The following is a 57,671-nucleotide window of genomic DNA, read 5'->3' as shown; positions in this document are numbered from 1 at the left end:
AGTCTACCGTTTCTCCACGTGGCCTAAAATAAAAAAAGGTCAAGTAAATAAATACTCGACCTTTTGTGACCCGACTGGGGCTCGAACCCAGGACCCCATCATTAAAAGTGATGTGCTCTACCAACTGAGCTATCGAGTCATGCTATCAGGGAAAGTATTTTGTAAATCACAAATTTTGTGACCCGACTGGGGCTCGAACCCAGGACCCCATCATTAAAAGTGATGTGCTCTACCAACTGAGCTATCGAGTCATATTCTTTCCTTGAATGCGGGTGCAAATATAAGGAGTTATTTTTGATATTTGCAAGCTTATTTATTATAAATTTGTCTTTTTTTACTCAAAATTTACAACACCTTAATTTTTAGGTTCTTATTAAAATGAAAAAGATTATATTATTAGGATATATGGGCTGCGGAAAGTCAACAATTGCCCAAAACTTGTCAAAAATTACAAATATTCCGTTTCTGGATTTAGATAAATGTATCGAAAATAAAGCAAAATTATCTATAAATGAGATTTTCGAGCAATTTGGAGAGATCCATTTTAGGAAATTAGAGCATGAAATGTTTCTGGAATTACTTCAATCTTCAGAAAATAGCATCATAGGTTTAGGCGGAGGAACACCTTGTTATGCCAATAACCATGAATTATTAAAAAGAGATGATGTTGCCTCGATTTATTTAAAGGCTTCAATCGATACTTTATATAATAGATTAATTCATAACAAAAGCAAACGCCCGCTAATTGCTAATATGAATGAAGAGGAAATGAGAGAGTTTATCGCAAAGCATTTGTTCGACAGAAGCTATTATTATAACCACGCACAACATAAAGTTTCGGTTGATAATAAAGCTGTCGATGAAACAGTTCAGGATATTCTTGAAATCTTAGCTTAAAAAAGCATAATCGTCGCCGTTGTCGTCAAAAACAACCTGAACATGCTCTAATAAAGAGGTCGATAAGGAGATACCTTTAAAATCGGCCTTTACAGGATATTTTTTATGATTTCGATCCACAAGCACTGCTGTTTTGAATTTCTTTAACGGAACGTCTAAGAAATGACGAACAGCATAGATTAATGTAGTGCCCGAATTTAAGACGTCGTCTACAAGTACCAATCCTTTATTTTCGTATTCTTCCTTTGTTAAAGAAGTTTGTATAGGCAACTGCGGATTTTGTTTGTCGACTTTAACTTCGCAAAGAGAAACCTTAAGTGTTGAAATCGTGCTTAAGGCTAAAGCAATTTTTTGGGCAAAAATAGATCCGTTAGAAGCAATTCCGGCAATTACAACTTCTTCTTCGTCAACAAATGTTTCGTATATCTGATAGGCGATACGTTTTATTTTATGTTCGATTTCCTGATTTGTTAAGATGATGTTTTTGCTCATGATTTATTTTTTTGCTAAAATACAATTAGAATTTTAGATATTAGAATTTAGATTTCAGATTTTTTGATTGGAATTTGGTCCCGAAGCTTCGGGATTAAAAAATTTGGACTTTACTCAGTTTCTTCATCATCAATAATATCATTACCATATTCGTCGATATCTCTTCTGTCTTTTTTAGTTGGTCTTCCTGTGCCGGTTTTACGATAGTGTTCTTTAGATAGTTTTAGTAATTCTAAATGTGCGTAAGCTTCGGCTGGGGTTTCATTTTTTCTGTATATATCTACCAGTTTTGCCCCAACACGACTTTCGGGAATGTCAAGTACAGTAATAATTTGTGTAATCTGATCTTTTCTAAAGGTAATTTTATCTGTTGGAAAGACTTCTTTTGATGGTTTGGCAACCTGCCCATTTACTGTAACATGGTTCTTTTTACAGGCCTCAGTAACCATATTTCTGGTTTTGTAATAACGTACGCACCATAAGTATTTATCTATTCGCATAATTTTTCTAAATTGAAAGTTAAATTCTTTACAAAAATAAATCAATATTGTATCTTGCGCACTTAAAAAATTAACAATAATGAATAAATTTAAATATTATTTTATTTTATTACTTGCAGGAATAGGGATTGTGTCTTGTAATAAAAGTGATGATGATGATGATGTTGTAACTGTGCCTCTAAGAGATTATAAAGAACAATACAAAGCTGATAATGATTCTATTGTTAATTATTTAAAGACAAATTACATGACTGTTATACATGCTCCCGGAACTCCGCAGGATCTGGATGTCGTGATAAAAAAAATAGTTCCTGGTGATGGAAATGTTTCAATTTGGGATCAAAAAGAGTATCCATTGCAGACCAGACCTGTCTATAGTAATGATGTAGATTATGAGGTTTATTTTTTATCCTTAAGAAAAGGATCAGGAAATTCGCCTACAAATACAGATAGGATAGTAACTTCTTATTCAGGTAATTTGTTAAATGGAAAAGTTTTTGATAGTTCTTATGGAAATGCAGAAACTTTTAATTTATTCGCATACTCACCTGAAGGCACTGTGATCGAGGGCTGGTCTGAGATTTTTCCTCAATTTAAAACGGGTACTTCGACGACCGCAGGAAATGGTGTTATTACCTATGATAATTTTGGTGCGGGAGTTATGTTTTTACCTTCAGGTTTAGCTTATTACAATGGTACTGTAGGTACTGATGGTGCGGCATATTCTTGTTTAGTATTTAGTTTTAAGCTATTTGATCTTCAGAGAATGGATAATGAATATAGTACTTCTTCGTCAACCGGACAAAGAATTACTGTTGGTGATGGTGTTCCTGATTATTTAGAAGATCTTAATGGTGATGGTTATCTTTATGATTTTAGAAATACAACTAAATATCCAAATCCGCCAAAGGAATTAATTGATGATACAGATGGTGACGGAATAGCTGATTATTTAGATTTTGATGATGATGGTGATGGGTTTACTACTTTGTTTGAACTTACAAAACCAACAGGACAAATTGGTAATGGAACTTTAAACGGAGAGCCTTTTAATTACGGAGCGAGATTCTATTATCCGTGGGATCCTACTGCAGATAATCCGAATACTCCAAATACAGATGAGTATGAGCCTTGGGGGATTCCTAGAAAGCCAACAGGAGAACTTACAGATCCTGCCAAGCCGGAGTCTTCAACTAATCCTAGAAAATTTGTAGAAGAGGATTATAAAGCTTCAGGCCGTTTAAGAATTCATCTTGATAAAACATACCCGGTTAAAAAGAATTAACTTTTTGATTAATAATAAACTAAAAACCCCGAAATCACTTTCGGGGTTTTTTTATGGTCAAAAAACTTTTTGGTATAAAAGTGTAAAGTTTTTAGAGATTAATTTATCAGTTTACGTTTTCCCGTAATGAATATCTAAAACAAAATAGTAGGTTTGTAAGAATAACAATCAAATGTTTAAAGAAAACAGCAAGAGTTTAGTAGGACTTTTGTTGAAATTAAAGATCGGTTAAGGATGTTGTAAAATAGAAAGAAGCTATGAGTCTAATAAGATGGAGTCATGATTTTTTTTAAACTTATAATGATGTGCTTGGGGGGTATCATCAATTATTTAGTTCAGCATCTGAAGTTAGAGAAGTTCAGATTTGTCTGGTTTTGAATTTTGTTAATTCAGGTTCGAGTCCGTTAGCTGTGTTTTTTTACTGATCTTTCCTTGTGCTGATGTTTATTCTTTAGTACAAACTAAAAACCCCGAAAGTGATTTCGGGGTTTTTGATATAAAGTAAGAAAATTTAAAATTATTTTCTTTTGATAACTCTTTCTACAGCTTCAACAATTGCTTGATTGTTTAATTTGTATTTTTCCATTAATTGCTCAGGAGTTCCAGATTCACCAAAACTATCGTTTACAGCAACAAACTCTTGTGGAGCAGGATTGTTTAAAGCTAATACTCTTGAAACGCTTTCTCCAAGACCTCCAAGAATGTTGTGCTCTTCTGCGGTTACCACACATTTAGTTTTTGCCAATGATTTTAGAATCGCTTCTTCGTCAAGGGGTTTAATAGTGTGAATGTTGATTACTTCGGCAGAAATTCCTTTAGCTTCTAATGCTTCTGCAGCGATCAGAGCTTCCCAAACTAAGTGTCCTGTTGCAACGATTGTTACATCTGTTCCTTCGTTTAATAAAATTGCTTTTCCAATTACGAAAGGTTCGTCAGCTGGCATAAAGTTAGGTACAACCGGACGACCAAAACGTAAATAAGCAGGGCCGTGATGATCTGCTAATGCTAATGTTGCAGCTTTGGTTTGGTTGTAATCGCAAGTATTGATTACAGTCATTCCTGGCAACATTTTCATTAAACCAATATCTTCAAGGATTTGGTGAGTTGCTCCGTCTTCTCCTAATGTTAAACCAGCGTGAGAAGCACAGATTTTTACGTTTTTATCAGAATAAGCAACAGATTGACGAATTTGATCGTAAACTCTTCCTGTAGAGAAGTTAGCGAAAGTTCCTGTAAAAGGAATTTTTCCTCCAATTGTTAAACCTGCAGCGATACCAATCATGTTAGCTTCTGCAATACCAATTTGGAAAAAACGCTCCGGGTGATTTTTTTTGAAATCATCAAATTTTAATGATCCAATTAAATCAGCACAAAGTGCTACTACTTTTTCGTTTTTTTGACCTAGTTCAGTCATTCCCGCTCCAAAACCTGAACGAGTATCTTTACTTCCTGTATTTGTATATTTTTTCATTTTTGTCTTTTTGAGATGCTAAGTTTCTAAGTGATTAAGATTTTGAGTTTTAAACTGAAATCTGTGCACTGAGACTGAACACTTTTTTAATAGTCGATTTGATCTGCAGAATAGTTTTGAGCCAAAGCACTTTCTAATTGGTCATTGTTTGGTGCTTTACCATGCCAAGCGTGCGTATGCATCATAAAATCAACTCCGTTACCCATTTCAGTATATAATAAAATACAAACTGGTTTTCCTTTTCCTGTTCTTGATTTTGCATCTGTCAAACCTGCAATGATAGCATCGATGTTGTTTCCTTCTTTGATTTCAAGAACGTCCCAGTCAAAAGCTTCAAATTTTGCACGGATACTTCCCATTGCTAAAACTTCGTCAGTTGTACCATCAATTTGTTTTCCGTTAACGTCAACAGTTGCAATAAGGTTGTCTACTTTTTTAGCAGAAGCATACATGATCGCTTCCCAGTTTTGACCTTCTTGTAATTCACCATCTCCGTGTAAAGTATAGATTAGGTGATTATCACCATTTAATTTTTTTGCTTGTGCAGCACCAAGAGCTACAGATAAACCTTGTCCTAATGAACCAGAAGCCATACGAACTCCAGGCAATCCTTCGTGAGTTGTTGGGTGCCCTTGTAAACGTGAGTTTAATAATCTGAAAGTTGCAAGTTCTGAAACAGGGAAATAACCGCTACGTGCTAATACGCTATAAAATACAGGAGAAATATGACCATTTGAAAGGAAGAAAATATCTTCTCCAATTCCGTCCATATCAAAACCTTCTTTACGCTCCATAATGTTTTGGTATAGAGTTACCAAAAATTCAGTACAACCTAGTGAACCACCTGGGTGACCTGAGTTGACAGCATGTACCATTCGAAGAATATCTCTTCTTACTTGGATAGTTAAATCGCTTAATTGTTGTGTGTTAGGCTTCATTTTATGTGTAAAAGTTAAACTGGTGCAAAAGTAATTTTTATTTTGCGGGCTGACAAATGATTTTTCGCTTTAGTTTGCTGTAATTGTTAAATTTTAGCCCTTTTTTTATTGATTTAGAAAAAAAAGTAAATCTTGTTGAGGGAAAAAAAGTTTGGCACAGACAAAAACGATCAAATTGATTAAAAAAAAATCGATATTAATCAGTTTTATTTGTGGCAAAAAAGAGATTCTGTATAAAAAAAGTTTGCCACAGATTACAAGATTAAATTGATGTAGAAAAATCTATTATCTTGTAAACTGTGGCAAAAATCTATTGTAATTCTTGTAATCTGGGACAAAAAGGGCTTATTCTGTATCGCCTTCGCTATAAAAATTATTTTCTTCGTCTTCAGAGCCAATTTCTTCCTGCTCATCGTCAAGCTCTGAACCGGGAATATCTAAATCATTTCCGAGTTTATCACTGTTTTGTTTCCATTCGTTATTGTTGTTGTCCGGATTTATAGTTCTTTCGCCGGAAATTCCTTCCGGATCTATATCTTCTAGTTTTTCTTCCTGATTGTAAATATCTTCATTGGAAGGATAATCTAAGTTCTCCAGGTTTTTCTCGATTTGATCATCTTTAATTTGATCTAAATCTACAGGATTTTTTTCTTCTGAATTTATCATGATCTCTGATTTTATTTTAATTGTTTTATAAAGTTACGAAATCAATTGTTTCAAAATGTTATATTTTTAGAATCAGGATATTGCAGTATTCACATAAATTTTAATTTCAAATATTTAATTCCAAATCTAAAATCTAAAATTCCAAATTGAAATTAAAGTGAGATTGATTTTGTATCGTGATAATTATCTCATTTTTTTATGGACAAATTGTCTAATTAGTAAGTTCTCTAATTCTCTGGATATCTCTCCAGGTAATCATTTGAATGTTGTTTTCTTTTAGTTTTGATTGGCATTTTTCGCTGGTGAAAAAGTCAAGATCGATTTGGCGCCAGGCTGAACCAAAATTTGGATGATTGATCGTAATGCCTTGCATTTCGCGATCATCAAAAGCAGGATGAAGTAAAAAGACATTGAATCCTGGTTGAACACTGTCTAAAGCTTTTGCATAAGAAGATTTTAGTTCTCCTTTTTCGAAATCGGAAAAATAGCCAATTAAAAGATTATCGGCTAAAAGTGTGTTTTCGAAATTGTATTTTTCGTCTGATAAACTAATCGATTGAACGAATTCTTTATTGATGAAAACTGGTAAATTGTAGGTTTTACCTAATTCTTTGTAGATTTCTAAAACCTCAGGTGTTACGCCAACGCTGCACATGTGCGAATCGAGATGGGTAGGCTGGATGCCAAATTGTAATGCTTTTTCGATTTGGGCGGTGAGTTCTTTTTTAATTTCGGATGGTTTTGCGTGTTCTTTAAAATCTTTTCGGGTTTTATAAAAATACCCGTTTTGATCTGTTAAACTTGAAACTTCGGAAATGGGAAGAACCGGGCCAAATTTATAATTTTCCCATTCGCAAGTTAAGGTTAGGTGAATTCCGCAATCGTAATTGAGATTGTTTTTGGCAAAGGTTGCCATTTCGTAAAACCACGGACAAGGTACCATTATACTATAAGAGTTTACAAAACCGTTTTGAAGGGTTTGAATGGTGGCTTGATTTTCGGAATGTGATAATCCGGCATCATCGGCATGAATGATTAGTAGTTTAGTATTTTCGGGATATCCAAGTTTTTGAGCTAAGTTCATTTTATTTTGTTTGTGTTGTTGGCACGCGGGGCTTCGACTCCGCTCAGCCTGACAATAAGGTTTATTCAAATTTAGAAATTTCTCTTGGAAATGTCACGTTTTTTTGCGTTAGGGATAGAAGTGAAAAGCCCACAGCCTGACGAAGGAAGTGCGAGGACTTGCAGCGAATAGCCCGATCCGCCGCGGCGGGAACGCCCGTAAAAAAAATAAATTCCAAATCCCAAAATTCTAACTCGAAAAATCAAGCTTTTAGGTTGGTGAAAATCATTATTTCATTTTCTAATGGACAAATTATCTAATTGATTAAATTTTCCTCAAATTAGCCTATCTTTGCCGACTGAAAAAAGAAACAGATGAAGTTTGATTTATTGAAAAAAGATCCGCAATCTAAAGCGAGAGCGGGAAGTATTACTACAGATCATGGCGTAATCGAAACGCCTATTTTTATGCCTGTTGGAACGGTTGCATCTGTAAAAGGAGTACACCAGCGTGAGCTAAAAGAAGATATTAATCCGGATATTATCCTGGGAAATACATACCATTTATATTTACGTCCGCAAACTGAAATTCTTGAAAAAGCGGGTGGATTGCATAAATTCATGAATTGGGATCGTAATATTTTGACGGATTCTGGTGGATATCAGGTATATTCTCTTTCGAATAACAGAAAAATTAAGGAAGAAGGAGTAAAGTTTAAATCGCATATTGATGGTTCATATCACTTTTTTTCACCAGAAAGTGTGATGGAAATTCAACGTACCATTGGAGCTGATATTATCATGGCTTTTGATGAATGTACGCCTTATCCTTGTGATTACAGATATGCTCAACGCTCGATGCACATGACGCACCGTTGGTTAGATCGTTGTATCAGCCATTTGGATAAAGTGCCTTATAAATATGGTTACGAGCAAACTTTTTTCCCGATCGTTCAGGGAAGTACTTACAAAGATTTACGTCAGCAATCTGCTGAATATATTGCCAATGCTGGACAACAGGGTAATGCCATTGGTGGTTTATCTGTAGGTGAACCTGCTGAGGAAATGTACGCGATGACCGAAGTGGTTTGTGAAATTTTGCCGGAAGATAAACCTCGTTATTTAATGGGTGTTGGAACTCCGATAAATATTCTGGAAAATATTGCGTTAGGTATTGATATGTTCGATTGTGTTATGCCAACTCGTAATGCCAGAAACGGCATGTTGTTTACGGCAAACGGAACAATAAACATCAAAAATAAAAAATGGGAAGCTGATTTTTCGCCAATCGACGAAATGGGGCATACTTTTGTAGATACTGAATATACAAAAGCATATTTACGTCACTTATTTGCTGCTAACGAATATTTAGGAAAACAAATTGCAACTATTCATAATCTTGGTTTTTATATGTGGTTGGTTCGTGAAGCCAGAAAACATATCTTAGCAGGAGATTTTAGACCATGGAAAGAAATGATGGTTAAAAATATGAGTCAAAGACTTTAAAAAAAGTTTCAAGTTTTTTTAGTTTCAGGTTTCAGGTTGTTTTAGCAACTTGAAACTTGAAACCTGAAACCTGAGCGTTAAAATTGAAACGAAAAATCTATGCTGACGATAATAGATAAGTATATTTTAAAAAGATATTTAGCCACTTTCTCGGTGATGATCTTATTATTTATTCCGATTGGAATTGTAATTGATGTCTCTGAAAAGGTGAATAAAATGTTGGAGAACAAGATTCCTTTTACTGCAATTGCGGTCTATTATTATAATTTTACAATTTATTTTGCGAACTCTTTGTTTCCGATATTTTTGTTTTTATCGGTAATTTGGTTTACTTCAAAATTGGCCAATAATACTGAGATTATTGCGATTTTAAGTTCGGGGATTTCGTTTACGCGTTTTCTTCGTCCTTATATTATTGGCGCTTCGATTGTTTCGGTTTTTGTGCTTTTAATGGGGTTTTTCATTGTTCCTGCTGCTAGTGAAGGTTTTAATAATTTTAGGTATACTTATCTAAAAGGAAACGGAAAACAGCTGATGCGCGGGGAGAATACCAATGTTTACAGGCAAATTAATGACAACGATTTTATTTTTGTAAATAGTTTTAATGAAGAGTCTAAAACAGCTTTTAATTTTACGCTGGAACATTTTGAAAAAGATCAGTTAACCTATAAAATTACTGCAAGTCGTATAAAATGGGACCCAAAAAAGAAGGTTTATATTTTGTATGATTATACCAAAAGAACTCTTGGAGAACTCAGCGATAAGATCGAAAAAGTACCGGAAAAAAATGTTGCTTTCAAATTTGAATTATCAGATTTAACTCCGGTGGTTTATATTGCTGAGACGCTTCCGTTAGGTAAGTTGATTGACTTTATCGAGAAAGAACGTAAAAGAGGTTCGGGAAATATTAATACTTATCTGGTAGTGCTTTACAAAAAATACAGTGTACCGGTTTCTGCTTTTATCCTTACGATTATTGCTGTAGCGGTTTCGTCTATGAAACGTCGTGGTGGTATGGGAACGAATCTTGCAATTGGTATTGCAATTGCTTTTTCGTTTGTGTTTTTTGATAAAATATTCGGTACCCTGGCCGAAAAATCTACTTTCTCACCTTTATTTGCTGTTTGGTTTCCTAATATTGTTTTTGGAGTTCTGGCAGTTTACTTATTACGCAATGCGAAACGATAATATTAAAAGTTATTTAAATCTTCATTTAATTGTTTTTATATGGGGCTTTACGGCTATTCTGGGTGCTTTAATTACCATTGATGCCGAAAATTTGGTTTGGTTTAGAATGCTTCTTGCCGGAGTTTTTCTGGGAGCTTTTATTGTTTATAAGAAACAGTCTTTCGTGATTTCGGCTACATCTTTTGCTAAATTAATTTTTGTTGGTTTGCTGATTGCCATGCATTGGATTTTCTTTTTTAAGGCAATTCATGTTTCGAATGTTTCGATAACACTTTCGATATTTTCGTTAGGTGCTTTTTTTGCTTCTTTATTAGAGCCGCTTTTTTACGGAAGAAAAATTTTGTTTTATGAAGTTTTCTTCGGACTGATCATTATAGCTGGTTTAGCCCTGATAATGCAGGTAGAAGTAAAATACCTGCACGGAATGTATTATGCTCTGGCTTCTATTATTCTGGGAGTTTTGTTTACCTTAATGAATGGAAAGTTGATTTCTGACCATGAACCTTCGGTAATCACGTTTTATGAGTTTGGCGCGGGAGTTTTCTTTATTTCTATTTATTTTTTAATACAAGGAAAATTCAATGCCGAGTTTTTTACAATGTCATTAAATAACTGGATTTTATTACTGGTTTTAGCATCTGTTTGTACGGCTTATGCTTTTACGGCATCTGTAAAAGTGATGCAAAAATTGACGCCTTATACAGTAATGTTAACCACTAATTTAGAGCCTGTTTACGGAATTATGCTGGCTTATTTTATTTTGGGAGGAAAAGAAAAAATGAGCACAGAATTTTATATTGGCGCACTGATAATTGTTATTACAGTTATCTTAAACGGTGTTTTTAAACATTATAAAAATAAGAAGGAAGTGTAATAATTTCCTTATTTTTAAATTACATTTTTACATTTTAAATACGATTTAATCACGCCAATGATATAATATTTTTATATTTGCGGTTCGATTTACAAACAAAATTCAAAAATCCATGGAATATTTAGATTTTGAGCTTCCAATAAAAGAACTTGAAGAACAGTTAGAAAAGTGTGTTATAATTGGAAAAGAATCTGATGTTGATGTAACACCTACCTGCAAGGAAATCAACAAAAAATTAGAACAAACTAAGAAAGAAATATACAAAAACCTTACAGCTTGGCAACGAGTTCAGCTATCAAGGCATCCAAACAGACCTTACACTTTAGATTATATCAGAGCAATTTGCGGAGATACATTTTTAGAACTTCACGGAGACAGAAATTTTAAAGATGATAAAGCGATGGTGGGCGGACTAGGGAAAATAAACGGTCAGTCGTTTATGATTGTGGGTCAGCAAAAAGGTTTTAATACAAAAACACGTCAGTACCGTAATTTTGGTATGGCAAATCCTGAAGGATACCGTAAAGCTTTGCGTTTGATGAAAATGGCAGAGAAATTTGGAATTCCGGTTTTAACTCTTGTAGATACTCCGGGTGCATATCCAGGTCTTGAAGCCGAAGAAAGAGGACAAGGAGAAGCTATTGCCAGAAACATTTTCGAAATGGTTCGTTTGCAAGTGCCAATTATCACGATTATCGTGGGTGAAGGTGCTTCTGGAGGAGCTTTAGGAATAGGTGTTGGTGATAAAGTATATATGTTAGAAAATACATGGTACTCGGTAATTTCGCCAGAATCGTGTTCGTCTATTTTATGGAAAAGCTGGGAGTACAAAGAACGTGCTGCAGATGCTTTAAAATTGACTTCATCTGACATGAAAAAACAAAAATTAGTGGATGACGTAATACCAGAACCGCTGGGTGGCGCGCATTACGACCGCGAAACTACTTTTAAAACAGTAGCAGAATACATCACCAAAGGATATAATGAATTGAAAGACTTATCAACAGCCGACTTAATTGCCCAAAGAATGGACAAATACAGTAATATGGGCGAGTATAAAGAGTAAATTCATGTAAAACGATTTAAAATCCGAAGCCTTACAGTTTCGGATTTTTTTTTGGTTATGAACAAAATCATCTTATTTATAAACAATTAATAGTTATAACTCGATAGCAATTTTTTTTTAAATTTTGCTACTTTCGCTATATGGAAAATTTCAAAAATGCAAACCCCGCAAAGGTAAATAAACCCTCAGTAATTAGTTTAGAAAAAGGAAAACTTCCTCCGCAAGTTCTTGATTTAGAAGAAGCTGTGCTTGGGGCAATGATGATTGATAAAAAAGGAGTGGATGATGTAATTGATATTTTGCAAGGAGATGCTTTTTACAAAGAGGCGCATAAATATATTTTTGAAGCAATTGTTCAGCTTTTTACAGAAACACAGCCAATTGACTTGTTGACGGTTTCGACTCAGTTGAAGAAAAATGGAAAATTAGAATTAGCCGGAGGAGATTTTTATTTAATTCAGCTTACACAAAAAATAGCATCTTCGGCGCATATCGAATTTCACTCACGTATCATTCTTCAAAAGTTTATTCAAAGAAGTTTGATTCGTATTTCGACTGAAATTATCGAAGCGTCTTATGATGAAACTGCCGATGTATTTGATTTGCTTGATCAGGCCGAATCAAAACTATATGAAGTAACACAAGGAAATATCAAACGTAGTTCTGAAACTGCTCAGAGTTTAGTACTTCAGGCTAAAAAGAAGATTGAAGAAATTGCAAAACAGGAAGGTTTAAGTGGTGTTGAAACTGGTTTTCATAATTTGGATAAACTAACTTCGGGATGGCAGCCTTCGGATTTAATTATTATCGCGGCGAGACCTGCGATGGGAAAAACGGCCTTTGTACTTTCGATGGCGAGAAATATTGCTATTCAATACGGGCATGGAGTGGCTTTGTTCTCTCTGGAGATGGCATCGGTTCAGTTGATTACCAGGTTAATTTCGTCAGAAACAGGATTGTCATCAGAGAAATTACGTACCGGTAAATTAGAGCCTCACGAATGGGAAATGTTGAGTACCAAAGTAAAAAACTTAGAAAAAGCGCCGCTGTTTATCGATGATACACCGTCTCTTTCTATTTTCGATTTAAGAGCAAAATGTCGTCGTTTAGTTTCGCAGCACGGTATCAAGATTATAATTATTGATTATTTGCAGTTGATGACTGCCGGAGGAAATAATAAAGGAGGAGGAAATCGTGAGCAGGAAATTTCTACAATTTCCAGAAACTTAAAAGCGCTTGCAAAAGAGCTTAACGTTCCGGTAATTGCACTTTCTCAGTTATCGCGTGCTGTAGAGACGCGTGGTTCTAGTAAACGTCCGTTGCTATCGGATCTTCGTGAATCTGGGGCGATTGAGCAGGATGCTGATATTGTTTCGTTTTTATACCGTCCTGAATATTACAAAATTGAAGAATGGGATGATGATGAGGCATCGCCAACAACAGGTCAGGCAGAAATCATGATCGCGAAACACCGTAATGGTGGTATCGAAAACATTAGATTGAAATTTATAGGACACTTGGGTAAGTTTGATAACCTTGATGATTTTTCAGGTAGTTATGACGATTTACCATCAAAAATGAATCATGAAGATAATCCATTTATAACCAAAAGTTTACCGTCGCCTAACGAAGCATTTGGCAGTAACTTAAATGACGATGATGACGACAGTGATGTTCCGTTTTAATAATATAATTAAGCCTCTTTATGAGGCTTTTTTTATGCTTAAATGTTAACTTTTTTGATAAAATTGAGTAGTTTAGCCAAACAATTGATTTCAACAATTGTATATTAATTAACAACCAAAAACAAATTTATTATGTCAAAAGAAGAAAATTTCGAAAATTTAGGAAGTGTAGAAGTAGACTTGTCTGTAGCCAAAACCTGGACAGCAAATTATCGTAAAGCTACTGCCGAACAAGATGAGTTGGGAAAGAAAACAGGAGCTTATCTTATACCTTTAGCTACTTTAAAATCAGTATTAGATAATCCAATAGATGCTGTTCGTGCTTATAAAGCTATTAATAATGCTGGCGAGCAGGTTTTAGTTTTTGTTGGAACAAAATTAGATGATAAAGGAATTTATAGAGATGTATTCTTTTCTGGCAATGAAATTGAAAATTCAGAATCTGTTGTCTATGATGCAACTCGTCCATGCCCGCCTTATGGAGATCCGAATAGTCCTCTTGACTAATGGATGATTTTTTAATATATTTTGGTTACTTTATTTTAGTAGTCAATCTAGGTTTATATTCATTTAGCTTTTTTCGAAAGGAAAAAGCTAATGTTTTTTTATTGCTTTATTTAGTATTTTCATTCTTAGTACAATTTGGAATGGAAGTTCTCTATCATTTTAAAATGAACAATTTGTTATTGATGAATTTATTCTTTGTTGGTCAGATGATCTTTTTAGGATTATTTTACAGATCATTGTATAAACAGGAAGTACAGAAGAAATTTGTTTTGATGACTTTAGCTGTTGTATTGCTAATTTTAATGGCGAGGGCTGTTTATGATCTGGATTTGCAGTTTAAGTTTGATTTATTTCAAATCACTATCACTTCTTTATTAACGGTCGTTTTTGCGTTAATTCATTTTTATAATATGATTACAGAAAATAAACAATATTACTATCTTACAATAGGCGTTATTGGATATATGTTTGGAAGTACGGTTTTGTTCTTAATAGGCAATCTTACAATAGGGTTAAGTGCTGATGTTAAATATCTTAGCTGGAGATTAAATGCTTTTTTATTTATTGTTTATTACTTTTTTATTTTATTTGAATGGATAAAGAGTTTTTCAAAAAAGAATGCTGAGATATGAGTACGAATCTTGATTATGAGAAAGAAATAGTAGCTATTATTTTGTATACATCTTGTTTTTTGATGGTGGTTGCTGTTTTTTTAGTGGTGTTTTTTTATTTTTCAAGAAAAAAGATCATTCAAAAAGAATTAGAGAAAAGAGATTTGATATTACAATACCAAAAAGAACAATTGCATGCTGTGATTGTTACTCAGGAAGAAGAGCGAAAACGAATTGCTCAGGATTTACATGATGATATTAGTTCTAAACTTAACATTGTTTCATTAAATACCCATTTACTTTCTGCTCCAAATTTAACCGAAGCCGAAACAAAAGAGATTACAGATAATATTATTAACCTAACCACAAAAGCATTAGAGAATTCAAGAAAAATTGCGCATAATTTGTTGCCTCCCGTTTTTGAGAAATTCGGACTTAATGCTGGGGTCGAGGAGTTGTGTGAAGAATTTGAAAGCAGCAAATCTGTAAAAGTAAAATACAAGAGTGAAGTCGATTTTGATGATAAGGATATCGATCGTCATTTGCATGTATTTAGAATTTTGCAGGAACTGATGAGTAATTCTCTACGTCACGGAAAATCTACCGAAATAAAAATTACTTTTCAAAATATAAACGGAATACTCACCTGTAATTATCAAGATAACGGAGTGGGACTTGATAGTGAAAATGTTGAAAATCAAAAAGGATTGGGAATGAAAAATATAGATAGCCGAATTTCTTTTTTGAACGGTACTATAAAAATAACTTCTGAAAAGGGTAACGGAGTTGTTGTAATTTTTACTTTTTAAGTTAAAATTGACAAACAAACACTCTTTTTGCTTAATATGTTAAGATTCTGAGGTTGTTTTCGTTTGATATTTTGTAATTTCGACAAACCAAACGACCAAAATCAAATAAAAATGAGTTCCGCTATTAAAATTGCTTTAGTAGATGACGAAGTTTTATTCCGGAAAGGAATATCTTTTTTATTGCAAAGAGAAGATAATATCGATATTATTTTTGAAGCATCAAACGGAGAAGAACTTCTGTCTAATTTAAATGACAGCATAATCAAACCGGATATTATTATGATGGATTTGAAAATGCCTGTTCTTAATGGCGTTGAAGCCACAAAAATAATCCGAAAATTATTTCCTGAAATCAAAATAATTGCCTTAACAAGTTATGATACAAAATCGTTTATCGCAAACATGATTCAGGTTGGGGCTGTTGCTTATTTAATCAAAAATACAACTCCAAAGGATTTAATTCACACCATTAATCAAGTTGCAAAAAAAGGTTTTTATTATAGTGAGAATGTTCTAAAAACAATCCAGGAAACTATTATTTCGACTAAAAATTCAAAAGGAAATTTAGAAACAAGTTTTCTTTCGCCGCGCGAAATAGAAATTCTTCAGCTTATTTGCCTGCAAAAAACAACTACAGAAATCGCAGAGCATCTTTATTTGAGCCCGAGAACCGTAGAGGGACATCGTAATAATTTATTGTTAAAAACGGAATCCAGAAATATTGCAGGATTAGTAGTGTATGCGATTCAAAACGAAATTGCAGTTTTAACAATTTAAAATTTAACTTGTCAAAAACTGAATAGAAAGTACATAATACAATACTATCGATACTACAAGTAAACACAAGGCTATTTTTTGCATTACATTCATCCCCTTTGGTTGGTTATTACTATCATTAAACTTCATGGTTTTTGGTTTTTCATTGATTAGTTTGATGATTCGGGATAGCAAATGTAATAATATTTTGATTTCGTGAAATAGGTATTTCTACCTGATTTTGAGAAGATTGCTGTTGTTTCTCTTTTATTACAAACTCTTATTTAACATTTAATAAATTATAAAACAGTTATATCTATTGTGTTTTTAAGCGCTTCCTTTATATCTTTACTAAAATAATTTTCTAATGAATAAGAGTTTAGTTTATATTTTCATATTTCTACTTTCATTAACGGCAAAAGCTTCGTTTATCTTAATTCCGATGGACGAAACTACACAACAAAATCATCTAAAAGCATACGGAATAACCTATTGGTGTTTAAGTAAAGATTATAAGGCAAGTTGGTTGCTTAATTATCGTGGAGGTTCATTTTTGTTGCCTGATGCTGACGAAATTCGTAAAGAATGCAAGATTCGCGGAGTAAGCTTTGAAGTGCTTTCGGATAGTGAAGAAGCTTCGATTTTAAACGACATCTCAAGTCCGTCACAAAATATGGAATCGGTTATTCTCGAAAAAGCACCTAAAATTGCAGTTTATACTCCAAAAGGAAAGCAACCTTGGGATGATGCTGTGACATTAGTTTTAACCTATGCCGAAATTCCTTTTACCCCAATTTATGATGAAGAAGTTTTAAGTGATCAATTGCTGCTTTATGATTGGTTGCATTTACATCATGAAGATTTTACAGGACAATACGGTAAATTTTATGCCGCATATAAAAATACACCCTGGTATATCGACCAAAAAAGAGATGCTGAAGCTCTTGCAGCAAAGTTAGGTTATAGTAAAGTATCACAAGAAAAAGGCGCAGTAGCTAAAAAAATAAGGGATTTTGTTATTGGCGGAGGATTTATGTTTGCGATGTGTTCTGCAACAGATAGTTTTGATATTGCACTTGCAGCTGATGGTGTTGATATTTGTGAAGCCATGTTTGATGGAGATGCCAGCGAATCTAATTACCAGTCAAAATTAAATTACAGTAACTCATTTGCGTTTAAAGATTTTACATTAGAAAGAAAACCCGAGGTATATGAGTTTTCAGATATTGATATGACGGCTAAGCGAAGAATTCCGATGGAAAAAGATTATTTTTCCTTAATGGAATTTTCTGCAAAGTGGGATCCAATCCCTAGTATGTTGTGCCAAAACCATACACAATTAGTAAAAGGTTTTATGGGGCAAACAACCTCATTTGATACAGCATTGATAAAATCGAATGTTTTAATAATGGGAACCTGCGAACTTAATGGTGAATCAAGATACATTCATGGCGAAAAAGGAAAAGGAATGTTTACTTTTTTTGGAGGTCATGATCCTGAAGATTTTCAACATCAGGTTGGAGATCCTCCTACAGTTTTAGATCTGCACCCAAACTCTCCGGGATATCGTTTGATCCTGAATAATGTTTTATTTCCTGCTGCGAGAAAGAAAAAATTAAAAACATAATTAATTACTTCAAGTTAAATTCGAACCAAACAGGAATATGATCTGATATTCTTCGGGCTTCTTTTAGCGAATTAAAATTCTTGTAAAACGGAACTATACCGGAATTGATAAATTCTAAAGAATTTGTTTTGTAAAATATATTATCAAATTCAGAAGCGAGGCAGATATTGTTTTTGCATTGCTGTTTTAATGTTGTCTTTTGATTTTGCAAAATAGGAGAGTACCCCATTTTTTTTAAAGGATTAAATACTGTGTGGGATTGAGGGCAATTAAAATCACCCAAAAACACTAAATTCAAAGAAGGATATTCAAGAGGGAGAAATTTAAAGTACTTAATTTCGGTTTCCGGTTGTTTGCTTTTGGTAATAGCATGAAAATTAACCAGTGTGATGTTTTTTTTATTTATTTCGAAAGTTGCGAAATAAGGTTCTCTGTCAATTTCAAGATGATATTGTTTTTCTAACCAGGCGTTTCCTTTTAATTTGATTTTGCTGGTTTTCCAAAGAAAAGCATAACGTTCTGTTTTGTAACTGCTGCCACTTGTTGGATTGCTAATAGAGTAGTCCCATTTTGTGCCTTTTTGGTTAAGCAACTGAGCAAGTTTTGCGACAGCCTGTGCGCCGCCGTATCCTGAAACAACTTCCTGAATTGCAACAATATCATAATCTAAGATAGTGTTGGCTATATAATTTAATTCAGATTCAGATTTAGATTTTCCAAAGTTTTCTAGATTCCAGGATAGAATTTTGGTTTGTGAAAAGGTGAGAAAGGTAAAGAATAAAAGAACAAAACTTAAAATGTATTTCATGCTGTAAGTAAAAATTCAAATATAAGCATTTAAAATTTTTAGACGCGTTGTTTTACTTTAGATGAAATTGATTTGTATTGATTTTGTTCATCTCAAGGAATTTATGACTAAAAAGAAACTGTATGAATAAAAAGAATAGGAGTTATTCTTTCTTATACCTGTTCTTTAAAGCGGTTCCTATGATGATAATTTGCAAAACAAGAAGAGCGGGTATGAAAATAATTTTCCAGTCTATTTCCAGCCAGCCTGTTTTTTCAGAAACAAATGCGAAACTTAATGATAGAAAAAGACAAAGTAACATGGTTTTCATAACGATTTTATTTTGAGTGGTATTAATTTTCGAGATGAACATTTGCCGCAAACGCTTCCCTGAATTAATTTTATATTTAGCTTTCATTAGGTGGTTAATAAAATTCTACACAAACTTAAATCTATAAAAACTCATTTCCTTACGGGAATCCGTAAAAAAGTTATAAAATTTACACCAGACCGAAATCTTTTGCAATCGCAATTAGGTGTACGTTATTGTTAGCCTTAAAATATATTTTTAATTTATTAATACGTTTCTCAATACTGCTGGTTCCGTTTGGAGTTATTGAAGAAGCCTTGAATTCACTTGAGATATTTTCTAAGATATAGCCTTTAGCCAAAAGTTTTAAGATCGAAATGTCATAAGATTCAATTTCAATCAGAGCTTTATCATTAAAACTAAAAGATAAATCTGAAGAAAGGATTTTTTCCTCGTTTCTAAAAGTACCTTCAATTGCTTTTCTTAATTCAAGAATACTGTTTCTGCCTTTAGAAACATACGCATTAATACTTAAATCGTAAAAAAGAGATTTTATTCGATAAGACTTATCTTCAATAGAGAAAACTATTTTTTTTAATTTAGGCTGAACTTCATTCGCCGCTTCAATAAGCTCTTCGCCACTGGAAAGAGTTATATTACGATGATCAGACTTAAATGATAAATCACTTATCAGTAGATCATAAGGTTCGTTTTCAAGCAATGCTTTTTTTATTTTTAATAAGCCGTCATCGCAATATTTTACATGATCAATGGTTTGAACTTGTAAATCTTCAAGCACTTGAATAACTGCTATGCTTATACTGTCTAAATCTTCGGCAACTAAAACTTTTTTGAACATATTATGGTGTTTACAAAGGAAAGGTGAAACTTAATCTAAATCCTTTTTCTGGATTGTTGTCAAAAATAATATTTCCATTTATAGTTTTAATACGGTTTTCCACATTTTGCAATCCATTTTTTAAATTTGGTGTACTATTTTTCGTTCCAATCCCATTGTCGTTATAAATTATGGTCATGGTTTTGTCATTTATTTTAAAATTAATACTCACTAAAGTGGCCTGACTATGTTTTTTCATGTTGAAAAAAAGCTCCTGTAAAATTCTATAAAGAACTATTTTTTTGTTTCTTTCGACATCATCCCATAAAATCGAATCAAAACCATTTAATAAAATATTCAGTTCAGGAGTTTTAAACCCCGAAATCATTTCTTTTAAAGCGCTTGCATAATGTTTTCCGGTAGTAATAGCGCTATTTTCTTTAGAAATATTTCTTGTTCTTGCATAAATTGCGTCAAGGTTGCTCAACAATTTTTCTTTATTATCTTCATTTGTCAAATCAATATTTTCTGCAAATGTCAATGTCTCGTAAACATCATGAGTCAGTTCGGCGCTTAATTGATTCGAAATTCGTAGTTCACTTTTAAGAACAGCATCATTTTTTTCTTTTTTTCCTTTAATAGTTAAATAACAATAAAGAAATAAACTAAACATAGTTGTAAAAAAAAGAATGATGTACGAAAGAATGTTGCGATTTTTTTGTCTCTCTAACTGCAATTCATTTTTTACTTTTTCTGCTTTGTACTGCAGGTTTTCATCTTTATCTTTTTTTGAATAGTATTTAATTCTGGCAAATTGATTTTTAGCTGTTTTTCTGGCTTTCTCAATACTATCAGATAGTTGAATAAATTGAGTTGAGTATTCTTTTAATTTTTTGCCTTGGCTTGTCTTTGTTAATAAATTTAAGCTCTGAAGTTGGTTATGTGCATCATTTAATTTATTCGATAGCAAGTATGCTTTTTTTGCATAAGGCTGTGCTTTTTGAGGATTGCTTAATTGAAAATATTCAGCAATGTGCAAATTAGTGTATAAAAGCGCATAACTATCCTTTAATTTTAGTTGTATGGTCATCGCTTTTTTATAATAATCAATAGCTTCCGGTTTACCCTGCTGATGGTAACAGAGTCCTACATCATCTAAGATTCTCGCATATTCATAATCATTTATGTGCTTATTATTTTTGCAAATCGTTTTAATTTTTGATAAAGGAATCAATATGCTTTCTGCAAGCTTTACTTTTTTCTGCTTCAGGTATATTTGTGAAATACTATTAAGAACGGTTATCTTTCTAAACGAACTGGTTTTAAGATGTAGTGCTTTTTGGTAATACAAAAGAGAATTTTTATAATCGTATGTATAATAATAATTGGCACCAAATTGTTCATAGACATTTGCAGCGAACCTTGGTTTTTTTATTTTTTTTAAATACGGAAGTGTTTTTGTTAGTAATATTTCGCTAGCAACAAAATCACCCTGGATTTGTTCAATTGCTGCCATGCAGGTAAGTGCATAAACATACTCTATGTAATATATATCAGTATCACACAGTAATTGTGCTTGATTAAAATAATCGTATGATCTGTTCAATTCGTAGGAATCGTAAAGAATGTCTGCTTTATTAAGTACTTTTCGTATCTCAGATTTGTTATAGTTTCTTTTAATAACAGGTTCAGGTTTTGGAGATTTTAGTAAATAAATCACACATCCTAACATTAAAAAAATGAGAATGGACAAAGAATATTTTAAAAATGTTTTATCCTGTAATGATTTGAAAATCTTTTTTATCATAACAAAGGAATTTTTATAAATACTTTAAAACCTTTTCCGGGATCTGAATCTATGTCGATCTTTCCTTTTATTGAATAAATTCTATTTTCAACATTATGAAGTCCGTTTTTAAAAGATAGTTTTGTTAGGTCAGCACCTTTTCCGTTATCGGTATAATTGATAATAATATTTTTTTCTGTTTCTTTAAAATTGATTTCTACTAAACAAGCGTCACTATGTTTTTTCATGTTTACAAGTAGTTCCTGAAGTACTCTGTAGACTGTTGTTTTTTTAGTTCTATTCAGAGTTTTCCAGGAAATTGTATCCAGATTGTTTAGAATAATACTCGCGTTTGAAGTATTAAACCCTAAAATCATTTCTTTTAAACCTGAAACATAATTTTCATCGGTAATAATAGAGCATTTTTCTTTTGATATGTCTCTGGTTCGCGAATATATAATATCAAGATTATTTAATAAATGCTCTTTGTTTTCAGCTAACGCGAGGTCCTTGTTTTCAACAAATGCCATTGTATGATAGATGTCGTTGGCTAATTCATCGTGTAATTTTTTAGCAATTCGGGTTTCGCTTTTATAAGTTGCTTCAATTTTTTCTTTCTTTCCTCTCGAAGTCAGGTATAAATAGAGTACTATTATTAAACTCAAACTAATTACAATAATAATATATGCAATTATATTTCGGTTTTGCTGCCTTTCCAGCTGTAGTTCGTTTTCTGCCTTATGAGTTTTAAGTTTTAAATTCTCGTCCTTCTCTCTTTTAGAATCATATTTTACTCGCGCAAATTGATTTTTGATTTTCTGTCTCACTTCAAAAATACTGTCAACGAGATTGACATACTTCGTAGAATATTTTTTCAATTCTGCACCAGAACTATTTTGGGTAATTAGTTTTAGTGAAGATAATCTTTCATCAGCATTATTAACAATAGTAAATTGATTGTAGCTTAACAGCATATATTTTTTTGCCAGAGAAGGATTTCTTTTCTCATAGAATTTTGCCAAATGAAGATAGCTTTTCCCTAAATCAAAAGAACTGCCTTTCTTTTGCCTTATTTCAAGACTATTATTTAAGTAATAAATTGCCTTTTCAAAGTCATTTGTTTTAAAATAGCAAAACCCAACATTGTCTAATGCTTTAGCATAAAACAAATCATCATTTAGTACTTCTTCTTTTGTAATTAAGGAAAGAAAGATTTCCAGAGACTCTTTGTATTTCTCTTCTTCAATCAAAATGACAGCAATATTATTTTGAGCTGCTAAATTTCGCCAAGGTGCTGTTTGCAATTGCAAAGCCTTTTGGTTGTATAATGTTGCATTTTTATAGTCGTATGTGTTTAAGTAATTAATACTTAAAATAACATAGCTATTCCATGCATATTCTGGGGTTTTTATATATTTTAAATAAAGTAGTGCTTCAGTAACTGTAGATTCGCTTCCTGCATAATCACCGTGACTTTGCTGAATTTCCGCCATTCTGTTTAAAGTGCTTACATAATTTACCGCATCAGTTACTGGATCGCAGATAAACTTTACTTTATTATAATAATAGAAAGCGCTATCAAAATCATTGCTATCATAAAAGCTATTGGCAACTTTAATTAGTTTGTCAATTTGTGGTTTTGTACTTTTTTGATTTAGGGTTTTGTTACTTTTCTGTTGGCAGGAAAAAAAGACCAGAAAAGTAAAAATTATATAGAGAAAACTGCGCATTATATTTGTGGTATCATGCGCCAAAAATAAAGAATTTTAACTCTTAAAAAAGAGTAGAAATACGGTATTTTGTGTTTATTTGAAGTTTTATTTTTTAATTGATATTCAGTGTTATAAGGGCAATACATCGTTATTTGTAAGTATTGCCCGAATATATATATTAAGAATTGGTGTTCCTGAAATTAAACAGCCCTCATTCCTGTTGCTATTGCTAATCTGTTCCAGGAATTAATAGTGATAATGATCAGAATAATTTCTGCTAAATATTTATCATCAAAAAGGCGTGCAGCATTTTGATAAACTTCGTCAGAAACATGATTGGTAATCATTGTAATTTGTTCCGTTAAAGCTAATATTGCCTGTTCTTCTTCGGTAAAACATCCGCTTCACGCCAGGCACTTATCAGATAAATGCGTTTTTCAGTTTCACCATATTTTCTGGCATCTGCAGTATGCATGTTAAGGCAAAATGCACAGCCATTTATTTGTGAGGCACGAATTTTTATTAGTTCTTTTTGTATAGGAGTTACTGAGGTAGTTGCATTGTATTTTTCTAAATTCATTAAAGCTTCATACGCTTCAGGAGCAACTGTTGGGATAACGATTCTTGGTTTCATTTTACTTATTTTTTAAAGTGTGATACAAAGGTCTTGCATATATATATCAAAAAACTTGAAGTACTTCAAGAAATGAATCTAGATTTTGCCAGATCTGATTTTACTCATAAATTCTGCCGAGAAATCGAGATAGGAGGCAAGCATGTATTGCGGAACGCGTTGAACAAATTCAGGATGCAAACCATTAAAATGATGATACCTTTCTTCTGCCGACATGGTAAATAAAAACTTGATTCGCATTTGTGCAGCACCAAAAGATTTTTGTGCAACAATTCTAAAGTAACGTTCCAGTTTGGGGATCTGAAACAGAATGGATTCTAAAGTCGTTTTTTCTATGGCAATTACCTCGGATTTCTCTACAGCCTGTATATAAAAATGAGACGGAATATGATTATGATAACTCAGGTAATCTGTAATCCACCAATTCTCAATCCCAAACTGAAGCGTTTGCTCAACTCCTTTATCGTTGATGATATATTGTCGCATACAGCCTTTAATAATAAAGTAAAGCGTGTTACAAACCTGACCTTCTTCTACTACAAGTTCCTTTTTCTTAATAGTAGAAATATTTAAGCAAGAATCCAGAATGTCTGTTTCTTCAGAGTTTAATTGTACTATCTTTTCAATATGTTGTAAAAGCGCCTTTTGCATGATGTGTATGATTGTATAACAAATGTACTTTTAAAATTTAATTCTTAAAAACGAGAATTTCCAAATGAGCCTAAAAGCAAAAAACCACTCGCGTTAGCGAATGGTTTTTCTATGATAAGTAAGTAATCTAAATTGAGTTTATAAAACGTTTATTTTACTTTGTTAAGTATTGCTTTGAAAGCTTCAGGGTGATTCATTGCTAAATCTGCAAGAACTTTACGGTTCAATTCGATTCCGTTAGCTTTTACTTTACCCATGAATTGAGAATAAGACATTCCTTCCAATCTAGCTCCAGCGTTGATACGTTGAATCCATAATGCACGGAAATTTCTTTTGTTTTGTTTTCTATCGCGGTAAGCGTAGCACATTGCTTTCTCTACTGCATTCTTAGCAACTGTCCAAACGTTTTTACGTCTACCAAAGAAACCTTTGGCTTGCTTCATTATTTTTTTTCTTCTTGCTCTTTTGGCAACTGAATTTACTGCTCTTGGCATAATTTTAATGTGTTTTTGTAGCAGGCGTCCTGAATTAAATCAAAGGAACTTAAAAGCCATACTCCAAGGTTATATAAATGATTTTTAACCTAAAGAATTATTAGATAATTCTTAATTGTTGTTTAATGCTTTTCATATCTGTTTTGTGAACTAGCGCTGAGTGAGTCAAAGCTAATTTACGTTTTTTAGATTTTTTAGTCAAGATGTGACTTTTAAAAGCATGCTTTCTTTTAATCTTTCCAGAACCAGTAACTTTAAAACGTTTCTTGGCGCTAGATTTTGTTTTCATTTTAGGCATTTTTCCTAGTGTTTTAATTTATTCTTACTTACTTATATCTTTGTTTCAAATCTACAGTTTCAAACTCAGGAACTGAATACTGAAACTGTAAACTGACACTATTTTTTCTTTTTAGGAGCAATGAACATGATCATTCTCTTTCCTTCCAAAACCGGCATAGCTTCCACTTTACCGTATTCTTCTAAGTCTGTAGCCAAACGTAGTAATAAAATTTGCCCTTGATCTTTATAGATGATAGAACGTCCTTTAAAAAAAACGAAAGCTTTTAGTTTAGCACCTTCTTTTAGGAACTTTTCAGCATTCTTTCTTTTAAATTCGTAATCATGCTCATCCGTCTGAGGACCAAATCTAATTTCTTTTACTACAACTTGCGTTGACTTAGCTTTTAATACCTTATCACGTTTCTTTTGTTCGTAAACAAATTTCTTGTAATCCATGATTTTACAAACCGGCGGCTCAGCATTTGGCGAAATTTCAACCAAATCCAATTCGAACTGATCCGCTAAACGTAAAGCTTCTGCAAGCTTAAACACACCTGGTTCGATGTTCTCGCCTACTAGTCTTACTTCTTGTACACCACGAATAAGGTTATTTATTCTGTGTGCATCTTTTTTTTCTACTCGAGGTTGGTAACCTCTGTTGCTTCTTATTGCTATGACTTTATAATTTAAGTTAAACTGTAAAAACTTTTAATGTCTTTTTTATTTCTTCGTTTACAATAGCGACAAATTCATCAATTGTAACTGTAATATTCCCTTTTCCTTCTTGCCCGTGACGACGGATCGAAATAGTTCCGTTTTTCTCCTCTTCCTCACCTACAATAAGCATAAACGGTATTTTTTGCATTTCAGCATCTCTAATTTTCTTACCAATAGTCTCGCTTCGGTTGTCAATTAGGGCGCGAATTTCGTGATTTTCTAGCAAATCTAAAACTTTTTTAGCATATATTTCGTATTTCTCGCTCAAAGACAAGATTATAGCCTGTTCTGGCATAAGCCAAAGTGGGAAATTTCCTGCTGTATGCTCCAGTAAAATTGCTATAAAGCGTTCCATAGATCCAAAAGGAGCTCTGTGAATCATAACCGGACGATGTAATTCATTATCAGCACCTTTGTAAGTCAATTCAAAACGCTCAGGCAAGTTATAATCCACCTGAATAGTTCCCAATTGCCATTGTCTTCCTAGGGCATCTTTAACCATAAAGTCTAGCTTAGGTCCGTAAAAAGCAGCCTCGCCATATTCTACAACAGTATTCAGTCCTTTATCAGCCGCAGCGTTAATAATTGCATTCTCAGCTTTCTCCCAATTTTCATCAGAACCAATATATTTATCTCTGTTTTCCTGATCTCTCAATGAAATCTGAGCAGTAAAGTTTTCAAAACCTAACGAACCAAATACGTAAAGTACCAAGTCAATTACTTTTTTAAATTCTTCGTCTAATTGCTCAGGAGTACAAAAAATATGCGCATCATCCTGAGTAAACCCTCTTACACGAGTTAAACCATGTAATTCGCCAGATTGCTCATATCTATATACAGTACCAAATTCAGCATAACGCTTAGGTAAATCTTTATACGACCAAGGTCTTACGTTATAGATCTCACAGTGGTGAGGGCAGTTCATTGGTTTCAATAAAAACTCCTCACCTTCGGCAGGAGTGTGTATTGGCTGAAAACTATCAGCGCCATATTTAGCATAGTGACCAGAAGTAACATAAAGTTCTTTCTGACCAATATGTGGAGTAACCACTTGCTCGTATCCGGCTTTTTTCTGTGCTTTCTTCAAAAATTGCTCCAAACGATCTCTAAGCGCAGCACCTTTAGGTAACCATAAAGGCAAACCTTGTCCAACTTTCTGAGAGAAAGCAAACAATTCAAGTTCCTTACCTAATTTACGGTGATCACGACGTTTAGCCTCCTCAAGAAGTTCAAGATATTCAGTCAGGTCCTTTTGTTTTGGGAAAGAAGTTCCGTAAACACGAGTCAGCTGTTTGTTTTTCTCATCACCTCTCCAGTAAGCACCCGCAACACTCATAATTTTAAAAGCCTTGATGATACCAGTATTTGGGATATGTCCACCTCTACATAAATCAGTAAAAGTAGCATGGTCACAAAAAGTAATAGTTCCGTCTTCAAGATTCGAAATCAATTCAGTCTTGTAAACGTTATCTTTATATAGTTCTAAAGCATCTGCTTTACTAACCGGGCGCATTTTAAACTCATGTTTTCCTCTTGAAATTTCAAGAACACGATCTTCAATCTTTTTAAAATCAGCATCAGTAATCTTCTGATCTTCAAAATCCACGTCATAGTAAAAACCGTTAGAAATTGCAGGCCCAAGAGTTAGTTTAATTCCCGGGAACAATTCCTCCAGTGCTTGCGCCATTACGTGCGAAGTCGAATGCCAGAAAGCTTTTTTACCTTCCGCATCATTCCAAGTATATAAAATAAGACTACCGTCGGTCGTCAATGGAGTTTCGGTTTCAATTGTTGTACCATTAAAAGACGCAGAAATCACGTTTCTTGCAAATCCTTCACTAATGCTCTTAGCAACCTCCATCGGAGTTACGCCTGAAGCAAACTCTCTAATTGACCCGTCGGGTAAAGTAATCTTAATCATTGTTTATAATTTTGTGAATGCAAATATAACGCATTACAGAAATACATACAATACATATATTCATGTTTATACTATTAATATAATAGGGCGGAATTAATTTCCTTCAATCGGTCTGGCTTTTACCTATATTACAGTAGGACTGAATTCATAACCCGACAGTTTTCAAAAGCCGTCGGGTTTATTTTTTGCACCTATATATAAGGACAAGTTTCTACTATAATATATAAGAGCAATTTTTACATATAATACATTGACTAGCTTTTATTGGAATTTGGAATTTTAAAGATTTGGAATTTAATAAAGATCAGGAGCTATTTCCCGCTGTCCTTCCAATCTTTTGTGGTGAACCCCACCACAAAAGGATTTTCCCTCTCATCGGGGCTAGGGCAGTAGTTTTCAATAGAAACATTAGTAAGAAGAAGAAAGAAATCGCCCCAAAAGAATAAACTTTGCGACTTAGCTCCCGATAACTATCGGGATTGCGCGATAAAAAAAAACAGTAAAACCCCCAGCTTTGCGGCTTTTTCAAAACAAAGCCAAGAAAAAAGAAACCTTCGTGCCTTAGCGCCTTCGTGGCAAAACTCATTAAAACTACCCAAAACAGGCAAAACCCAACAAAGTCACCCAAACCATAAAAAAAAACTTTGGCTTGTAAAAATCACCCAGCCAGCAACTTATAAAAAAGATGGAAAATATATAAATAAAAAGCTTGTAAATGTAAATAAAGGGGCTACTTTTGCACCCGCAACAACGACAGACGTTCTTTTAAATACTGACAAGCAAACGAGATCAATGAGAAAATTTATTTTTAGAAAAAGATTGAAAAAAGCTTGTGAGATTTGAAAACAGATGTTACATTTGCACCCCGCAAAACACGGAAAGTTCATTGATAGATTGGTAGGTTTTAGAAGTAAAAAGAAAAGAAATTTTCTTTAGAAAAAACTTCAAAAAACATTTGCCAGTTAGAAATAAGTTTTCTACTTTTGCACCCGCTTTGAGAAACAAGCGAAACAAAATTGAAACACGTTCGTAGACATATTGAATTGACAGCCGCTTTAACAGAGATGTTAGGGCAAAAGAATAAAGAGTAAGATAATCGAGAGATTAGAGAATAACCGATAGAGACTGATTCGAATAACAATAGCTTGAGCAATCAAGCAAACAATATACGATGAAGAGTTTGATCCTGGCTCAGGATGAACGCTAGCGGCAGGCTTAACACATGCAAGTCGAGGGGTATAGGTTTTCGGATCTAGAGACCGGCGCACGGGTGCGTAACGCGTATGCAATCTACCTTTTACAGAGGGATAGCCCAGAGAAATTTGGATTAATACCTCATAGTATAGCAGTTTCGCATGAAACCACTATTAAAGTCACAACGGTAAAAGATGAGCATGCGTCCCATTAGCTAGTTGGTAAGGTAACGGCTTACCAAGGCTACGATGGGTAGGGGTCCTGAGAGGGAGATCCCCCACACTGGTACTGAGACACGGACCAGACTCCTACGGGAGGCAGCAGTGAGGAATATTGGACAATGGGCGCAAGCCTGATCCAGCCATGCCGCGTGCAGGATGACGGTCCTATGGATTGTAAACTGCTTTTATACGAGAAGAAACATCCCGACGTGTCGGGACTTGACGGTATCGTAAGAATAAGGATCGGCTAACTCCGTGCCAGCAGCCGCGGTAATACGGAGGATCCAAGCGTTATCCGGAATCATTGGGTTTAAAGGGTCCGTAGGCGGTTTAATAAGTCAGTGGTGAAAGCCCATCGCTCAACGGTGGAACGGCCATTGATACTGTTAGACTTGAATTATTAGGAAGTAACTAGAATATGTAGTGTAGCGGTGAAATGCTTAGAGATTACATGGAATACCAATTGCGAAGGCAGGTTACTACTAATTGATTGACGCTGATGGACGAAAGCGTGGGTAGCGAACAGGATTAGATACCCTGGTAGTCCACGCCGTAAACGATGGATACTAGCTGTTGGGAGCAATTTCAGTGGCTAAGCGAAAGTGATAAGTATCCCACCTGGGGAGTACGTTCGCAAGAATGAAACTCAAAGGAATTGACGGGGGCCCGCACAAGCGGTGGAGCATGTGGTTTAATTCGATGATACGCGAGGAACCTTACCAAGGCTTAAATGTAGATTGACCGGTTTGGAAACAGATCTTTCGCAAGACAATTTACAAGGTGCTGCATGGTTGTCGTCAGCTCGTGCCGTGAGGTGTCAGGTTAAGTCCTATAACGAGCGCAACCCCTGTTGTTAGTTGCCAGCGAGTCAAGTCGGGAACTCTAACAAGACTGCCAGTGCAAACTGTGAGGAAGGTGGGGATGACGTCAAATCATCACGGCCCTTACGCCTTGGGCTACACACGTGCTACAATGGCCGGTACAGAGAGCAGCCACTGGGCGACCAGGAGCGAATCTATAAAACCGGTCACAGTTCGGATCGGAGTCTGCAACTCGACTCCGTGAAGCTGGAATCGCTAGTAATCGGATATCAGCCATGATCCGGTGAATACGTTCCCGGGCCTTGTACACACCGCCCGTCAAGCCATGGAAGCTGGGGGTGCCTGAAGTCGGTGACCGCAAGGAGCTGCCTAGGGTAAAACTGGTAACTAGGGCTAAGTCGTAACAAGGTAGCCGTACCGGAAGGTGCGGCTGGAACACCTCCTTTCTAGAGCCTTATGTGTTAGTTGATTTATCAACACGCTGAGGAAAAAAGAAGAAGCTTTATAGGATTATAATTTTAAGACTATTTTACTCTTGCTGTTAGTTCAAATAATAAATTTTAAGTAAAACAGAGTCTCGTAGCTCAGCTGGTTAGAGTACTACACTGATAATGTAGGGGTCGGCAGTTCGAGTCTGCCCGGGACTACTTTTTTAAGGTTTTCAATTAAAAATTGAGAATTAAAAATTAAAAAAGACTGTAAACTTAGAAAAAGGAAATTTTAGAGGTTGAGTAACCGTTTTAAGTACTGTTAACTGAGGACTGTTAACTGACAACTAAAAAATGGGGGATTAGCTCAGCTGGCTAGAGCGCCTGCCTTGCACGCAGGAGGTCAACGGTTCGACTCCGTTATTCTCCACAAAAGTAGTGATCGGTAAAATGGTGGTTGTTGTTCGGTGCAAACTGAATACTAAAAACTGTAAACTGAGCACTGGCTTAAAGTTCATTGACATATTGAGATAAGAAAATAATAAAAAGTAGAAAGCGTTTTTATTAGCAATAATAAAGACAAAAAAAACGGTCATAATTGATTTTATGATTGGTACAATAAGCAAAATAAGGGCGTATGGGGGATGCCTTGGCTCTCAGAGGCGATGAAAGGCGTGATAAGCTGCGAAAAGCTACGGGGACGGGCACACACCGATTGATCCGTAGATACCTGAATGGGGCAACCCACTATGTTGAAGACATAGTACACCGATAGGTGGGCAAACCCGCTGAACTGAAACATCTAAGTAGGCGGAGGAGAAGAAAACAAAAGTGATTCCGTAAGTAGTGGCGAGCGAACGCGGATTAGCCCAAACCAATGTTGTTACGGCAAGATTGGGGTTGTAGGACCACGACATTTTATGTACAAGGAACCGGAAGTTACTGGAAAGTGACACCATAGAGGGTGATAGTCCCGTATGGGTAACGAGTATAATAGATAGTGGTATCCTGAGTAGGGCGGGGCACGTGAAACCCTGTCTGAATTTGGCGGGACCATCCGCTAAGGCTAAATACTCCTGAGAGACCGATAGTGAACCAGTACCGTGAGGGAAAGGTGAAAAGAACCGTGAATAACGGAGTGAAATAGATCCTGAAACCATACGCTTACAAGCGGTCGGAGCCCTTTCGTGGGGTGACGGCGTGCCTTTTGCATAATGAGCCTACGAGTTAACGTTGCTGGCAAGGTTAAGTGGTTAAGCCACGGATCCGTAGCGAAAGCGAGTCTGAATAGGGCGCTTTAGTCAGTAGTGTTAGACGCGAAACCGTGTGATCTACCCATGGGCAGGATGAAGCTGTGGTAACACACAGTGGAGGTCCGAACCGGTTGACGTTGAAAAGTCTTCGGATGACCTGTGGGTAGGGGTGAAAGGCCAATCAAACTCGGAAATAGCTCGTACTCCCCGAAATGCATTTAGGTGCAGCGTTATGCGTAAAGTTATATAGAGGTAGAGCTACTGATTGGATGCGGGGGCTTCACCGCCTACCAATTCCTGACAAACTCCGAATGCTATATAATGTTTCATAACAGTGAGGGCTTGGGTGCTAAGGTCCAAGTCCGAGAGGGAAAGAACCCAGACCATCAGCTAAGGTCCCCAAATATATACTAAGTTGAAAGAACGAGGTTTGTCTGCCCAGACAGCTAGGATGTTGGCTTGGAAGCAGCCATTCATTTAAAGAGTGCGTAACAGCTCACTAGTCGAGCGGACGAGCATGGATAATAATCGGGCATAAGTATATTACCGAAGCTATGGATTTAGAGTTTACTCTAAGTGGTAGGGGAGCATTCTAACAGGGTTGAAGGTGTATCGTAAGGTATGCTGGACTGGTTAGAAAAGAAAATGTAGGCATAAGTAACGATAATGCGGGCGAGAAACCCGCACACCGAAAAACTAAGGTTTCCACAGCTATGCTAATCAGCTGTGGGTTAGTCTGGTCCTAAGGCGAACCCGAAAGGGACAGTCGATGGCTAACGGGTTAATATTCCCGTACTACTAATTACTGTGATGGGGTGACGGAGTGATGAAAGCGCCGCGAACTGACGGAATAGTTCGTTGAAGTACCTACCTATAAGATCTGCAGGCAAATCCACAGATTTTGGGGAAATACGATAGTACTCGGAGTCTTCGGACAAAGAGATAGTGCGCCTAAGGGCTTCCAAGAAAAACCTCTAAACTTCAGGTAATTAGTACCAGTACCGTAAACCGACACAGGTAGTTGAGGAGAGAATCCTAAGGTGCTCGAGAGATTCATGGCTAAGGAATTAGGCAAAATAGACCTGTAACTTCGGGAGAAAGGTCGCCAGCAGCAATGCTGGCCGCAGTGAAGAGGTCCAGGCGACTGTTTATCAAAAACACAGGGCTCTGCAAAATCGTAAGATGAAGTATAGGGCCTGACACCTGCCCGGTGCTGGAAGGTTAAGAGGAGATGTTATCTTCGGAGAAGCATTGAATTGAAGCCCCAGTAAACGGCGGCCGTAACTATAACGGTCCTAAGGTAGCGAAATTCCTTGTCGGGTAAGTTCCGACCTGCACGAATGGTGTAACGATCTGGACACTGTCTCAGCCATGAGCTCGGTGAAATTGTAGTAACGGTGAAGATGCCGTTTACCCGCAGTGGGACGAAAAGACCCTGTGCACCTTTACTATAGCTTAGTATTGACCTTGGATAAATGATGTGTAGGATAGGTTGGAGACTGTGAAGTGGCGTCGCCAGGCGTTGTGGAGTCATTGTTGAAATACAACCCTTTGTTTATCTGAGGCCTAACCCCGTTTTGCGGGGGACATTGCTTGGTGGGTAGTTTGACTGGGGTGGTCGCCTCCAAAAGAGTAACGGAGGCTTCTAAAGGTTCCCTCAGTACGCTTGGTAACCGTGCGTAGAGTGCAATGGCATAAGGGAGCTTGACTGAGAGACATACAGGTCGATCAGGTACGAAAGTAGAGCATAGTGATCCGGTGGTTCCGCATGGAAGGGCCATCGCTCAAAGGATAAAAGGTACGCCGGGGATAACAGGCTGATCTCCCCCAAGAGCTCATATCGACGGGGGGGTTTGGCACCTCGATGTCGGCTCGTCACATCCTGGGGCTGGAGAAGGTCCCAAGGGTTGGGCTGTTCGCCCATTAAAGTGGCACGCGAGCTGGGTTCAGAACGTCGTGAGACAGTTCGGTCTCTATCTACTGTGGGCGTTAGAAATTTGAGTGGATCTGATTCTAGTACGAGAGGACCGAATTGGACAAACCTCTAGTGTATCTGTTGTCCCGCCAGGGGCACCGCAGAGTAGCTACGTTTGGAAGGGATAAGCGCTGAAAGCATATAAGCGCGAAACCCACCACAAGATGAGATTTCTTTTAAGGATCGTGGAAGATGACCACGTTGATAGGCTATAGATGTAAAGGCAGTAATGTCATAGTCGAGTAGTACTAATAATCCGTAAGCTTATGTACACCCTTTTCTCCCGACTCAGGTCGGGAGAAGAAACTTTCTAAAAATAATAAATAAAAATACTTTTCTTTATCTCAGTATGTTAAGATATTACTTCAATTAAAAATTTTGAATTAAAAATTAAAAATTGAAGAACAAATTGCCCAAAGCAATTATAACTTCTTAAGGTGGTTATTGCGGCGGGGCTCACCTCTTCCCATCCCGAACAGAGTAGTTAAGCCCGCCTGCGCAGATGGTACTGCAGTTATGTGGGAGAGTATGTCGTCGCCTTTCTTTTGAAAACCCTGTTTCTAACGAAACGGGGTTTTTTGTTTTAGATTGGTTCGTAGTTTGGTTTAACCGCAAGGAACGCAATGGTTTTTTGGATTCTTCTGGATTGCTAAGTCCGCAAAGATGTGGATATAGAAAAAATTACCACGGAGAACGCAAAGTTTTTTAATATACTAAGTTTAGAAAAAAAACAAAGTTCACAAAGCTTTGTGGACTTTGATTGTGTAAACACTACTTAAATCTTAGTGAAATTTGCGAATCCCGATAGCTATCGGGATTGCGTTCTCTGCGTTAAAAAATAATTAGGGAATATAAAATTTTTAATGTCCCTCCACAACATTCAGTGTTGATACGTCAATCCTAAAACCTCTGAAGCAAAAAAATTACCGCAAAGATCGCTAAGTTTTTATACTCTTAGCTTTTTATAAAGGCATCTCGAAGCCTCGGGACGTAAAGCTGTATATTGATTTAGCTTTGCGAACTCTGTGTTTATAAGAAATTCTTAGATAAAATCTTTGTTTCTCTGCGGTAAAAAAACAGTCAGCATTTGTAAGTTGCTCCACAACATTTAGCGTTGATCCGTTAATGTTGGGGTCTAGAAATTGAAACCATTGGCTAGTTTGCAAAAAGTTATAGATTACCTGGGGTGAAGTGAATAGACGTAATACATTGGGATTTGGAATTTTATAAATTGGAATTTCTTTTGAAAATAGTATTTCTATTTACCTCTAAACTGCGTTAGGTAAGGAAGCGGTATCCTTCTGTGAAACACTAGACTTCTGGCGAAGCCAAGCCAAAACCTCTCTAGCAAAAGATTTAGCGGACAACCCGGTCCGCCGCGGCGGAAAAACGCCCAAATAAACTTAGGTGTAATTTTCTGTAATAATTTCTGTTAAATTATAATCGTTTTTGAGTTTTAAATTATGGTGTGTTAGCCTATCTAAATGTGAATCTGTATTTTTGTATTATATATTATAATTGAAGTATGAAAAAAAGTATTGTATTGTTGACATTGTTTGTTATCTCAAATTTAAGTGCTCAACAGCGACCTAAGTTGGTGGTAGGTATTGTAGTAGATCAGATGAAAATGGAGTATTTATATCGGTTTTCAGATGATTTCTCTCTAAACGGATTTAAGAGATTGATGAATAATGGATATACTTTTCAGAATATGCATTATAATTATATGCCTACTTATACTGCTCCGGGACATGCATCTATTTACACTGGAACTACGCCAGCGACTCACGGAATTGTGGGCAATGAATGGTTTAGCAGAACGCTGGGCAAGCAAATGTATTGTACAGATGATGCAGGTGTAAAAACGGTAGGTGATGGTACTGCAGAAGAAGGGGCTATGTCTCCTAAGAATTTGCAAAGTACTACTATTACTGACGAAGTAAGAATGGCGACTAATTTTGAGGGAAAAGTTATTGGAATTAGCCTAAAGGATCGTGGTGCAATTCTACCAGCGGGTCATTTTGCAAACTGGGCTTTTTGGTACAGTAAAACTGGTTCTTTTATCTCAAGTACTTTCTACGGAGAAAAATTACCGGAATGGGTTACTGAGTTTAATAATGAGAAACATTATATGCCTTACATTAATAAAGGTTGGGATTTGTATAAACCAGTTGCTACTTATAACGAAAGTTTACCGGACAATAATCCTTATGAAGGTAAATTGTACGGAAGTACAGCTCCTGTTTTTCCGTATGATTTAAAATCAATGTACGAAAAGAATGATGCCGGAGTTCTAAGAGCAACTCCTTTTGGGAATGATTTATTGGCTGAATTTGCTAAGAAAGCTATTGAAAAAGAAGAATTAGGAAAAGATAATATTACTGACTTTTTGACTGTAAGTTTCTCTTCTACTGATTATGTGGGTCATTTATTAGGGCCGCGCTCTATGGAGTTGCAGGATACTTATTTAAGACTTGATCAAACGATCGCTGACTTCCTGACTTATTTAGATAAAACTGTAGGGAAAGGAAATTATTTACTTTTCTTAACTGCAGATCATGCTGGTGCTGAAAATGTGATTTATTTGAAAGACCGAAAATATAATGTAGATAATTATCCATCTAAAGATGTTAAAAAGAGTTTACAGGATTTTTCAACGAAAACATTTGGAGCTGATTTAATTTTAAATTATTCAAATTTTAATGTTTTCTTTAATAAGCAAATTATTAAAGATAAAAAGTTAGATTTGGTAAAAATAAAACAAGCTTTTAAAGAATTTTTGATTTCGCAGCAACAAGTTAAAAAGGTTTACACTGAAGAAGAAATATTGGCTAATTCAGGAAATGACTATTATTTAAATTTTGTTGCAAAAGGTTTTGATGTAACTCAAAATGGAGATTTGGTTATTATTGATAAGCCAGGTGATATAGAATATTCAACTACAGGAACATCACACGGAACACCTTATAGCTATGATACTCATGTGCCAGCTATTTTTTACGGATGGCATATTAAGAAAGGAGAATCTTATGATAAAAAGGCTATTACTGAAATTGCTCCAACGATAGCCCAGAAAATTAAAGTTACTTTCCCAAATGGGACTGAAGCAAAAGTGTTACAAGAAGTATTAGATGAGAAAAAATAGTTTTCACTATTATATATAAACTAAAAACCTGTCATAATTTATGATAGGTTTTTTTATGTAAAAAAAAAAGGCTTTTCAATTAAGAAAAGCCTTTTGAATAGTGTTTAGTAAGCACTTATTATAATGTTAGCCTATGCGTTTGCTAACACTACTTCATTAAAAGGAAGATTCCAAGCTTCAGCAACTCCTTTGTAAAGAATTTTTCCGTTAGCAATATTTAATCCTTTTTTTAATTCTTCATTTTCGCTACAAGCTTTTTCCCATCCTTTGTTTGCTAATTGTACTGCGTAAGGCAAAGTAGCATTAGTTAATGCTAAAGTAGATGTGTAAGGAACAGCGCCTGGCATATTTGCTACACAGTAGTGAACAATATCATCAATGATAAAAGTTGGGTTTTCGTGTGTTGTAGGAGTACAAGTTTCAATACATCCTCCTTGGTCAACTGCAACGTCGACAACCACAGTTCCCGGACGCATTAATTTAAGCATATCACGAGTAATTAAGTGAGGTGCTTTTGCTCCTGGAATCAAAACTGCTCCAACAATTAAATCAGCTGTAGCAATTGCTTTTGTTATATTGTAATGATTAGACATTTCTGTATTTACGTTTGCCGGCATAATGTCATCTAAATAACGTAAACGTGGCAAACTTAAATCCATGATAGTTACCTGAGCACCTAAACCAGCAGCCATTTTTGCAGCCTGAGTTCCAACGATTCCTCCACCTAAAACTAAAACTTTAGCAGGAGTTACACCTGGAACACCACCTAAAAGGATTCCTCTTCCTTTTAATGGTTTTTCAAGGTATTTAGCTCCTTGTTGGATCGCCATACGACCAGCAACTTCAGACATTGGAACTAATAAAGGTAAACTACGGTCTGCTTTTTCTACTGTTTCGTAAGCTAAACATACAGCACCTTTTTCAAGCATTGCATGAGTTAATGGCTCTGATGAAGCAAAATGGAAGTAAGTAAATAATAATTGATCTTTTTTGATTAATGGATATTCAGATGCAATTGGTTCTTTTACTTTGATGATCATTTCAGCAATAGCGTACACTTCTTCAATAGTTGCAAGAACTACTGCACCTGCATCTGCGTATTCCTGATCAGCAAAACCACTTCCTAAACCAGCAGTTGCCTGAACATAAACTACATGTCCGTGTTTTTTCATTTCAGAAACTCCTGCAGGAGTTAAAGCTACACGGTTTTCGTTATTTTTTATTTCTTTTGGAACACCTATTATCATTTTTGTTGGATTTTTTTGTTTTTGTTGAGATTCTTTTACAAAACTACAGATAGAGAATTTATTATGGATTAAGGACCTATAAATAAGAAAATATTATTTTATTTTATACTTTTACAGAAAAATATTCTATTTGAGGGTATTTAAACTCCTTCAAAGAGAAAAAATGACTTATTTTTATTAATTACAGAAAACGTTTTCGTTATGGCTTTAGATGAAATTGACAAAAAAATCTTACGTCTCTTACAGGAAAATGCGCACTACACGCTAAAAGACATCGCAAACAAAATAAATTTGTCTTTAACCCCTGTTCATGATCGGGTAAAACGTCTTGAAAAAGATGGAGTTATTGAAAAGTATGTTTCGATTTTGAATAAGAAAAAACTCGGCAATAATCTTACGGTTTATTGTCAGGTTACCTTAACAAAGCAAACTTATGATACATCTGAAGGATTCAATCAGTCTATTTTGAATTTGCCTGAAGTCGTAGAGTGTAATTATGTTTCTGGAAATTTTGATTATATGCTAAAAATTATCATCCCGGATATGGAAAGCTACCATCAGTTTCATCAAAAAAAATTATCGATATTACCAGAGGTTTCTCTTATAAATACCGTTTTTGTAATTTCTGAAGTAAAGAGTACAACTGTTTTACCAATATAATTTGAGAATTTACATTCTGATTTAAATCGTTTAAAATTCTTAATAATAGAAAAAACCACCAGACAATGCCTGATGGTTTTAGATAAATGGTTGGTTTTGGTTTTATATTAATAGTAAGTAAAACGTCTTACTTTGGCAATGTATTTTGCTAATCTAATTACCTGGTGGCTATAACCGTATTCGTTATCATACCAAATATATAGTATTATGTTTTTTCCGTCTTTAGATACGATTGTTGCATTACTATCATAAATAGATGGTGCAGAAGTGCCAACAATATCAGATGACACTAATTCGTTGTTTAATGAATATTTTATCTGCTCAACTAATTCCCCTTCCAGAGCGTATTTTTTCATGATTTTATTAATGGCTGGAATCGAAGTGGCTTTTTTAACTTCTAAATTCAAAACTACTAAGGAGCCATTTGGTACAGGAACTCTAATGGCATTCGAAGTTAATTTTCCTTCTAATGAAGGTAATGCCTTTGCAACAGCATTTCCGGCACCGGTTTCGGTAATAACCATGTTTAAAGCAGCAGCTCTTCCGCGACGGTATTTTTTATGCATATTATCGACCAGATTTTGATCGTTTGTATAAGCATGAATAGTTTCTAAATGCCCTTTTACAACTCCTAATGTATCTTCAATTGCTTTTAAAACGGGAGTAATAGCATTTGTAGTGCAGGAAGCCGCCGAAAAAATATTTATTTCGTCAGGATTATATTCGTTGTGATTTACACCATGTACAATATTCGGAATTCCTTTTCCGGGTGCGGTCAATAAAACTTTACTCGTTCCAGGCGATGTTAGATGTCTTTTTAAAGCTTCTTCAGTAGTAAAAGCCCCGGTATTATCAATTACTAATGCATCATTAATTCCGTATTGGGTATAATCAATTTCTTCAGGAGAATTTGCTGTGATAATATGTACAGTTGTTCCGTTTATAATCAATGCATTGTTTTTTGGATCAGCAATCACAGATCCCTGAAAATCGCCGTGAATAGAATCATATCGCAAAAGAGAAGCTCGTTTCTCTAAAGTAGATGCGTCATTTTTGTCACGGGTTACAATCGCTCTCAGTCGTAATTGGTTTCCTTTTCCTGTTTTAGACATTAATTCTCTTGCTAATAAACGCCCGATTCTTCCAAAACCGTACAATACAATATCTTTAGGTTGAATTTCTTCAGATGATTTAGCTTTTTTCAATTTTTCGAAAACAAAATATCGCGCATCAGGATATTTTTCATCTTCTAAACGATATTCGTAAGTCAGTTTTCCAAGATCTAATTTAGCAGGCGGAAGATCTAATGATAAAATTACTTTTGCGATTTCAACCGAATCAAAAATGGTGATGGGCTTGCCTACAAACTCACCTGCATATTGATGCAAATTGATAATGTCGCTCACATTTTTATCCAATAACTGATTTTTGAATAAAACCATTTCAATGGATTTGTCATACCATAAATCGCTTATGATTTTAATTAATTCGACACCAGCTCTTCTTCGGTCGACTTGTAATGATACCTCTTTTTGGTACAAAGATTTTTTGCTCATAATTGATTAAATTGAAAAAATAAATACACGAATATTTTTAAATTTTGCGCAAAAGTATCTATTTCAATCGATTTCGTAAACTATTTTGTGAATTATTTTTGAAATAAAAAAAGCCACCTTATTGCTAAGATGGCTTTTTTACATTGTTAACTTTATAAGTTTTCAGTCTCGGTCCCAGTTTTCAGTCTGTAAAGAAACTGTATACTGTTACTGGAAACTTAGACTTTTTTTTTAAATAATAATTCTAAGGATTTCTCCATTTTTATTGATCATTTCAAGACGAACACTTTGTCCTTCATCTTTTCTGTTTAAAAGTTTAGAAACGGTCTCAATGTTCGTTGCTTTTACATTATCAATACTTAAGATTATATTGCCCTGTAATTCGTTTTGATATTGCATTAAATTTTCATTGTTGATATTTCTGATTTTTACACCATAATCAATTCTGAATTTCTTTTTGTCGGCAGCATCAATGTTTTCTAATTCAATACCTTTAAATTCGGTACTATAAAATTCATTTTTGCTCAAAGTTACCGGAACTGTTTTGGTTTTCCCTTCTTTTATATAAGTTACTTTAACAACGTCATTTGGTCGTTTTGTATTGATATATCCTGAAAGATCAGCATAAGTCGCAATATTTTGATCGTCCAGTTTTACAATAATATCTCCTTTACCAAGACCGGCTTTTTCTGCACCTGAATTTTTAGAAACTTTACTGATGTAAAAACCCTGAGTTTCAGTAACACCTAGTTCTTTTGAGGCGGTACTATTTAATTCTCCACCTTCAACGCCTAAAATTCCTCTTTGTACATTACCGAATTCCATTATATCTTCGATAATTTTTCGGGCGATATTAGAAGGAACAGCAAATGAATAACCAACATAAGAACCTGTCATAGATGAAATCATGGTATTAATACCAATTAATTCACCTCTTGTGTTCACCAATGCACCACCACTGTTTCCTGGGTTTACGGCAGCATCAGTCTGAATAAAAGACTGGATTCCGTTAGTGTCTAAATTTCTGGCTTTCGCCGAAACAATTCCGGCAGTTACCGTCGAAGTTAAGTTATACGGATTTCCAACTGCCAAAACCCATTCTCCAATTTTCACAGAATCTGAATTGGCAAAGGCTGTATAAGGTAGTTTTTCATTAGCATCGATTTTTAGTAAAGCGATATCCATTTTAGAATCGGTACCAATTAGTTTTGCTTTATATGACTTTTTATTGTTTAAAGTAATTTCGATTTCTGTAGCATCTTTGATCACGTGATTATTTGTGACAATATATCCGTCTTCAGAAATAATGACACCAGATCCCGTTCCAACTTGTTCTTGTTGCTGTTGGCCACCATAACCATAGAAAAATTCTAACATAGGATTGCTAACCGTTCTTCGCGAAACATTTTTTACGTGAACGACAGTATGAATTGTTTTATCTGCCGCAGCTGTAAAATCGACCGTTTCAGCAGATAAAGCGACATTTTTTCCAAACGAATTTGGTGCAAGAGTTACAACAGAATTTTGTCTTCCAAAAAAAGAATTGTTGCTTTCAAATAATAATTTGTAAGCACCAAGCGTAGTAGCACCACTAAGTAGTGAAACCAAAAATAAGGTTGAAAGTCTTTTCATAGCTATATTTTATATTTAAGTTGTTATAATTTATGTTTAGGTAATTTTACGTAAAAATAATTCAAAAAATTAACGAATAAAATGGTTTAACGCTCTTTAACATTGATTAACATTTCATTAATTATTTGTTCGTACTTTTGTATTATTAATGGAAAAAAAATGCAAATAGAATTTTATAAATATCAGGGTACCGGAAACGATTTTGTAATGATTGATAATCGTTCAGATTTCTTTCCAAAAGATAATATTAAATTGATTGAACGCCTGTGTGACAGACGTTTCGGAATTGGAGCAGATGGTCTTATTTTATTAGAAAATGATACTGAAACTGACTTTAGAATGGTGTATTATAACTCAGACGGAAATCAGAGTTCAATGTGTGGAAACGGCGGTCGCTGCTTAGTGGCTTTTGCCAACCAATTAGGAGTGATTAAGGACGAAGCTACATTTATAGCAACAGACGGTTTGCATCACGCTTCTGTAGGTGATGATGCTATTATTTCTCTGCAAATGATTGATGTTGATGAAGTACAAAAGAAAGATTCATATACTTTTTTAGATACCGGTTCTCCGCATCACGTACAAATTGTTGATGATTTAGAACATTATAATGTAAAAGAGAATGGCGCTGCAATTCGTTATGGCGAGTTGTATGGCGAAAAAGGAAGCAATATCAATTTTGTAAAAAAGGTTGACGATGGTACTTTTTCACTTCGTACTTATGAAAGAGGAGTTGAAGATGAAACTCTGGCTTGCGGAACGGGAGCAACAGCAGTTGCAATTGCAATGAATGCTATCGGTCAAACAGAGAAAACTTCGATTAATTTAAATGTTGAAGGAGGAAAACTTGTAGTTTCTTTTGATAAATTGGGAGATCATTTTACGAATGTTTTCTTAACCGGTCCTGCCAAATTTGTTTTTAAGGGTACAATTGAAATATAATTTACTATATTCATATCAAAAAAAACTTTGAGAAAAACTTTCTTTATTCTGCTTCTTTTCTTTGCTAGTTTAAATATTCACGCGTGTTTGAACGGTGAAAAATATTTAATGAAAAATGGCGATTATCTTTATATGGATTATGCTGATAATTTACCATTTGGCCATAATTTTATTATCGGAAAATTTACAGAACGTTCTAAAATTGAGCTTGATAGTCTATATCGCAAAACCAAAGATCTGGATTATCTTTCAGATAAAGGATATATTTTGATTATTGAAAAGAAATATGACGAAGCATTAAGCCTGTATTTAAAGATTGAAAAGCTAAAGCCAAACCGATATTCAACAGCTTCCAACTTAGGAACTTTATATGAATTGATGGGGAATAATGAAGAAGCTTTAAAATGGATCAATAAATCGATTGCCATAAATCCTAAATCGCACAATGGCTCAGAATGGCTTCATTCCCGAATTTTAGAAGCAAAAATTAACGGTACAAAATTTCAAACCGCAAAATTCCTTTTGAATACTGATTTCGGTAAAGAAATTAAACCTGTTTCTCAACTCGATACAATTCAATTAAATAAATTGGATAAGTCATTGAACTATCAATTGAATGAAAGAATGTCTTTTATCAAACCCAAAGATAATATAATAGCAATTTTGTTGTTTGAATTGGGTAATATAAAAATGATTAAAGGAGAGTTTAATACCGCAAAGCCAATTCTGGACGAAGCAAAAAGGTATGGTTTGAATAGTCCGATTTTAGAAAAAAGACTCACTTATACCAAGTATGTATTAAATCCAAAACCTAAAATCAAGAAAGAAACGGGCGAGCAGATAGATTACGTTAGAACTTTACTCTCAATAATTTTAGGTATTATATCGATTAGTCTTTTATATTTAATATTTCAATCTAAAAAGCAACAATTAAAAATCTAAAATGATTACACTCAAAGGAGAAAATATTTATCTGCGAGCATTAGAACCTAATGATCTGGAGTTTGTTTATGCAATGGAGAATGATGAAAGCATTTGGGAAGTCAGTAATACACAAACACCTTATAGCCGATTTTTAGTTCGTCAGTATCTCGAAAATGCACAACAGGATATTTACGAAGCCAAACAATTGCGTTTGGCAATCTGTCAGGATCAGGATTTTCCGGCGATTGGGTTAATTGATTTATTCGAATTTGATCCTAAAAATAACAGGGCAGGTATTGGAATTGTTATTCAAAAAGACGAAAACAGAAAGCAAAACATTGGTTCTGAGGCGTTAGAGCTTTTAATTAAGTATTCTTTTCATAATTTAAATTTACATCAGTTGTATGCAAATATAGCTGTAGGAAATGTAGCAAGTATAGCTCTTTTTACTAAATTTGGCTTTGAGAAAATAGGAATCAAAAAAGATTGGATTTTGCTTAATAACCACTATCAAGACGAAGCAATTTTTCAGTTAATTAATAAACAAATTTAAACTTATACTTTGAGCTTAAAAAAAATCATCACAATAACTGCTGTAGCCGTAATTTCAGTTTTAATGATTTACGGATTTATTTTAATTAGTAAAATATTCAGTGCCAATACTAAATTTGACGAAAAGGAACTTTATGTATACGTTCCTACAAACGCAAATTATACAGATGTAAAGAAAATATTAGCACCTTACATTAAAAATTTCGACAATTTTGAAATGGTTGCCAATAAAAGAAGCTATCCTGAAAATGTAAAATCAGGTCGTTTTTTACTTAAAAAAGACATGAATAATATCGATTTGGTTCGCGCAATGAGAGCCAATATTCCTGTCAAATTATCTTTTAATAACCAGGAGCGCTTAGAGAACTTTGCCGGAAGAGTGGGTGCTGAGATCGAAGCAGACAGTTTATCTTTAATGAAAGCAATTAAAGATCCGGCTTTTCTAAAAGAAAATGGTTTTAATGAAGAGAATGTTTTTGCGATGTTTATTCCAAATACCTATGAGATTTATTGGAATACTTCTGCAGAGAAATTCAGAGATAAAATGATTAAGGAGTATCATAATTTCTGGACGGCTGAAAGAATCGAAAAAGCAAAAAAACAAGGTTTAACTCCGGTTCAGGCTACAATTTTAGCTTCTATTGTTCATAAGGAATCCGTTAAAAAAGATGAAAGACCTCGTATTGCGGGTGTATATTTGAATCGTTTACGTTTAGAAATGCCTTTACAAGCAGATCCAACTGTTATTTATGCTTTAAAGCTTAGAGATAATAATTTTGATCAGGTTATCAAGAGAGTTTTTTATAATGATTTGGTTATGAGATCCCCATATAATACTTATGTAAACATAGGACTTCCTCCGGGACCTATCGCAATGCCTGATATTACAGCTGTTGATGCGGTTTTAAATCCAGAAAAGAACGATTATATTTATTTCTGTGCAAGTATAGATCGTTTTGGCTATCATGAATTTGCATCAACTTATGAGCAACATCAAATAAATGCAAAAAAATATTCAGACTGGATCGCTAGTCAGGGAGTGACAAGATAAATTTTTTCATTGTTAATGATTAAAAATAGTAAAAAACCGAGGCATAAAGCTTCGGTTTTTTTATGCTCTATACTTAAATGGTTTTATTTTAAAAGTAATTATTTTTTCGAAAAATACAGAATGATATTTAATTGAAGATTTTCTCATTTTTGATTCTCATTTTTTATAAATACAATCAAAAATTATCGATTAATATTCTCTATTTTATGTGTGCTTTAAAATTGAAATTTACAAAAGATTATATTTTAGTTTACATAAATTTAATGAAAAAACCAAATTTTAATGCCATAAATTATCTTTAAAAATCTTAAACGTTTGGTAAGTTTAATCTTGCTATTTTAACTAATTTGCTAAAAAAATGATAAAAATTGCATTTTTCAGATTTATATTTTGGTGCTTTTGAAGCAAAATTAAAACCTAGGTTTTCCCCTCGTAATCTGCATCAATAAAGGGATTAGTAGCTATATTTATATTTGCAAAAACATATAACTATTTGATTTACAGAGTTGTTTTGTATTTCTTATCTTTGCACCGTAGAAATTTCAAAGAGGTGACAGGGATTTGAAGAAAAACAATTTATGATAAAGAAGTGGTATTTTTATGCGAGTTTGATCGTTATTATTACATTTTTAAGTTTGGGTTTTAAACCCTTTAATCTAGAAACTAAACCTTGGTTTCTAATAGAAAAAACAGATGGATCTGAATACATGTTTCCATCGCAAGAAGAGGATGATTATCCTGCAATAAAAAAGGTAAATGTCGTATTTACAGAAAAGCGACTTATTAGTTTTAAAGAAGCGGTAGCCTTTAAAGAATCTCAGGGAAAATACCGATTGGTAAATTCGTTAGGTTATATGGGGAAATACCAATTTGGTTCTAAAGCTTTAAGGGCTGTTGGTGTTAAAAATGACAAAGCCTTTTTGAAAGATCCTGCATTACAAGAAAAAGCATTTATTGCATTACTATCCAAAAACAAATGGATTTTACGTAATGAAATAGAAAAGTATGAAGGAAAGATTATCAGTGGTATCGAAATTACCGAATCGGGAATTTTAGCCGCTGCACACCTTGGAGGAGCTGGTTCAGTAAAAAACTTTTTTAAAAATAGAGGAAACAGGCATTTTAGAGATGCTTACGGTACTTCATTAAAAAGTTATATGAAAGCCTTTGGTGGTTATGATCTTTCTCGTATCGAAGCAGATAGTGATGCTACAATACACGATCAAATTTAAAATTTGCATAAGCAAAAAAAATCCCGATACAATTCGGGATTTTTTTTTGCTCTTTAGTCAATTAGAATTTCGAGGATTTTAATAGCTGCTTCGCTAATTTTAGTTCCAGGACCAAAAACAGCAACAGCTCCGGCATCAAATAGAAATTGGTAGTCTTGCGCCGGAATTACTCCTCCTACAATAACCATAATATCTTCACGTCCGTGTTTTTTAAGTTCCTCGATAACTTGCGGAACCAATGCTTTGTGGCCTGCTGCCAATGATGAAACGCCTAAAATATGCACATCGTTTTCAACCGCTTGTTTGGCAGCTTCGGCAGGTGTCTGAAAAAGCGGACCTATATCAACATCAAAACCTACATCGGCATAGCCTGTGGCTACTACTTTTGCACCGCGATCGTGACCATCTTGTCCCATTTTGGCAATCATAATTCTGGGACGTCTTCCTTCTTGTTTTGCAAAGGCATCTGCTAATTGTTTTGCCTTTTCAAAATTCTCGTCGTTTTTTATTGCTGCACTATACACACCGCTAAAGGATTTAATTTGTGCTTTATATCGGCCAAAAATACTTTCGAGAGCATCGCTGATTTCACCCAATGTTGCTCTGTTTCGAGCGGCTTCAATAGCAATTTCTAATAAGTTTCCTTGTCCGGTTTTGGCACAATGTATTAATTTTTCCAGTGATTGATTTACTTTTTCAGTATCTCTTGTTGCTTTTATTTGTTCCAGTTGCGCTAATTGTTGCTTGCGAACCATTTGGTTGTCGACATCCAAAATATGCAATGGATCTTCTTTCTCTAATCTATATTGGTTTACACCAACAATAATATCCTGTCCGCTATCAATTCTTGCTTGTTTTCTGGCTGCAGCTTCTTCAATTCTTAGTTTCGGAATTCCGGCTTCAATGGCTTTTGTCATTCCACCCAATTCTTCTACTTCTTCGATCAGTTTCCAGGTACTTTTTAGAATTTCATTTGTCAGGCTTTCAACGTAATAACTTCCTCCCCAAGGATCCACAGTTTTGGTGATTTTAGTTTCTTCCTGTAAAAAAATCTGTGTATTACGGGCTATTCTTGCCGAAAAATCTGTTGGTAATGCAATAGCTTCGTCTAGTGCATTAGTATGTAATGATTGAGTTCCTCCAAATGCTGCCGCTGTAGCTTCTATGCAAGTTCTGGCAACATTATTAAAAGGATCTTGTTCTGTTAAGCTCCAGCCACTAGTTTGGCAATGTGTTCTTAAAGCTAAAGATTTATCGCTTTTAGGATTAAATTGCTGTACTAATTTTGCCCAAATCATTCGGCCTGCGCGCATTTTCGCAATCTCCATAAAATGATTCATTCCAATTGCCCAAAAGAAAGACAGGCGGGGAGCAAATTCGTCGATTGTCATTCCAGTAGAAAGTCCGGTTCGAATATATTCTAAACCATCGGCCAAAGTATACGCCAATTCTATATCGGCTGTTGCTCCGGCTTCCTGCATATGATATCCTGAAATAGAGATCGAATTGAATTTTGGCATTTTCTTGCTCGTAAATTCAAAAATATCTGCAATGATTTTCATCGAAGGCGTTGGCGGATAGATATAAGTATTACGAACCATAAATTCTTTTAGAATATCATTCTGGATCGTTCCGGATAATTTCTCGATTGCGACTCCTTGTTCTTCAGCTGCGACAATATAAAAGGCCATAATAGGCAAAACCGCTCCGTTCATCGTCATCGAAACCGACATTTCGTCTAGCGGAATCTGATCAAACAAAACTTTCATGTCTTCGACAGAATCGATAGCAACACCAGCTTTCCCTACATCACCAACCACTCGTTCGTGATCTGAGTCATAACCGCGATGTGTTGGTAAATCAAAAGCGATAGAAAGTCCTTTTTGTCCGGCAGCCAGATTTCTTCTGTAAAAAGCATTGCTTTCTTCCGCTGTAGAAAATCCTGCATATTGTCGAATCGTCCAGGGACGTCTAACGTACATAGTAGCATAAGGTCCTCGCAAATTTGGCGCAAAACCTGCTCCGAAATCAAGAAACTCTAAGTCCTCTATATCTTTTTCAGAATAAGTTGCTTTGAGCTCGATACCTTCTGCTGTGGTGAAGTTATGAGTTTTGGGTTCTGGGTTATGCATCTGTTCGCTTAACTCATAGCTTTTAATATCTAACTTTATATGTTTAAGGTCTTTTCTCAATTGTAAATAATGTTGTTTAGAATACGTTTAACTCACTATCTCTTGATGTGTGAAAAATAGATTTAATAACGATACAATTTTTATAAATTGAATAATGTATCGCGTATGGAAAAGTTTTTAAAAATATGATTCGAATGTTGTCATATCTTATTTGAAATAATAGTGGGTCTTTTTTAATGATTGCTATGCTTCTTTTGAAAGAATCATTAAACCTAATCGCTAATTTTGGATGTATGCCTTTATACCAAAACAAAGATTTTTTATAATCTACTTTAGCTTCTTCAATAATTACTATTTTATAGATCATTTTCAATTTCTTTTAAAAAATCATCAATGTCAGTAACATTCGTAGGATTTTTTAAATAGTTTTCTGTTCTTTCTCTCACTTGATCAATTTGCCATTGAGGAATTTTATAATGGTCATTCTGCACAGGTAAAATAATTACTTCTACTTCATCTGCTATAAAATCATCTGGTAGTATGATGGTTACAGAATGATTTTTAACTGATATTATTTGTCTAATTGCTTCCATTATTATTTAGGGTTATATTCAAATAAAACTATTTGAAATGAATTTTATTCAAGCTCCAATCGCTCCTGTTCCAGCTTCTCTGCCAATCTTTTTTCTATAATTGGTGTAATTAATGTTTTTCTTGGTTTTATTTTTACGAAAGGAAATAATTCCAAATCGTGTTTCATTCGGTCTTCTTTGTTAGGATATTTATTCGTGCCTAATAAAACTTCTTTTTTAGAATCGAACAATTCCTGCTCTTTTGAGGCACTTTCCTGAATTTTCTTTTTGATGGTTCCGTCATTAAGAAGTTTTAAGAAACCTCCATTTGCTTCAATATCTTTAAATGAAGCTAAACTTTTTTCTGCTAATTGCATCGTCAGACTTTCTATATAATAACTTCCATCGGCTGGATTATCGACTTTGTCAAAATAACTTTCATATTTTAAAATCAACAATTGATTTCTGGCAATTCGGTCGCCAAATTCGTTGTCTTTGTGGTATAATGAATCATATGGTAAATTGGCCACGGCATCTGCGCCGCCAAGTATTGCCGACATGCATTCGGTTGTGGTACGTAACATATTTACATTATAATCGTAAATTGTTTTATTGCGTTTTGTTGGCGTTACCAAAAAATGACATTCTAAATCAGGATTATACTCTGAAGCTATCAGTTTGAAAAGCATTCGTAAAGCGCGAAGTTTTGCAATTTCAAAAAAATAATTTGTTCCTACTGATATTTGAAATACAAATGGTTCAGTAACGCTTGGCAAGCGATTTAAATATTCGTTGGCGTGTGCTAAACTATAGGCAATTTGTTGTGTAATATTAGCGCCGGCATTTTGATATAAACCGGAATCGATACTTAACAAGGAAAGGTTTGTTGTGGCTTTTGCAATTTTTTCGATCGTTTCGAAATTATTTTTATCAGCTGTTGTAAACCAGTTTCCTTCTCTTGCAAAATGACCAATTGGGTCAATATTGCAATAAAAAACAGCTTTTTTCTGAATCGAAATGGTGTCCAATACTTTTACGAAATCGATTGAAATAAAATTCAAATTAAAGTAAACCGTTCTGTTTTCTAAAGGAAGAGTTTCTAATAATTTTTGTACATCTATTTTTTCGTTTTCGATAGTAAAACGTAAACTTTCAGCACCTCTTTCGATAGTGTTTATAGCTCTTTGAATCGATTTTTCGATATCATAGACAAAGATATTTTGACAAATTTTAAAATTGGATGCCTGAGTTTTAACCGAAGCAGCTTTAGAAAATTCATCTATATGATAAAACGGTTTAACCTGAATGTCTTCTGGAGAATTCCAAATTACGGTTTCGTTATAATCTGCTCCATCTAATTCAAACTGAATTTTTTGTTTCCATTGTTTGGATGAAATCGGATTAAAATCGTCGAATAGGGTAGTAGCCATTGGGTTTGTGTGCTTTTTTCTGATTATTCTTTTGTATCTTGAATGGTATCTCCTTCAAATTGAATGATGTAAATATCTTCGCTATCTTTTTTCATGTAATATTTTTCGCGAGCATATTTTTCTATTTGTTCAGGATTTTTAAGCTGCTTGATCTGTTCCTGATCTTTCTTTATTTCGTCCTGATAATATTTTTTGTTGTCTTGTAGTTCATTAATCTGTCCGTCAAGAAAACGGTGATCAAAATAGGAGTAATTGTCTAAAAATAACATCCAGACTACAAAAAAGAGTAAAACCCAAACATATTTATTGCTCAGTAATTTAAACCAGCGTTTGCCTTTATATGGATTTTTTAATTTCATTTTCTCTTTAAACTGATTACTTCTTATAATTTCGATTGGTGTTCTAGCCCCGATGGAGCCGATATCCTTTTTATGTCCGCCGCGGCGGACATAAAAAGATAAAGGCGAGAGCGGGAAATAGCTCCTAATTTTTATGGAATAAATTTACGATAAAAATTATGAAATTCGTTGATTAATTACAGCCCGGACTACATCGATGGCTACAGTATTGTATTTATCATTAGGAATGATGATGTCTGCAAAAGCTTTTGATGGCTCGATAAATTGCTCGTGCATAGGTTTTAAGGTGTTTTGATAACGGGTTAAAACCTCCTCGATATCACGTCCGCGTTCTGAAATATCACGTTTTAAACGGCGAATTAATCTTTCGTCAGAGTCAGCATGCACGTAAACTTTAACATCAAAAAGATCACGAAGCTCCGGATTGGTCAAGATTAGAATGCCTTCTACAATCATTACTTTTCTTGGATGCGTTGATACCGTATCGTCTGTTCTGTTATGTTGTATGAAAGAATAAACAGGCTGATCGATAGTTTCGCCTTCTTTTAGTGCTTTTAAATGTTTTACCAATAATTCAAAATCGATCGCACGCGGATGATCAAAATTGATTAATGCTCTTTCGTCGAACGACAAATTATGGGTTTCTTTATAGTAGGAATCCTGAGAAATTACGCCAACTTCAGTGTCTGGTAATTCGTTCATAATTTGATGTACTACTGTTGTTTTTCCACTTCCTGTTCCTCCTGCAATTCCAATAATGAGCATATATTTTTTGTTTGATATTTGTTTGGCAAAAATAATAATTTAAGTGAAGTACTAAACATATTATGTAATTTAACCATATAAGTAATGTAAGTAAAATTAAGCAACAAAATATTTAAGTAAAACGGTACTTAACTGAACTTATATTACTTATATGGTTAAAAGATTGTGACTTATATGGTGAAAACATAAAAAAAATCCCGAAAGTAGAACCTTCGGGATTTAGTGCAATCAGTATAGTTTATAAAAAATATTCTGAATTTAGTAAGCACGTAAAATTATTTATTCTTTTTAGCTTTTATCATCATTTCAAGCTGATCCCAAAGTTCTTCCGGAATTGCTTCTAATAAATTAAATTGTCCTGCGCCTTTTAGCCATTCGCCACCATCGATTGTGATAACATCACCATTTACATAAGCTGAAAAATCAGATACTAAATAAGCTGCTAAATTGGCCAATTCCTGATGATCACCTACACGTTTCAATGGAACTTTTTTCGCCATGTCAAATTTTTCGGCAAGATCTCCGGGTAATAATCTGTCCCACGCGCCTTTTGTTGGGAATGGTCCCGGTGCAATGGCATTAGAACGGATTCCGTATTTTGCCCATTCTACAGCCAAACTGCGTGTCATGGCCAAAACTCCTGCTTTTGCAGTAGCACTAGGTACAACATATGCTGAACCTGTCCAGGCATAAGTGGTTACGATATTTAATATTGTAGCCGATGTTTGTTTGGTATCGATCCAGTGTTTTCCAAAAGCTAGTGTACAGTTTTTTGAACCTTTTAATACGATATCTATAACAGTATCAAATGCATTTGCAGATAAACGTTCGGTTGGAGAAATAAAATTTCCGGCAGCATTGTTCAAAAGAACATCTACTTTTCCAAAAGCTTTTAAGGTTTCCTGAAGCATATTTTCTACTTCTTCATAATGACGAACGTCACATTGAAGCGGTAAACATTTTCCTCCGGTTTCAGTTTCAAGTTCGGTGGCCGTATTTTTTAGCTTTTCTAAATCTCTTGAAGTAATGGCTACCTGAGCACCTAATTCTAAGAAATATTTGGTCATGGCTTTTCCTAAACCGCTTCCGCCGCCTGTTACTACTATGACTTTACCTTTTAAAGCGTCATCTCTTAACATTTTATCTGTATAGCTCATATTTTTTTTCTTTTTATTACAATATTAATTAAATAAATAGGATGCACGCATAATAATGTTATAAAATTTTGATAAACTTTATATATCACATAATTTTTTTGCTGCTGATTCTAAAGTGAAATTGTCTTTAGCAAAGCAAAAACGTATTAATTTTTGGTCTTTATGATCTGAATAAAAAGTAGAAATTGGGATGGCAGCAACGCCATGGTCTGTAATTAGTTTTTTGCAAAAAGTAACATCATCATCGTTTGAAATGTTGGTGTAAGAGGTAACCTGAAAATAAGTTCCCTCGCAAGGTTTTAGTTCAAAACGGCTATTTTGAAGCAGTTTCTGGAAATAATCTCGTTTTTCCTGATAGAATTTTCCAAGCAAATTCACATCAACAACATTTAAATATTCACTTATGGCAGCTTGAGAAATACTGTTAACGCTGAAAACAAGAAACTGATGTACTTTTTTAATTTCTTTCATCAAGTGTTCGGGCGCAACGGTATAGCCAATTTTCCAGCCTGTAATATGAAATGATTTTCCGAAAGATGAAACCATTATGCAACGGTTTAAAAGAAAATCTTTGGTATGTGCAGAGATGTGTTTTTCTTCGAATGTAATATATTCGTAGACTTCATCAGATAAAACAATAATGTCCGGATGTTTTGAAAGTAATTTTTCCAGTTCAAGAAAATCAGCTTCAGTTAAAATTTTCCCTGTTGGATTATGCGGATTATTGATAATAATCATCCTGGTTTTTGATGAACACGCTTTTTCGATCGTTTCCCAATTGGGTGTGTAATCATCGTTTAAAGCTACACGAACTGGTTTTGCATTACAAAGTAAAACCGGAGATTCGTATGAATCATAACTCGGATCCAGAATTACAACTTCGTCACCCGTTTTTACCAAAGCTAAAATCGAAGTGAAAATTCCCTGTGTCGCACCGGCAGTAACCAAAAGTTCTAAATCAGGATTGATCGTTCTTTTGTAAGAACTCTGAATTAAATTTGCAATCTGATTCATTAACGGCGGCAAACCTGCCATTGGTGTGTATTGATGTACGTTTTCCTTAGCTAATCTTGCCAGAATATCTGTTAATCTTTCATCAACCGGAAAGTTAGGAAATCCCTGCGAAAGATTAATTGCATTATATTCTGTTGCCATTTTAGACATTACTGTAAAAATGCTTGTCGTTACGTTTGGAAGTTTACTCATGATGAAGTTTGATTAGGGGAAAAACTTATAAGTGAATAAAATAAACTTAATTTATTATCATTGGAATGGAGTAGAGAACTCTAATAATTTTATTGTTTTGTTTTCCGGGACTCCATTTTGGAAATAGTTTTAAAACTCTTATGGCTTCTGTACCTGTTTCGTGTCCAAGGTCTCTTAAAATTTTAATGTCACTTAACGATCCATCTTTTTCAATAATAAAAGTGGTGTATATTTTTCCTTTTAAACCTTCTTTTGGGTTTTTGAAATTTTGTTTTATAAAGCCATTCATTGCTTCTAATCCTCCGGGAAATTCAGGTTTAACATCTATGCCTGCAGTATTGTAGATTTTGTTGTCATCATCGGTTGTATTGGGTTTAGCAACCTCTTGAGAAAATGTATTTTGCGCAAGGCAAATCAAAATAAGGATTAGAAACTTTTTCATTATGATGGTCTTAAAGTTAGTTTACATTTTATGAATAATAAAAATCGTTGGTCGGTTATGTAAATCAACTTTTAATTTTTTCCAATCTGCAACACGCATTGTTTTAATGAATTCTGTTGGTAAAGTAATATCAGTTGCAATACATAAATGAGTTGAAGGATTTACGATTTGTAAAATATCTTCAACCAATTTATTGTTTCTGTATGGGGTTTCAATAAAAATCTGCGATTGGTTTTTATCCTGAGATAATTTCTCAAAATGTTTCAAAGCCGATTTTTTCTCATCTTTATCAATTGGCAAATATCCGTTGAAAGTAAAGCTTTGACCGTTCATTCCGGAAGCCATCATTGCAAGTAGAATGGAAGACGGACCAACTAAAGGCACAACCTGAATTCCTTTTTCGTGTGCCAATTTTACAATTACAGCACCGGGATCAGCAACTCCGGGACAACCGGCTTCGCTCATTAAACCTACATTTTTTCCTTCTAATAAAGGTTTGATGAAGTCTAAATGCTCGCTGGGTTCTGTGCGTTTATTAAGTGTGAAAAGTATAAGTTCTGATTGTTTTTTTTCAGGAGAAACTGCTTTTATTGATTTTCTGGCCGTTTTCTCGTTTTCAACAATATAATGATCTATAAAATCGATACTTCTTTTTACGGTTTGTGGCAAAACATCCATAGGATCGCTTTCGCCCATTGTGGTTGGAATTAAATATAGTTTTCCTAGAAGTTTCATTTGTGATGGTTTAGGATTAAAAGAAAAATGTACTTCAATTATCAGTTAAGTAATTAAAATACATTAAAATTATGAATGTTTTTCGATAAGTTTTTTGGCAATAATTTCGGCAACTTCGTCTAACATTTGATAAACATTGTCGAAACCATTTGCAGTTCCGTAATAAGGATCTGGAACATCTACGTTTTCGTCCGGAAATAATTCGTTTAAAATAAGATGTACTTTATTTTTGTGTTCCGGAGTTTTGGCTAAATGAATGACGTCTCGGTAATTTGAACTATCCATAACATAAATATAATCAAATTCGTCAAAATCAGCTGTTTTAAATTGTTTTCCTTTTTGATTGTCAATGCATAAGCCGTTTTTTTTGGCTACAGCAATCGAACGTTTATCTGGTGAATGACCCACATGCCACGATCCTGTTCCTGCGGAATCAACTATAAAATTTTCAGGTAATTTTGATGCTAAAATACCTTCGGCTAAAGGTGATCTGCAAATATTTCCCAAGCAAACCATTAAAATTTTTACTGGCATGATTCGCGTTTATAGCGTTAATTTTTTGTTGATGTCTTCGACAAATTTCTTGAATTGCTTGTCTGTAGAAACTAAATTGTCAACGGTTTTACAAGCGTGTAAAACGGTAGCGTGATCACGATCTCCAATTTGCGAACCAATGTTTGCCAAAGAAGCTTTAGTAAATTTCTTTGCAAAAAACATCGCCAATTGTCTTGCCTGAACCACGTGCCTCTTTCTGGTTTTAGATTGAAGTGTTTCAATATCCAACTGAAAATAATCTGACACAATTTTTTGAATATAATCGATAGAGATTTCTCTCTTTACGTTTTTAACAAATTTCTCTACAACGCTTTTTGCCAATTCAATCGTAACTTCTTTTTTGTTGAAAGAAGATTGTGCGATCAATGAGATAATAGCGCCTTCAAGTTCCCTAACATTCGATTTAATGTTGCGGGCAACATATTCAATGATATCTTCCGGCATCTCAACACCATCACGATATAGAATATTTTTTAAGATCGAAATTCTGGTTTCGTAATCTGGCTGGTGTAATTCAGCAGATAATCCCCATTTAAAACGTGATAACAAACGTTGTTCGATATCCTGCATATCAACAGGAGCTTTGTCCGAAGTCAAAATTACCTGTTTTCCGTTTTGGTGCAAATAGTTGAAAATATGGAAAAATACGTCCTGAGTTCCTGATTTTCCAGATAAAAACTGAACGTCATCAATAATCAAAACGTCGATTAATTGGTAAAAGTGAATGAAATCATTACGATTATTCTTTTTAACCGAATCAATATATTGTTGTGTGAAAATTTCGGCAGAAATATATAAAACCGTTTTTTCAGGATATTTATCTTTTACTTCAACACCTATCGCGTGTGCTAAGTGTGTTTTTCCTAAACCAACTCCACCAAAAATCAATAAAGGATTAAATGATGTTCCTCCAGGTTTGTTGGCAACTGCCATACCTGCAGAACGAGCTAAACGGTTTGAGTCTCCTTCAAGGAAATTGTCAAAACTATAATTAGGATTTAACTGTGATTCAATTTTTAAATTTCTGATTCCCGGAATTACAAAAGGATTCTTTAGTTCAGGATTCAGGTTTTTAAACGGAGCATCAACCTCTTGCGGTTTCATTGGCACTCTGTTGGAACTTGGCAGCTGCTCGGTAAAAGGCTGTTTATTTCCATAAGTGTTCTCCATTTTAATTTTATAGAGTAACTTTGCGTTTTTTCCCAGTTCTTTGGTAAGCGCAACTTTCAATAATTTTACGTAGTGTTCTTCTAGCCATTCGTAGAAAAATTTACTTGGTACCTGAATATATAACGCGTTGTCGGTTAGCTCAACTGATTTGATTGGTTCGAACCAAGTTTTATATGCTTGATCTTGAATATTGTCTTTTATAAAGGACAAACAGTTTTCCCATACCGATTGAGCAGTTTTAGTCAT

Annotated in this window: 49 protein-coding genes, 5 tRNA genes, 3 rRNA genes and 1 pseudogene (1 of these 58 running past the window's edge); 24 read left to right on the top strand and 34 right to left on the bottom strand. The window is 34.5% G+C overall.

Annotated features, from left to right (window positions below):
* From LNP81_RS00290 to LNP81_RS00280, 3 genes are all read right to left on the bottom strand, one after another.
* Window positions 1–24 (bottom strand) — tRNA-Leu (locus tag LNP81_RS00290) (it extends 59 nt beyond the left edge of the window).
* Between the two features lie 42 nt (window positions 25–66).
* Window positions 67–139: transfer RNA gene (locus tag LNP81_RS00285), tRNA-Lys, on the bottom strand.
* A gap of 39 nt (window positions 140–178) precedes the next feature.
* Window positions 179–251, bottom strand: a tRNA-Lys gene (locus LNP81_RS00280).
* Between the two features lie 127 nt (window positions 252–378).
* Between LNP81_RS00280 and LNP81_RS00275 the strand changes: the two genes are divergently transcribed.
* The gene (locus tag LNP81_RS00275) at window positions 379–897 is read left to right on the top strand and encodes a shikimate kinase (protein ID WP_230032427.1); all 519 of its coding nucleotides are present in this window, start codon (window positions 379–381) and stop codon (window positions 895–897) included.
* Here LNP81_RS00275 and LNP81_RS00270 read toward each other — a convergent pair.
* Together LNP81_RS00270 and LNP81_RS00265 are read right to left on the bottom strand one after the other, a co-directional pair.
* Window positions 889–1,389 carry a phosphoribosyltransferase domain-containing protein gene (locus LNP81_RS00270; RefSeq protein WP_230032425.1) on the bottom strand — a complete coding sequence of 167 codons (501 nt, stop codon included), beginning with the start codon at window positions 1,387–1,389 and terminating at the stop codon, window positions 889–891. The genes LNP81_RS00275 and LNP81_RS00270 overlap by 9 nt on opposite strands.
* Window positions 1,390–1,499: 110 nt before the next feature.
* Window positions 1,500–1,889: an RNA-binding S4 domain-containing protein gene (locus tag LNP81_RS00265; protein WP_065451152.1), complete on the bottom strand. Its 390-nt coding sequence runs from the start codon at window positions 1,887–1,889 to the stop codon at window positions 1,500–1,502.
* A gap of 79 nt (window positions 1,890–1,968) precedes the next feature.
* Between LNP81_RS00265 and bamM the strand changes: the two genes are divergently transcribed.
* Window positions 1,969–3,174 carry a BamM family beta-barrel-assembly machinery protein gene (bamM, locus tag LNP81_RS00260; protein ID WP_230032424.1) on the top strand — a complete coding sequence of 402 codons (1,206 nt, stop codon included), beginning with the start codon at window positions 1,969–1,971 and terminating at the stop codon, window positions 3,172–3,174.
* 517 nt (window positions 3,175–3,691) lie between these two features.
* Here the strand turns inward: bamM and LNP81_RS00255 are convergent.
* From LNP81_RS00255 to LNP81_RS00240, 4 genes are all read right to left on the bottom strand, one after another.
* A complete protein-coding gene (locus LNP81_RS00255; RefSeq protein WP_065451154.1) occupies window positions 3,692–4,645 on the bottom strand; it encodes a transketolase family protein in 954 nt (317 codons plus the stop codon).
* 86 nt (window positions 4,646–4,731) lie between these two features.
* Complete coding sequence (locus tag LNP81_RS00250) at window positions 4,732–5,583, bottom strand: transketolase (RefSeq protein WP_194620285.1); 852 nt, start codon at window positions 5,581–5,583, stop codon at window positions 4,732–4,734.
* 345 nt (window positions 5,584–5,928) lie between these two features.
* Window positions 5,929–6,249: a hypothetical protein gene (locus LNP81_RS00245; protein WP_173971180.1), complete on the bottom strand. Its 321-nt coding sequence runs from the start codon at window positions 6,247–6,249 to the stop codon at window positions 5,929–5,931.
* A gap of 211 nt (window positions 6,250–6,460) precedes the next feature.
* Entirely contained in the window at window positions 6,461–7,333 is an 873-nt protein-coding gene (locus LNP81_RS00240; RefSeq protein WP_230032422.1) for a polysaccharide deacetylase family protein, read from the bottom strand.
* A gap of 353 nt (window positions 7,334–7,686) precedes the next feature.
* On the opposite strand from LNP81_RS00240, the gene tgt reads away from it, so the two are divergent.
* The 10 genes from tgt to LNP81_RS00190 all read left to right on the top strand — a co-directional run bounded on the left by tgt (window position 7,687) and on the right by LNP81_RS00190 (window position 17,940).
* Window positions 7,687–8,817, top strand: coding sequence for a tRNA guanosine(34) transglycosylase Tgt (tgt, locus tag LNP81_RS00235; RefSeq protein ID WP_194620279.1), 1,131 nt, complete (start codon window positions 7,687–7,689; stop codon window positions 8,815–8,817).
* 99 nt (window positions 8,818–8,916) lie between these two features.
* On the top strand, window positions 8,917–10,005 hold the full coding sequence (locus LNP81_RS00230; RefSeq protein ID WP_230032421.1) for an LptF/LptG family permease: 1,089 nt from the start codon (window positions 8,917–8,919) through the stop codon (window positions 10,003–10,005).
* Entirely contained in the window at window positions 9,992–10,879 is an 888-nt protein-coding gene (locus LNP81_RS00225; RefSeq protein ID WP_230032416.1) for a DMT family transporter, read from the top strand. Before LNP81_RS00230 ends, LNP81_RS00225 begins: the two co-directional genes overlap by 14 nt.
* 112 nt (window positions 10,880–10,991) lie before the next feature.
* The gene (locus LNP81_RS00220; protein ID WP_194620272.1) at window positions 10,992–11,945 is read left to right on the top strand and encodes an acetyl-CoA carboxylase carboxyltransferase subunit alpha; all 954 of its coding nucleotides are present in this window, start codon (window positions 10,992–10,994) and stop codon (window positions 11,943–11,945) included.
* Window positions 11,946–12,085: 140 nt separating this feature from the next.
* On the top strand, window positions 12,086–13,630 hold the full coding sequence (dnaB, locus tag LNP81_RS00215; RefSeq protein WP_230032415.1) for a replicative DNA helicase: 1,545 nt from the start codon (window positions 12,086–12,088) through the stop codon (window positions 13,628–13,630).
* 132 nt (window positions 13,631–13,762) lie between these two features.
* On the top strand, window positions 13,763–14,137 hold the full coding sequence (locus LNP81_RS00210) for a hypothetical protein (protein WP_230032410.1): 375 nt from the start codon (window positions 13,763–13,765) through the stop codon (window positions 14,135–14,137).
* Between the two features lie 164 nt (window positions 14,138–14,301).
* On the top strand, window positions 14,302–14,769 hold the full coding sequence (locus LNP81_RS00205) for a hypothetical protein (protein WP_230032407.1): 468 nt from the start codon (window positions 14,302–14,304) through the stop codon (window positions 14,767–14,769).
* Window positions 14,766–15,557: a sensor histidine kinase gene (locus LNP81_RS00200; RefSeq protein ID WP_230032406.1), complete on the top strand. Its 792-nt coding sequence runs from the start codon at window positions 14,766–14,768 to the stop codon at window positions 15,555–15,557. The genes LNP81_RS00205 and LNP81_RS00200 overlap by 4 nt, the downstream gene beginning before the upstream one ends.
* Window positions 15,558–15,668: 111 nt before the next feature.
* Window positions 15,669–16,334 (top strand): response regulator transcription factor, encoded by a 666-nt coding sequence (locus LNP81_RS00195; protein WP_230032404.1) that lies wholly within the window; start codon window positions 15,669–15,671, stop codon window positions 16,332–16,334.
* Window positions 16,335–16,680: 346 nt separating this feature from the next.
* Window positions 16,681–17,940 carry an asparagine synthetase B gene (locus LNP81_RS00190; protein ID WP_230032402.1) on the top strand — a complete coding sequence of 420 codons (1,260 nt, stop codon included), beginning with the start codon at window positions 16,681–16,683 and terminating at the stop codon, window positions 17,938–17,940.
* A gap of 4 nt (window positions 17,941–17,944) precedes the next feature.
* Here LNP81_RS00190 and LNP81_RS00185 read toward each other — a convergent pair whose 3' ends face one another.
* The 11 genes and pseudogenes from LNP81_RS00185 to thrS form a co-directional block, all read right to left on the bottom strand.
* Window positions 17,945–18,748, bottom strand: coding sequence for an endonuclease/exonuclease/phosphatase family protein (locus tag LNP81_RS00185; RefSeq protein WP_230032398.1), 804 nt, complete (start codon window positions 18,746–18,748; stop codon window positions 17,945–17,947).
* Between the two features lie 142 nt (window positions 18,749–18,890).
* On the bottom strand, window positions 18,891–19,100 hold the full coding sequence (locus tag LNP81_RS00180) for a hypothetical protein (RefSeq protein WP_346432750.1): 210 nt from the start codon (window positions 19,098–19,100) through the stop codon (window positions 18,891–18,893).
* Window positions 19,101–19,227: 127 nt separating this feature from the next.
* The gene (locus LNP81_RS00175; protein ID WP_230032393.1) at window positions 19,228–19,896 is read right to left on the bottom strand and encodes a helix-turn-helix domain-containing protein; all 669 of its coding nucleotides are present in this window, start codon (window positions 19,894–19,896) and stop codon (window positions 19,228–19,230) included.
* A 10-nt stretch (window positions 19,897–19,906) separates the two neighbouring features.
* The gene (locus LNP81_RS00170) at window positions 19,907–21,682 is read right to left on the bottom strand and encodes a tetratricopeptide repeat-containing sensor histidine kinase (RefSeq protein WP_230032392.1); all 1,776 of its coding nucleotides are present in this window, start codon (window positions 21,680–21,682) and stop codon (window positions 19,907–19,909) included.
* Complete coding sequence (locus tag LNP81_RS00165) at window positions 21,679–23,391, bottom strand: tetratricopeptide repeat-containing sensor histidine kinase (protein WP_230032391.1); 1,713 nt, start codon at window positions 23,389–23,391, stop codon at window positions 21,679–21,681. Before LNP81_RS00165 ends, LNP81_RS00170 begins: the two co-directional genes overlap by 4 nt.
* A 182-nt stretch (window positions 23,392–23,573) precedes the next feature.
* A pseudogene (locus LNP81_RS00160) lies at window positions 23,574–24,007 on the bottom strand (carboxymuconolactone decarboxylase family protein).
* A 78-nt stretch (window positions 24,008–24,085) separates the two neighbouring features.
* Window positions 24,086–24,658, bottom strand: coding sequence for a Crp/Fnr family transcriptional regulator (locus tag LNP81_RS00155; RefSeq protein ID WP_230032390.1), 573 nt, complete (start codon window positions 24,656–24,658; stop codon window positions 24,086–24,088).
* A 149-nt stretch (window positions 24,659–24,807) separates the two neighbouring features.
* Window positions 24,808–25,152, bottom strand: a complete 345-nt coding sequence (rplT, locus tag LNP81_RS00150; RefSeq protein ID WP_041515545.1) for a 50S ribosomal protein L20 — start codon at window positions 25,150–25,152, stop codon at window positions 24,808–24,810.
* A 100-nt stretch (window positions 25,153–25,252) separates the two neighbouring features.
* Window positions 25,253–25,450, bottom strand: a complete 198-nt coding sequence (rpmI, locus tag LNP81_RS00145; protein WP_022827375.1) for a 50S ribosomal protein L35 — start codon at window positions 25,448–25,450, stop codon at window positions 25,253–25,255.
* A gap of 98 nt (window positions 25,451–25,548) precedes the next feature.
* Window positions 25,549–26,100 carry a translation initiation factor IF-3 gene (infC, locus tag LNP81_RS00140; protein ID WP_072964996.1) on the bottom strand — a complete coding sequence of 184 codons (552 nt, stop codon included), beginning with the start codon at window positions 26,098–26,100 and terminating at the stop codon, window positions 25,549–25,551.
* Between the two features lie 22 nt (window positions 26,101–26,122).
* A complete protein-coding gene (thrS, locus tag LNP81_RS00135; RefSeq protein WP_173972430.1) occupies window positions 26,123–28,069 on the bottom strand; it encodes a threonine--tRNA ligase in 1,947 nt (648 codons plus the stop codon).
* A 1,168-nt stretch (window positions 28,070–29,237) separates the two neighbouring features.
* On the opposite strand from thrS, the gene LNP81_RS00130 reads away from it, so the two are divergent.
* From LNP81_RS00130 to pafA, 6 genes are all read left to right on the top strand, one after another.
* A 16S ribosomal RNA gene (locus LNP81_RS00130) occupies window positions 29,238–30,751 on the top strand.
* A 127-nt stretch (window positions 30,752–30,878) separates the two neighbouring features.
* Window positions 30,879–30,952 (top strand) — tRNA-Ile (locus LNP81_RS00125).
* A gap of 137 nt (window positions 30,953–31,089) precedes the next feature.
* Window positions 31,090–31,163 (top strand) — tRNA-Ala (locus tag LNP81_RS00120).
* 186 nt (window positions 31,164–31,349) lie between these two features.
* Window positions 31,350–34,233: ribosomal RNA gene (locus tag LNP81_RS00115) — 23S ribosomal RNA — on the top strand.
* Between the two features lie 161 nt (window positions 34,234–34,394).
* Window positions 34,395–34,504: ribosomal RNA gene (gene rrf / locus LNP81_RS00110) — 5S ribosomal RNA — on the top strand.
* The 16S, 23S and 5S rRNA genes sit together here with 2 tRNA genes alongside, the layout of an rRNA operon.
* Window positions 34,505–35,486: 982 nt before the next feature.
* Window positions 35,487–37,106 carry an alkaline phosphatase PafA gene (gene pafA, locus LNP81_RS00105; protein ID WP_230032386.1) on the top strand — a complete coding sequence of 540 codons (1,620 nt, stop codon included), beginning with the start codon at window positions 35,487–35,489 and terminating at the stop codon, window positions 37,104–37,106.
* Between the two features lie 131 nt (window positions 37,107–37,237).
* Here the strand turns inward: pafA and ald are convergent, their stop codons facing one another.
* Window positions 37,238–38,353 carry an alanine dehydrogenase gene (gene ald, locus LNP81_RS00100; protein ID WP_230032385.1) on the bottom strand — a complete coding sequence of 372 codons (1,116 nt, stop codon included), beginning with the start codon at window positions 38,351–38,353 and terminating at the stop codon, window positions 37,238–37,240.
* 201 nt (window positions 38,354–38,554) lie between these two features.
* Between ald and LNP81_RS00095 the strand changes: the two genes are divergently transcribed.
* The gene (locus LNP81_RS00095) at window positions 38,555–39,013 is read left to right on the top strand and encodes an Lrp/AsnC family transcriptional regulator (RefSeq protein ID WP_065451211.1); all 459 of its coding nucleotides are present in this window, start codon (window positions 38,555–38,557) and stop codon (window positions 39,011–39,013) included.
* A gap of 107 nt (window positions 39,014–39,120) precedes the next feature.
* On the opposite strand, the gene LNP81_RS00090 is transcribed toward LNP81_RS00095, so the two are convergent.
* Window positions 39,121–40,569, bottom strand: a complete 1,449-nt coding sequence (locus tag LNP81_RS00090; protein ID WP_230032379.1) for a glyceraldehyde-3-phosphate dehydrogenase — start codon at window positions 40,567–40,569, stop codon at window positions 39,121–39,123.
* Between the two features lie 231 nt (window positions 40,570–40,800).
* Entirely contained in the window at window positions 40,801–42,201 is a 1,401-nt protein-coding gene (locus LNP81_RS00085; RefSeq protein ID WP_230032377.1) for a trypsin-like peptidase domain-containing protein, read from the bottom strand.
* A gap of 159 nt (window positions 42,202–42,360) precedes the next feature.
* Here LNP81_RS00085 and dapF point away from each other — a divergent pair, with 159 nt between their 5' ends.
* The 5 genes from dapF to LNP81_RS00060 all read left to right on the top strand — a co-directional run bounded on the left by dapF (window position 42,361) and on the right by LNP81_RS00060 (window position 46,902).
* Window positions 42,361–43,143: a diaminopimelate epimerase gene (gene dapF, locus LNP81_RS00080; RefSeq protein WP_230032376.1), complete on the top strand. Its 783-nt coding sequence runs from the start codon at window positions 42,361–42,363 to the stop codon at window positions 43,141–43,143.
* An 87-nt stretch (window positions 43,144–43,230) separates the two neighbouring features.
* On the top strand, window positions 43,231–44,085 hold the full coding sequence (locus tag LNP81_RS00075) for a tetratricopeptide repeat protein (protein WP_230032373.1): 855 nt from the start codon (window positions 43,231–43,233) through the stop codon (window positions 44,083–44,085).
* A gap of 1 nt (window position 44,086) precedes the next feature.
* The gene (locus tag LNP81_RS00070; protein WP_230032372.1) at window positions 44,087–44,620 is read left to right on the top strand and encodes a GNAT family N-acetyltransferase; all 534 of its coding nucleotides are present in this window, start codon (window positions 44,087–44,089) and stop codon (window positions 44,618–44,620) included.
* 9 nt (window positions 44,621–44,629) lie between these two features.
* The gene (mltG, locus tag LNP81_RS00065) at window positions 44,630–45,670 is read left to right on the top strand and encodes an endolytic transglycosylase MltG (RefSeq protein ID WP_230032370.1); all 1,041 of its coding nucleotides are present in this window, start codon (window positions 44,630–44,632) and stop codon (window positions 45,668–45,670) included.
* Between the two features lie 578 nt (window positions 45,671–46,248).
* Entirely contained in the window at window positions 46,249–46,902 is a 654-nt protein-coding gene (locus LNP81_RS00060; protein WP_230032369.1) for a peptidoglycan-binding protein LysM, read from the top strand.
* Window positions 46,903–46,955: 53 nt separating this feature from the next.
* Here the strand turns inward: LNP81_RS00060 and scpA are convergent, their stop codons facing one another.
* The 11 genes from scpA to dnaA all read right to left on the bottom strand — a co-directional run.
* Window positions 46,956–49,094, bottom strand: coding sequence for a methylmalonyl-CoA mutase (scpA, locus tag LNP81_RS00055; protein WP_255700726.1), 2,139 nt, complete (start codon window positions 49,092–49,094; stop codon window positions 46,956–46,958).
* A 296-nt stretch (window positions 49,095–49,390) separates the two neighbouring features.
* A complete protein-coding gene (locus LNP81_RS00050; RefSeq protein WP_230032368.1) occupies window positions 49,391–49,627 on the bottom strand; it encodes a hypothetical protein in 237 nt (78 codons plus the stop codon).
* A gap of 44 nt (window positions 49,628–49,671) precedes the next feature.
* Window positions 49,672–51,036: a methylmalonyl-CoA mutase subunit beta gene (locus tag LNP81_RS00045; protein WP_230032367.1), complete on the bottom strand. Its 1,365-nt coding sequence runs from the start codon at window positions 51,034–51,036 to the stop codon at window positions 49,672–49,674.
* Window positions 51,037–51,059: 23 nt separating this feature from the next.
* A complete protein-coding gene (locus LNP81_RS00040; RefSeq protein WP_230032366.1) occupies window positions 51,060–51,395 on the bottom strand; it encodes an FtsB family cell division protein in 336 nt (111 codons plus the stop codon).
* 156 nt (window positions 51,396–51,551) lie between these two features.
* Window positions 51,552–52,160, bottom strand: a complete 609-nt coding sequence (gene udk / locus LNP81_RS00035) for a uridine kinase (protein ID WP_230032365.1) — start codon at window positions 52,158–52,160, stop codon at window positions 51,552–51,554.
* A gap of 275 nt (window positions 52,161–52,435) precedes the next feature.
* A complete protein-coding gene (locus LNP81_RS00030; RefSeq protein WP_230032364.1) occupies window positions 52,436–53,317 on the bottom strand; it encodes an SDR family oxidoreductase in 882 nt (293 codons plus the stop codon).
* 78 nt (window positions 53,318–53,395) lie between these two features.
* Entirely contained in the window at window positions 53,396–54,523 is a 1,128-nt protein-coding gene (locus LNP81_RS00025) for a methionine aminotransferase (protein ID WP_230032363.1), read from the bottom strand.
* A gap of 46 nt (window positions 54,524–54,569) precedes the next feature.
* On the bottom strand, window positions 54,570–54,965 hold the full coding sequence (locus LNP81_RS00020) for an energy transducer TonB (protein ID WP_230032362.1): 396 nt from the start codon (window positions 54,963–54,965) through the stop codon (window positions 54,570–54,572).
* Between the two features lie 21 nt (window positions 54,966–54,986).
* Window positions 54,987–55,700 carry an SAM-dependent methyltransferase gene (locus LNP81_RS00015; RefSeq protein WP_065451225.1) on the bottom strand — a complete coding sequence of 238 codons (714 nt, stop codon included), beginning with the start codon at window positions 55,698–55,700 and terminating at the stop codon, window positions 54,987–54,989.
* A gap of 69 nt (window positions 55,701–55,769) precedes the next feature.
* Window positions 55,770–56,234, bottom strand: a complete 465-nt coding sequence (locus tag LNP81_RS00010) for a low molecular weight protein-tyrosine-phosphatase (protein ID WP_230032361.1) — start codon at window positions 56,232–56,234, stop codon at window positions 55,770–55,772.
* Between the two features lie 9 nt (window positions 56,235–56,243).
* Window positions 56,244–57,671, bottom strand: a 1,428-nt coding sequence (dnaA, locus tag LNP81_RS00005) for a chromosomal replication initiator protein DnaA (protein ID WP_065451227.1), incomplete at its 5' end; no start/stop codon positions are given.

It is taken from the genome of Flavobacterium piscisymbiosum (genome assembly GCF_020905295.1).
GTDB lineage: Bacteria > Bacteroidota > Bacteroidia > Flavobacteriales > Flavobacteriaceae > Flavobacterium > Flavobacterium piscisymbiosum.
This window is presented reverse-complemented; position numbering and strand designations above follow the sequence as displayed.

Coding starts and splice junctions, on each gene's coding strand:
- LNP81_RS00240 (WP_230032422.1), bottom strand. CDS start 7,333: ATGAACTTAGCTCAAAAACTTGGATATCCCGAAAATACTAAACTACTA.
- rpmI (WP_022827375.1), bottom strand. CDS start 25,450: ATGCCTAAAATGAAAACAAAATCTAGCGCCAAGAAACGTTTTAAAGTT.
- LNP81_RS00245 (WP_173971180.1), bottom strand. CDS start 6,249: ATGATAAATTCAGAAGAAAAAAATCCTGTAGATTTAGATCAAATTAAA.
- udk (WP_230032365.1), bottom strand. CDS start 52,160: ATGCTCATTATTGGAATTGCAGGAGGAACAGGAAGTGGAAAAACAACA.
- LNP81_RS00195 (WP_230032404.1), top strand. CDS start 15,669: ATGAGTTCCGCTATTAAAATTGCTTTAGTAGATGACGAAGTTTTATTC.
- tgt (WP_194620279.1), top strand. CDS start 7,687: ATGAAGTTTGATTTATTGAAAAAAGATCCGCAATCTAAAGCGAGAGCG.
- LNP81_RS00015 (WP_065451225.1), bottom strand. CDS start 55,700: ATGAAACTTCTAGGAAAACTATATTTAATTCCAACCACAATGGGCGAA.
- LNP81_RS00200 (WP_230032406.1), top strand. CDS start 14,766: ATGAGTACGAATCTTGATTATGAGAAAGAAATAGTAGCTATTATTTTG.
- LNP81_RS00165 (WP_230032391.1), bottom strand. CDS start 23,391: ATGCGCAGTTTTCTCTATATAATTTTTACTTTTCTGGTCTTTTTTTCC.
- LNP81_RS00255 (WP_065451154.1), bottom strand. CDS start 4,645: ATGAAAAAATATACAAATACAGGAAGTAAAGATACTCGTTCAGGTTTT.
- dnaB (WP_230032415.1), top strand. CDS start 12,086: ATGGAAAATTTCAAAAATGCAAACCCCGCAAAGGTAAATAAACCCTCA.
- ald (WP_230032385.1), bottom strand. CDS start 38,353: ATGATAATAGGTGTTCCAAAAGAAATAAAAAATAACGAAAACCGTGTA.
- LNP81_RS00190 (WP_230032402.1), top strand. CDS start 16,681: ATGAATAAGAGTTTAGTTTATATTTTCATATTTCTACTTTCATTAACG.
- LNP81_RS00270 (WP_230032425.1), bottom strand. CDS start 1,389: ATGAGCAAAAACATCATCTTAACAAATCAGGAAATCGAACATAAAATA.
- LNP81_RS00210 (WP_230032410.1), top strand. CDS start 13,763: ATGTCAAAAGAAGAAAATTTCGAAAATTTAGGAAGTGTAGAAGTAGAC.
- LNP81_RS00225 (WP_230032416.1), top strand. CDS start 9,992: ATGCGAAACGATAATATTAAAAGTTATTTAAATCTTCATTTAATTGTT.
- LNP81_RS00040 (WP_230032366.1), bottom strand. CDS start 51,395: ATGAAATTAAAAAATCCATATAAAGGCAAACGCTGGTTTAAATTACTG.
- LNP81_RS00030 (WP_230032364.1), bottom strand. CDS start 53,317: ATGAGCTATACAGATAAAATGTTAAGAGATGACGCTTTAAAAGGTAAA.
- LNP81_RS00060 (WP_230032369.1), top strand. CDS start 46,249: ATGATAAAGAAGTGGTATTTTTATGCGAGTTTGATCGTTATTATTACA.
- LNP81_RS00170 (WP_230032392.1), bottom strand. CDS start 21,682: ATGATAAAAAAGATTTTCAAATCATTACAGGATAAAACATTTTTAAAA.
- LNP81_RS00175 (WP_230032393.1), bottom strand. CDS start 19,896: ATGTTCAAAAAAGTTTTAGTTGCCGAAGATTTAGACAGTATAAGCATA.
- LNP81_RS00205 (WP_230032407.1), top strand. CDS start 14,302: ATGAACAATTTGTTATTGATGAATTTATTCTTTGTTGGTCAGATGATC.
- LNP81_RS00050 (WP_230032368.1), bottom strand. CDS start 49,627: ATGGAAGCAATTAGACAAATAATATCAGTTAAAAATCATTCTGTAACC.
- LNP81_RS00275 (WP_230032427.1), top strand. CDS start 379: ATGAAAAAGATTATATTATTAGGATATATGGGCTGCGGAAAGTCAACA.
- LNP81_RS00185 (WP_230032398.1), bottom strand. CDS start 18,748: ATGAAATACATTTTAAGTTTTGTTCTTTTATTCTTTACCTTTCTCACC.
- rplT (WP_041515545.1), bottom strand. CDS start 25,152: ATGCCAAGAGCAGTAAATTCAGTTGCCAAAAGAGCAAGAAGAAAAAAA.
- dapF (WP_230032376.1), top strand. CDS start 42,361: ATGCAAATAGAATTTTATAAATATCAGGGTACCGGAAACGATTTTGTA.
- LNP81_RS00045 (WP_230032367.1), bottom strand. CDS start 51,036: ATGGCTACTACCCTATTCGACGATTTTAATCCGATTTCATCCAAACAA.
- LNP81_RS00020 (WP_230032362.1), bottom strand. CDS start 54,965: ATGAAAAAGTTTCTAATCCTTATTTTGATTTGCCTTGCGCAAAATACA.
- LNP81_RS00230 (WP_230032421.1), top strand. CDS start 8,917: ATGCTGACGATAATAGATAAGTATATTTTAAAAAGATATTTAGCCACT.
- LNP81_RS00090 (WP_230032379.1), bottom strand. CDS start 40,569: ATGAGCAAAAAATCTTTGTACCAAAAAGAGGTATCATTACAAGTCGAC.
- LNP81_RS00220 (WP_194620272.1), top strand. CDS start 10,992: ATGGAATATTTAGATTTTGAGCTTCCAATAAAAGAACTTGAAGAACAG.
- LNP81_RS00070 (WP_230032372.1), top strand. CDS start 44,087: ATGATTACACTCAAAGGAGAAAATATTTATCTGCGAGCATTAGAACCT.
- LNP81_RS00095 (WP_065451211.1), top strand. CDS start 38,555: ATGGCTTTAGATGAAATTGACAAAAAAATCTTACGTCTCTTACAGGAA.
- LNP81_RS00085 (WP_230032377.1), bottom strand. CDS start 42,201: ATGAAAAGACTTTCAACCTTATTTTTGGTTTCACTACTTAGTGGTGCT.
- pafA (WP_230032386.1), top strand. CDS start 35,487: ATGAAAAAAAGTATTGTATTGTTGACATTGTTTGTTATCTCAAATTTA.
- LNP81_RS00265 (WP_065451152.1), bottom strand. CDS start 1,889: ATGCGAATAGATAAATACTTATGGTGCGTACGTTATTACAAAACCAGA.
- bamM (WP_230032424.1), top strand. CDS start 1,969: ATGAATAAATTTAAATATTATTTTATTTTATTACTTGCAGGAATAGGG.
- LNP81_RS00180 (WP_346432750.1), bottom strand. CDS start 19,100: ATGTTCATCTCGAAAATTAATACCACTCAAAATAAAATCGTTATGAAA.
- LNP81_RS00010 (WP_230032361.1), bottom strand. CDS start 56,234: ATGCCAGTAAAAATTTTAATGGTTTGCTTGGGAAATATTTGCAGATCA.
- LNP81_RS00155 (WP_230032390.1), bottom strand. CDS start 24,658: ATGCAAAAGGCGCTTTTACAACATATTGAAAAGATAGTACAATTAAAC.
- thrS (WP_173972430.1), bottom strand. CDS start 28,069: ATGATTAAGATTACTTTACCCGACGGGTCAATTAGAGAGTTTGCTTCA.
- LNP81_RS00250 (WP_194620285.1), bottom strand. CDS start 5,583: ATGAAGCCTAACACACAACAATTAAGCGATTTAACTATCCAAGTAAGA.
- LNP81_RS00025 (WP_230032363.1), bottom strand. CDS start 54,523: ATGAGTAAACTTCCAAACGTAACGACAAGCATTTTTACAGTAATGTCT.